The organism is Streptomyces sp. NPDC127098 (assembly GCF_042722465.1).
Taxonomy (GTDB): Bacteria; Actinomycetota; Actinomycetes; order Streptomycetales; family Streptomycetaceae; genus Streptomyces; species Streptomyces millisiae.
The window spans coordinates 54,776-110,765 of sequence record NZ_JBHXFJ010000016.1; the positions used below are offsets into that span (position 1 = coordinate 54,776).

The following is a 55,990-nucleotide window of genomic DNA, read 5'->3' on the forward strand; positions in this document are numbered from 1 at the left end:
CGTCGCCGACCAGACCCCGATCCGCGGTTCACGACGCAGCAACCCGGCGACCTACACAGGGCTGTTGGGCCCCATCCGCAACGCCTTCGCGAAGGCCAACGGCGTCAAGCCGGCGCTGTTCAGCGCCAACTCCGAGGGCGCCTGCCCCAACTGCAACGGCATCGGCCTCGTCTACACCGACCTGGCGATGATGGCCGGCGTGGCGACCGTCTGCGAGCGGTGCGAGGGCCGGCGCTTCACCTCGGAGGTGCTGGCCTACACGCTGCGCGGCCGGAACATCCACGAGGTGCTCGAGATGTCGGTCACCGAGGCCCACGCCTTCTTCACCGAGCGCCAACCACGGGCCGTCCTCGGCCGGATGACCGACGTGGGACTCGGCTACCTGCGCCTCGGCCAGCCGCTCAACACCCTCTCGGGCGGCGAGCGGCAGCGCCTCAAGCTCGCCATCCAGATGGCCGAGCCGTCCACGGTCTACGTGCTCGACGAGCCGACCACGGGACTGCACATGGCCGACGTCGACACACTGCTCGCGCTGCTCGACCGGCTGGTGGACGACGGCAACACGGTCGTCGTCATCGAGCACCACCAGGCCGTGATGGCCCACGCCGACTGGATCATCGACCTCGGCCCCGGCGGCGGCCACGACGGCGGCCGCGTCGTCTTCACCGGCCCCCCCACCGACCTCGTCTCGCACGGCGAGACACTGACGGGCCGCCACCTGCGCGAGTATGTGACGGCCGACGGCACCGGTACCAGCCTGCCGGCCTACCGGTCCGAAGGACGCTAGCCCGTCGGACACTCGGCGCGCCGTCCGCCGCCGGGCGGCACGGCCGCCGAGCCCGGCCCGCGGGTTCGGCCTGCCGGCCTGCCGGCCTGCCGGCCTGCCGGTCCGAAGGGACGCCAGGTTGGTGTGCCCTTCGGGCTCGCCGGAGCCTGACGGCTGGTCGCGGCCTGTGGTCTCGTGGGCCGGGCCTTGGCGTGGCCGGATGCCTGTCGGCTTGCCGCGCACGCGGCTGCCACTGCGCCGCTGTCGGTTCGGCCTGGCGGCCTGCCGGTTCAAAGGGGCGTCAGGTTGGTGGGCCTCGGGCCGGCCGCCGGCACCGCGCCGCTGCGGGTTTGGCCTGCCGGCCTGCCGATCCGAAGGGGCGGCCCCTCGGGCCGGCCGTGGCCTGACGGCCGGTTCCGGCCTGTGGTCTCGTGGGCCGGGCCTTGGCGTGGCCGGGTGCCTGTCGGCTTGCCGCGTGGGTAGCCGGCACCCCGCTGCTGCGGGTTTGGCCTGCCGGCCTGCCGGTTCGAAGGGCCGCCAGGTTGCCGCAGCCTGTGGTCTCGCGGGCGGTGCGTGTCGGCTTGCCGCGTGGGCGGCCGGCGCTTCGCGGCCGTGGTCCGCGTCCGTGCCTGGGCCATGTGTCGTGGCGAGCCCGCCACGCGGGGCCGGGCCGCCCGGCCGGAGCGCCGGGCATGGCCCGGGCGCCTGCCGGCTCTTCGCGCCGGCGGCGCGACCGCGGGACCGGCCCCCCGGCGTGAGCGCCGGGCATGGCCCGGCGCCCGCCGGCCGGGCGGCGCAGCCGACGCGCAGCCGCCGTCGGCGGCGCGCGGTCGCGGCGCGACTACGCCGCTTTGGCCAGCGCAGCGCTCCGGCGTTGGATGAGGAACGCGCCGACGCCGAGGACCAGCACCGCGTAGAGCGTGGCCGCGATCGGGCTGGAGACCAGGACCGTCGGGTCGCCCTCGCTGACCGCCATCGCCCGCCGGAACTCCGTCTCGGCGAGCGGCCCGAGGATGACGCCGATCAGCACCGGAGCGACCGGCAGCCCGTAGCGGCGCATCGCGAAGCCCAGCAGGCCGATGGCCAGCACCAGCACCAGGTCGAGCAGCTTGCTGCTGGTCGCGTACACGCCCAGCATCGCGAAGACCGTGATGCCGGCGTACAGGTAGTGCCGCGGCAGCTTCAGCAGCTTCGCCCACAGCGGCGCGAACGGCAGGTTGAGGATCAGCAGGACGACCATGCCGATGAAGAAGCTGGCGAGCAGCGCCCACACCAGCTCGCTGGCCCGTTCGAAGAGCAGCGGACCCGGCTGGAGGCCGTACTGCCGGAACGCGGCGAGCATCACGGCCGCCGTGGCCGACGTCGGCAGGCCGAGCGCCAGCAGCGCGCCCATGGCGGTGCCCGCCGTGGCGTTGCCCGCCGCCTCGGGCCCCGCGACGCCCTGGATGGCGCCCTTGCCGAACATCGAGCCCGGCTTGCGGGAGGCCAGCCGCCGCTCGGTGCCGTAGGCGAGGAACGTCGGCACCTCCGAGCCGCCGACCGGGATGATGCCGAACGGCACGCCGATGGCGCTGCCCCGCAGCCACGCCGGCAGCGCGAGCCGGAACTCCTCGCGGGAGAGCCAGAGTCGGCCGCCGGACGGGATGAGCTCCGTGTCCTGCCGGGTGCCGCGCCGCGCGGCGACCGCGATCACCTCGCCGAGGGCGAGCAGCCCGACGGTGATCACCACGATGTTGATGCCGTCGAACAGTTCGGGCTGGCCGCCGGTGAAGCGGGCGGCGCCGGACATGCCGTCGACGCCGACCAGCGCGATCGCCAGGCCGATCACCAGCGCCGTCAGGCCGCGCACCAGCGACTCGGCGACCACGGCCGAGATCGCGACGAACGCGAACACCGCGAGCGCCAGGTACTCCTCGGGGCCGAACAGGGTGGCCAGGTCGGCCAGTGACGGGGCGAAGAAGACCACGAGTACGGAGGAGAGGATGCCGCCGATGAACGCGGCGATCGCGGAGGTCGCCAGCGCCTGCGCCGCGCGCCCGGTCCGCGCCATCTTGTGGCCCTCGATCGTCCCGGCGATGGCGGTGCTGTTGCCGGGCGTGTTCATCAGGATGCCGGAGATCGAGTCGCCGAAGAGGCCGCCGAACAACACGCCGGCGAACATGATGAACGCGCCGATCGGGTCGAGCGAGAACGTGACGGGCAGCAGCAGCGCCACCGCCATCGCCGAGCCCAGCCCTGGCAGGACGCCCACCGCGGTGCCGAGCAGCGCGCCGACCAGCACCCAGAGCATGTTCATCGGCGTGAGGACGGTGAGGAAGCCGTCGCCGAGGTTGGCCAGTGAGTCCATCAGAAAACTCCTGCGAGTACGCCCGGGGGAAGGTTGAGACCGAGGCCCGCGGAGAAGGCGAGCTGCACGATCGAGGAGACGGCGATCGACAGGAACACGTCGAACAGCGGGCGGCGGCTGCCGAGGGCTCGGGCGACGCCCCAGAAGAGCAGGCTGCCGGAGAGCAGCCAGCCGAGCGGGTCGAGCACCACGATGAAGGCCACGAGCGTGCCGACGAGCGCGAGCACCGCGGGCCGGTTGCTCCTGACCCGGGTCTCCTCGGCGTCGGTCTCGTCGGCCCCGTCCGCCTCGTCGGTGTGCGCGGCCACCCGCTCGGGCTCTGGGTGGCGCAGCACGTCCACGGCCATCAGCACGGCGAAGACGAAGCAGGCGATCGAGATGACCGTGGGGAACAGCCGGGGGCCCGGCCAGGCGACGTTGTCCGGCACGTCCATGGTGACCGTGCCGACCGCCAGCACGACGCCGACCAGCAGCATCAGCAGCGGGAGGACGAGCCCCGTGCGGCGGCGCAGGAACTCCCCTGGCCCGCCGCGGGAGGCGAGTTCCTCTGTGGTGCTCACGGTGCTCACAGGCCCAACTCCTCGATGATCGCGTCGACCCTGGCCTGGTCCTCGCGGATGAACGTGGTGAACTCGTCGCCGGTCAGCAGGCTGTCGACCCAGCGGTGGCGGGAGAGCGCGTCCGCCCACTCCGGTGTCTCCGTCATCTCGGTGACGATGGAGATCAGCTCCGCCCGCTCCGCGTCGCTGATGCCGGGCGGGGCGACCACGCCGCGCCAGTTGGGCAGGGCCACGTCGATGCCCTGCTCGACGAGGGTCGGGGTGTCGATGCCCGGCACCGGTTCCTCGGCCGAGACGGCGAGCGCCCGCAGGTTGCCCGCCTCGATCTGGTCGCGGAAGTCGTTGTAGCCGCTGACGCCGACCGCGACGGTGTGCGAGAGCAGCGCGGTCATCACCTCGCCGCCGCCCGCGAACGACACGTAGTTGAGCTGTGCCGGGTCGATGCCCGCCGCGCGGGCGGTGAGGCCGACGAGCAGGTGGTCGGTGCCGCCGAGCCCGCCGCCGCCGATCGCGAGGCCGTGCGGGTCGTCCCGCCAGGCGTCGAGCAGGTCGTCGAGGGTCTCGAAGGGGGAGTCCGCGGGGACGACGAGCACCTCGTAGTCCTCGGCGAGCCGGGCGATGGGCGTGGTGTCGAGCAGGTCGACGGACGAGCCGTTGACGGTGATGGCGCCCTCCATGACCGTGCCGGTCATCATCAGCTGCGTCGGGTCGGGGCCTATCTCGGCGAACTGGGCGAGGCCGATGGTGCCGCCGGCCCCCGGCACGTTGACGACCTGGGCGTTGTTCACGATCGAGCCGGCGCGCAGCGCCTGCTGGAGCTCCCGCGACGCGAGGTCCCAACCGCCGCCCGGCGCCGCCGGCGCCATCACGGTCAGTTTCGACCTCGGGGTGGCTCCTGAGGTGGAGCCGCTGGCGTCCACGGCGGCGAACGCCGCGAGCACCAGCGTGGCCACGACCCCCAGGACCTCGAGGACGGGACGTTTCTTCCGCACGGTCACTCCCTTGTGGCGTGGATTCTCATGGTTTGCGACACCGGGGGTGTCCGCCTAGTAGATATAGATGACCGCCAGGTGGTATACAACCCTTCGGGTCGAATCGATCGTGGAAAGGGGCGGGTTGTGACCACGGACGTCACGGAGAGTGCCGACGGCGCGGGCGGCGGCATCCGCGCGGTGAGCCGGTCCTGGGCGGTGCTGCGCGCCTTCACCCCCGAACGCATGTCGCTCTCGCTCGCCGACCTCGTGCGCGAGACGGGCCTGCCGAGGACCACCGTGCTGCGGCTCGTCGACACCCTGGCCGCCGAGGGCCTGCTGGAGTCCGGCGCGGACGGGCAGATCCGGGTCGGCGCCCGGCTGATCGCGTTCGCCGCCTTCGCGGACGCCGCGTGGACCGTGCCGCCCGCCTCCCTGGCCCGGATGCAGGCGCTGGCCGCCGAGACCGGCGAGACGGTGAGCCTCTACGTGCGGGAGGGCACGCGCCGGGTCGTGGTCGGCCAGGTGCCGAGCCCCAACACCCTGCGGCACGCCGTGCAGCAGGGCGACGAGCTGCCGATGTCGGTCGGGTCAGCCGCCTACGTGCTGCTGAGCCTCGAACCACCGGCGGACCGCGACGGGCTGATCGACCGGATCGTCGCCGAGGCCGGCGGCGACGCCGCGGCCCTCCGCAAGGGGGTGGCGAGCGCCGCAGAGCAGGGCTGGAGCCTCTCCCACGGACACCGCGAGGCCGGCAACAGCGGCCTCGCGGTCCCGGTCCCGGCCACCGGAGGACGCCCGCCCGCGCGGACGTCGGTGCTCGCCCTCGGCGGCCCCACGGTGCGGTTCACCGACGACCGGATCCCCGGCTTCGTGCACGCCGTGCGGCGCTGCGCCGAGGACATCGCGCGCACCGGGCTGCCGCCGGCCCTCTACTGACCGACGGAACCACCCCCAGCCCAACCACCAGGGAGAACCGTGCACGACTATCCGACGCCCGGCGCGCTGCCCGTCGCCACCGTCTCCGACGCCATGGACCGCTTCGGGGTCGCCGACGGCATACGCCCGCTGTGGCCCGGCGCGACGCTGTCAGGCCCCGCGTTCACCGTGTGGACGCGGCCCGGGGACAACAAGGGCCTGCACACGGCGTTCGAGACCATCAGGCGCGGCGAGGTGCTCGTCGTCAACGGCGGCGGGGACACCACCCGGGCCCTGATCGGCGAGCTCGTGGTGCAGAAGGCCAGGGCGCTCCGGGTCGGCGGCATCGTGCTCGACGGCGCGGCCCGCGACGTCGCGGAGCTCGCCGGACTCGGCGTCCCGGTCTTCGCCCGGGCGGTCACCCCGGCGGGCCCCTGGAAGACCGGCCCCTTCCGGATCGGCGAGCCGATCGCCGTCGGGGGCGTCCCGGTCGCGCCGGGGGACTGGGTGCTCGGCGACGACGACGGCGTGGCGATCGTCCCCCGCGCCCGGATCGACGAGGTCGTCGACGGCGCGCGTGGGCTCATCGCCGGCGAGGCCGAGCGCCGCGCCGCCAACCAGCGGCTGGTGCCCCGTGGCTGACCGGCCCCTGGTCTGGATCCCGCGACCGGTCCACGAGGACGCCGTCCGCCGGCTCGCCGCCGTCGCCGAGGTGCGCCTCGGCTACGGCGCGGCGCCGGCCTCGTTCGACGAGGTCAGCGACCGGGTCGCGGCGATCCTGCTCCGCACCGAGCGGGTCGACGGCGAGATGATGGCCCGCGCCCCGGCGCTGCGCGTCGTGGCCCGGCACGGCGTCGGCCTCGACACCGTCGACGTGGACCGCGCCCGGGAGTTGGGGATCGCCGTCACCACCACGCCGACGGCCAACGCGCAGTCGGTCGCCGAGCACGCCGTGGCACTGCTGCTTGCCGTCCGGCGCGGCATCGGCGTCGCGGTGCGCAACGAGGGCGACACCAGGGCCGCGATCACCGGCCGGGAGCTCTCCGGCGCCACGCTCGGGCTGCTCGGCTTCGGCCGGATCGCCCGCCGGGTCGCCGCCATCGGCGCCCACGGCTTCGGCATGCGGGTGCTGGCCCACGACCCGATGGTGCCGGCGGCCGAGATCGCCGCCGCCGGCGCCGAACCCGTCGACCTGCCCCACCTGTTGGCCCACGCCGAGAACCTCAGCCTGCACGTGCCGCTGGTCCCCGGGACCCGCGGCCTGGTCGGGCTGCCCGAGCTCCTCGCGCTGCCCGCCGGCGCGGTCGTCGTCAACACCTCACGCGGCGGGATCCTGGACGAGGACGCCCTGCTCACAGCGGTCCGCCGGGGCCACCTGGCGGGCGCCGGGCTCGACGTGACGGTCGTCGAGCCGCTGCCCGACGACCACCCGCTGCGGGCGGAGCCCACCGTCGTCATCACCCCGCACACCGGGGCCCAGACGGCGGAGGCCCTGCGCCGCATGGCGACCGAGGCCGCCGACCACATCCTCGCCCACCTCGGCTGAGCGCGGCCTCAGCGGTCGTCAGGCAGCTCCCGCGCGGGGGCGCCGTGGTAGCCCGCCAGCAGCGGCCGGGGGAGCGGCCCCTTGATGCGGGCGCCGCCCTCCTTCTCCTCCCAGGCGTGGGCGAGGATGCCGACGCTGCGGGAGAGGACGAACAGGCCGCGCCCCAGCTCGGGCGGGAAGCCGAGCTCCGCGTAGATGATGGCGGTGGCCCCGTCGATGTTCATCGGCACGGGGCGGCTCCTGCCCTCGGCCAGCGCCGCCTCGATCGCCAGCCCGGCCGCCAGCGCGCGGCCCGCCACCGCCCCCTCGTCGACAGCCTCCCGGACGAGCGCGAGCAGCGGGTCGCGCCGCGGGTCGCGGGGGTGGAAGCGGTGACCGAAGCCCGGCACGTAGGCGCGGCGCTCCCGGAACTCCGCGACCACGGCCCCGGCGTCCGCGCCGTCGACGACGCGCGCCAGCACCTCCATGCACTGCTGCCCCGCGCCGCCGTGCACGTCCCCGAGCAGCCCGACGCCGGTCGCGACGGCGCTGTTCAGGCCGACGCCGCAGGTCGCCGCCATCCGGGCCGCGGCGATCGACGGCGCCTGCGGGCCGTGGTCGACCGCGGCCACCAACGCCGCCTCCAGCAGCCGGCCCTGGGCCGGCGTCGGCAGCTCGCCGCGCAGCATCAGCCAGATCTGCTCCGCGAAGGTGACCCGGCCGATGAGCCGCTCGACCGGATAGCCGCGCAGCGCGATCCGCCCCGGCTGGATCTCGGTCACCGCCGTCGACCACCAGTCGGTGACGCGGCGCTCCTCGATCATCGGCTCGCTCACGGCTTCCTCCCGGTCCTCCCGCTCGCTCATATCGCGCCTCGCTCCCGCAGCCCGGCGATCCGCCGCCGGTCGTAGCCGAGTTCGGTCAGGACCGCGTCGGTGTGCTCGCCGAGCAACGGCGGGGGAGCGGGGGCCCGTACCGGCTCCCCGTCGACCCGCACCGGGCTGCCGAGGACGCTCAGCGGGCGCTCGCGGCCGTCGGGGAACGGCAGGTCAAGCACGAAGTCGCGGGCGGCCAGCTGGTCGAGGCCGAGGGCCTCCGGCACGGAGAGCACCCGGGCCGCCGGGACGCCGGCGTCGGAGAGTATCTCCTCCCACTCGACGGCCGGCCGGGCGGCCAGCGCGGACTCCACCTCGACGCGCAGCGCCTCGCGGTGCGCCTTCCGGTCCGCGGGGTGGGCGAACCGCGGATCGGACGTCAGGTCCTCGCGGCCGATCAGGCGGCACAGGGTGGCGTACTGCTGCTGCCGGTTGGCGGCGATGTTCAGGTGCCCGTCGGCGGTCGCGAAGGTGCCGGAGGGCGCCGCGGTGAAGTTCTCGTTGCCCATCGGACGCGGCTCGCGGCCGGTGATCAGGTAGTTGGACGTCACCCAGCCCATCGCCGTCAGCGCCGCCTCCAGCATGGAGACGTCGACGAACGCGCCCTCCCCGGTGCGGCCGCGCCGCACGAGGGCGGCCGCCACCGCGTAGGCGGCGGCCATCCCGCCGAGGGTGTCGGCGACCGGGAAGCCCGCGCGCAGCGGGGCCGTCTCCTCGGTGCCGGTCACGCTCATCATGCCGCTCAGGCCCTGGACGATCTGGTCGTACGCCGGGCGGTCCCGCATCGGCCCCGTCTGCCCGAAGCCGGAGATGGCGCAGTAGACGAGCCCCGGGTTCTCGGCGCGCAACGTCTTCCAACCGAGGCCGAGCCGCTCCATCACGCCGGGGCGGAAGTTCTCCAGCAGCACGTCCGCCTCCCGCACGGCGCGCAGCAGCGCCTCACGGCCCTCCGGGTCCTTGAGGTCGAGCGTGACCGAGCGCTTGCCGGCGTTCTGCGCCAGGAACGAGGCGCCCAACAGCTCGTCCGCGAGGGCGCGGTCGGCGCCCAGCTGGCGGGCGAGGTCCCCGGACCCCGGCATCTCCACCTTGACGACGTCGGCGCCCTGCAGGGCGAGCTGGTAACCGGCGAACGGCCCGGCGAGCACGTTGGTGAGGTCGAGGACCCGGACGCCTTCCAGTAGGGCGGTCGACATCAGGCGGTGCCTCCGATGCAGTCGAGGGTGGTCAGGACCTGCGCGGCGTCCGTCAGCGAGGGCAGCAGCGCGGCGACGGCCTCGTCCGTGAAGCGGACGGTGGGGCCGCCGAGGCCGACCGCCGCGGTCAGCCGCCCCGAGCGGTCGAACACCGGGGCCGCGAGACCCGACACGCCCGGCTCGCGCTCCCCGTGGCTGACCGACCAGCCGTTCGCGGCCGCGGCGCGGGCACGCTCCCACAGGAGCTCGTCCCAGCCCTCGTGCGGGGCGCGGGCCGCGACCGCCGCGACGTCGGCGCGGTCGGCCCGGGAGAGCAGGACATGGCTGGCGGCGCCGGACCACAGCGGCATCTCGGCCCCGACGTGCACGACGTGCCGCAGGCTGCGCGTCCCCTCGTGGCGGGCGACGCACACCCGGGTGTTCCGCTGCCGCACGTAGAGGCTCACGGTCTCGCCCCGGCTCGCCGCGCTGAGCTCCGCGAGGCGCCGCAGCGCCTCCTCCGGCAGCCGCCACGTCCTGCCGGCCAGCTCGGCCCAGCGCAGCAGACCTGAACCGGGGACGAGCTGGCCGTCGCCCCGGCTCCACAGCAGACCGGCCTGCTCCAGCGTGTGCACCAGGCGCACCACGGTGCTCTTCGGCAGGCCGGTCTCGTCGGTCAACTCACGCACGGAGCGGCTCGGATGCTCGCCGTCGAAGAGCGCGAGCAACTCCACGGCGCGTTGCACACTGCGGACACCACCCGAGTCGGCCTCGGCCACGGTCGTCCCTCCCTGATCGGCGAGCTGGCCGGGCCATCACATCATCGAACCGCGCTGTGGCACAAGTGGTCCACCAGGCGGTACGAAATCGGCCTGCCGGCCTACTGGTCCGAAGGGCCTGGGCCCTCGCGCGTCCGGGGCCTGCCGGGTCTGGTGCGCTGTCCGGGCTGGTGCCCGGGGTGGTGCGGGTTCGGCCTGCCGGCCTACTGGTCCGAAGGGCCTGGGCCCCCGGGCGTCCCGGGCCTGCCGGGTCTGGTGCGCTGTCCGGGCTGGCGCCCGGGGTGGTGCGGCCGGCCCGGCCGTGGGGGATCGCGGTTCCTGGTGCCGTCCGAGCCCGTGCGGAGCGGGGCCGGCCTGCCGGCCTACTGGTCCGAAGGACCTCGGCCACCACGCGTCCGGGTCCTGCCGGGTTCGATGTCGTCCGGGCTGGCGCCCGGGCCCCTGGGAGACCACTGATCGAGGCGGCGCGGCCACCCGGCCTTGGTGCCGGTCTGCGGGTCGAAGCGCCGTGGCCACCACGTGGTCCAGGGCCTGCCGGGGCCGGCGTCGTCCGGGCTTCGCTGCGTGAGGCGGTGCGGCCCGTGCGGCCGTGGGCCAAGGCCCGGTTGGTCCGGCTGTCCTTCGGGCCGGACCGGCCCCGACACGGGGCCGGCTGGCCGTTCCTTCGGGGCCGAAGGCCCCGGCCCCTCAGGCTCGTCCGGGCTGGCGGTCCTTCGGGGCGGTAGGCCGCCAGGCCGGCGCCGCCGCGTGGGCGTAGTCCGTGAAGTCACGCGCGGGGCGGCCGAGTGCCCGGGTGACGTCGTCCGTGACGGCGGCGTTGCGGCCGTCGAGCACGTCGCGGAAGAGGGCGGCGAGCATGCCCGCCTCCTCGGGGGACAGGCCGACCTCGGTGGTCAGGTGGGCGGCGTAGGCGTTCGGCGTGATCTCGCGGTAGCGGATCTCGCGGCCGGTGGCCTTGCTCAGCTCCGCCGCCGACTCGGCCATGGACAGCGCGCGGGCGCTGGTCAGTTCCAGGGTCCGGCCGTCCAGCCCGTCCCCGGTGAGGGCCGCCGCCGCGACGTCCGCGATGTCGTCGGCGTCGACGAAGGCCTCGACGGTGTCGGGCGCGGCCGGCAGCAGCAGTTCGTCCCGCTCGCGGACGCCGACGACGGGGAACTCCTCGCTGAAGTTCTGGCAGAACCAGCTGGCCCGCAGGATCGTCCAGCCGGTGCCGGCCTCGCGAACCGCCTGCTCGGCGGGGTGGGCCGCCGGCAGGCCGCGCGCCGAGAGCAGCACCAGGCGCTCGACGCCGGCGCTGGCCGCCCGCTCGGCGAAGGCGCCGAGCACCTCGGCGGCCCACGGCACGGTGATGTCGGGGTAGTAGGCGAGGTAGGCGGCCCTGGTGCCGGCCAGCGCGGCGTCCCAGGTGGCCCGGTCGGTCCAGTCGAAGGGCGGGGTGCCGGCGCGGGAGCCGACCCGGGCCCCCGGCAGCAGGCGGGCGACGCGGCGGCCGGTCTTGCCGGTGCCGCCGAGGACGAGGATGTGGTGGTTCTCGGTCATGGGGCCATCCCACCGGGCCCCGCGGCCGAGGGACATCGCCGCGCGGCTCGCCCGCATAAGCGATCGTCTCACCCGTCTAGGCTGGTCACATGGACGTGCTGGGGAGCCTGCTGGCGGGGCCGCGCGCCCGCGGGGCCTTCCTGATGCGGGTGCTGCTCGACCCGCCGTGGGGCGTGCTGGCGCGCGACCGGGCGCCCTTGACCGTGCTGTGCGTGACGCGCGGCCTCACCTGGCTGGTGCCGGAGGGCGGCGCTCCGGTGCGTCTCGAACAGGGCGACCTCGCGGTGCTCTCCGGTGGCGCGAGCTGCCTGGTGGCGGACGACCCGGCCACCGCGCCCGAGGCGTTCATCGAACCGGGCGGGTGCGGGGTCGGCCCGACCGGCGAGGACCTGTGCGACGCGCTCGACCGGGGCGTGCGCACCTGGGGCTCGGGCGGCGCGGGCGCGACCGAGCTGCTGGTCGGCACCTACCAGCTGGCGGGGGAGGTCACCGGTTCGCTGCTGCGGGCGTTGCCGCCCGTGGCGGTGGTGCGGGAGGGCGAGTGGGACTGTCCGCTGATGCCGGTGCTCGCCGCCGAGATCGTGCGCGACGAGCCGGGGCAGGACGTGGTCCTCGACCGGGTGCTCGACCTGCTGGTGATCTCCGCGCTGCGCGCCTGGTTCGCCCGGCCGGAGGCCGAGGCGCCAGCGTGGTACCGGGCGTACGGCGATCCCGTGGTGGGTGGGGCGCTGCGGCTGATGCGGGACCACCCGGCGCACCCGTGGACGGTGGCCTCGCTGGCCGCCAGGGTCGGCGCGTCCCGGGCCGCCCTCGGTCGCCGCTTCACCGCGCTGGTCGGTGAGCCGCCGATGACCCATCTCACCGGCCTGCGGCTCGACATGGCGGCCGAGCTGCTGCGCGCGCCGGACGCCACCGTGGAGTCGGTGGCGCGCCGGGTCGGGTACGGCAGCGCGTTCGCGCTCAGCACCGCCTTCAAGCGTGAGCGCGGAATCAGCCCGAGCCAGTTCCGCGACGGGGCGTGACGTTCGCGGCAGCCGGCCGATCGTCGGGCGATTTCCGCGTCGCGGTGGCCGAACTCGGGAATCCTTTTACCGGGCGGCGCGAGCACTCCAGATATAGTCGGCTGGATCTCGGACGCTGTCTCTGACAGGAAATTGAACATAATGGCGACCATCGCACTTTCCCCTGCGGCCCCGGGGGCGCGGATCGTTTCCCTCGGGCATTTTCTCCCGGCCACCGTCCTCACCTCCGAGGAAGTCGCGTCCAGGCTCACCGTGGACGCCGAATGGATCGTGTCAAGAACCGGCATCAGGGAACGCCGCATCGCGGACAAGGGCGAGACCGTCGCCGACCTGGCGACCGCGGCCGCCCGGCGGGCGCTGGAGAAGGTGCCGGACGGCACCGTCGACACGGTGCTCGTGGCCACCTCCACGCCGGAGTCCACGATGCCGAGCGTCGCGACCCGGGTCGCCGGCCGGCTCGGCCTCCCCGAGCCCTCCGCGTTCGACGTCAACGCCGCCTGCGCGGGCTTCTGTTACGCGCTGGCCACCGCCGACTCGCTGATCCGTACCGGGGCCAGCCGGGGCGTCCTGGTCGTCGGCGCGGACAAGGCCAGCGCCTTCCTCGACTGGGCCGACCGCGACACCGCCGTGCTGTTCGCGGACGGCGCCGGCGCCGCCGTCCTCCAGCCGGCCGAACAGCCGGGCATCGGCCCGGTGTTGTGGGGTTCCGCGGGTGAGCGCGGCGAGTTGATCACCATCGACGCGACCGACGGCGTGCTCCGGCAGAACGGTCCCGCGGTCTACCGCTGGGCCAGCGGTCTCGGCCCGATGGCGCGCCGGATCTGCGACCGGGCCGGCATCGCGCCCGACCAGCTGGCGGCCTTCATTCCCCACCAGGCGAACCTGCGCATCATCAACGCGCTCGCGACCCATCTGAAGCTCAGGGAGGAGAACTACGTGGCCACCGATGTCGTCGACACCGGAAACACGATGGCGGCCACCATTCCGCTGGCGTTGTCCCGCATGAGTGAAAAGCGCTCGGTCGCCGATGACGAAGGCGTACTGCTTTTCGGATTCGGGGCCGGACTCTCCTATGCCGGTCAGATCATCACACTGAATGGATTGGCGCGCGGCTGACGCTTTCCCGTGCCACCGCTACGCGGGGTGGCTCTCCCGTCGGGTGTCGTATACGACCACCGGCTCCGGGCTGGCCGTCACCGAGGTCAGCAGCACCACCGAGTCGTCCATCGCCCGGAGCCCGTGCCGCGTCTGCGGGATCTTCATCAGCTGCCCCGAGCGCAGCTCCACGTCGCCCTCGGCGGCGACGAGCCGCACCCGGCCGCGCACCACCTGGAGGCTGGCGGCCGGCGGGGCGGCGTGCTCCTCGAGCTCCGCGCCGGCGGTCAGCGCGATCACGCTCTGCCGCAGCGGCCCGTCCCGCAGGAACAGGTGGGCGCTGCGGCCGTGCTCGGCGGCGTGTGCCAGGGCCAGGTGCCGCTCGGCCAACTCGGTGAGGTCGTCCATGCCTCCATGCTGCCGGGCGCCGCGCTCCCCGCAACTCCAGAGGGGTGCTCAGCCCGCGCCCCGGGGGACCGTGAGCACAGCTGTGGCCATTGGTGACGTCCAGGCAATGTCCCCGCAACGGAACGGGCTCACGCTGGCGGCATGAGCAGCAGCCGCCCCCAGCCGACCCTGGTCGCCGTCGCCCATGGCTCCCCCGACCCCCGCGCCGAGCAGGCCGTGCGCGCGCTGGTCCGGCGCGTCCGCGCGCTACGAGCCGGGCTGCGCGTCGAACTCGGCCACCTGGAGAACGACGAGCCGCTGCTGACCGACACCCTCGCCGCGCTGCGCGGCCGGGCCGTGCTCGTGCCGCTGCTGTTCAGCCGGGGCTACCACGTCAAGCACGACCTCCCCTCCGTGCTGGCCGGCGCCCCCCACCTGCGCACCCGCACCGCCGCCACGATCGGCCCACACCCGCTGCTCGCCGAGGCCCTGCACAGCCGGCTCGTCGAGGCCGGCTACCGGCGCGGCACCCCCGTGGTGCTGGCCGCGGCCGGCTCCAACGACCCCGAGTCGAGCGCCGGCACCGAGTACACCGCGCAGATGCTCGCCACCCGCCTCGGCGGCGTGCCCGTGCTGCCCGGCTACGCCTCGGCCGCCCGGCCCACCGTCCCCGAGGCGGTGGAGCGGCTGCGCGAGGCCGGACACCGGGAGATCGCCGTCGCCTCGTGCTTCGTCGCGCCCGGGCTGTTCGCCACCCGCTGCGCCGAGGCCGCGCCCGGCGTGGTCGCCGCGCCGCTCGGCAACCACCCCGCGCTGGCCAGGCTGCTGCTGCACCGCTACGACCGCGCCGTCGGCGTCCCCAGGCCGGCGGCCGGCCGCCCGGGCGGCGCGCGCCACGCCAGCCTCGCCTTCGCGCCCTGACCCGCCCCCTGTCACCCCCGGGGGTTACGGTCGGGGCATGCACCAGGCGAGTGGATACGCGGCGGCCGACGCCGAGCGCTACGACCCGGAGCCCGACAAGCGCCCCGGGCGCACCGCCTTCCAGCGCGACCGGGCCCGCGTCCAGCACTCGGCCGCGCTGCGCCGGCTCGCCGGCAAGACCCAGGTCGTCACCCCGGACGCCGCCGACCGTCACCACCTGTGGGACACGGCGCCCCGCACCCGGCTCACCCACTCCCTGGAGTGCGCCCAGATCGGCCGCGACCTCGGCGCCGCCTTCGGCTGCGACCCCGACATCGTCGAGGCCGCCTGCCTGGCGCATGACCTGGGCCACCCGCCGTTCGGCCACAACGGCGAGCGGGCCCTCGACACCATCGCCGCCGCCGCGGGCGGCTTCGAGGCAAACGCCCAGTCGCTGCGGCTGCTGACCAGGCTCGAACCCAAGCGGCTGCGGGAGAAGGACGGCCACCCGCTGGGCCTCAACCTGACCCGCGCCACCCTGGACGCCGCCACCAAGTACCCCTGGCCGCGCGGCGCCCACCCCACCAGGCCCGACTCGCCCAAGTACGGCGTCTACCCGGACGACCTGCCCGTCTTCCACTGGCTGCGGCACGGCGCCGCCCCGGCCGGCGCCCGCTGCTTCGAGGCCCAGGTGATGGACTGGTCGGACGACGTCGCCTACTCCGTGCACGACGTCGAGGACGGGCTGCACGCCGGCCACCTCGACCCCACGCTGCTGGTGGCCGGGCCCGAGCGCCGCGAGGTGTTCGCGGTCGCCGCCGCCCGCTACGCGCCGGACGGCACGGCCGAGGCCGAGCTCGCCGCCGCCCTCGACCGGCTGCTCGCCCAGGAGTGGTGGCCGCACGGCTACGACGGCAGCGCCCTGTCCCTGGCCCGGCTCAAGGACGCCACCAGCCAGCTGATCGGCCGCTTCTGCCTGGCCGCCGAGCGCGCCACCCGTGAGCGGTACGGCCCGGGGCCGCTGCGCCGCTACGCCGCCGAGCTCGTCGTCCCGCCGGCCACCCGCCTGGAGTGCGCGGTGCTCAAGGCCGTCGCCGACGTCCACGTGATGCAGCGCCCCGACCAGGAGCGGCTGCGGGGGCGGCAGCGCGAGCTGCTCGCCGAGCTCGGCGCGGCCCTGCTGGCCCGTGCCCCCGTCGGCCTCGACCCCCAGTACCGGGCGCTGTTCGCCGCCGCCGGCGATGACCGGGAGCGGCTGCGGGTGGTGGTGGACCAGATCGCCGCGCTGACCGACGCCGCCGCGCGCTCCCTCCACGCGCGGCTCACGCCCGGGGGCCGCTCCCCCGAGTGATACGGGGCGCCCGGGGCGGACGTGGCCTTCTTTTCGTCGCCGCCCTTTTGCGAGGCCCCCTGCTCGGGGCAGTCTCCTGGGAGATCCGCCCCCGGAGCACGCGGGGAGCGGCAGGCAGACGCTCAGGAGGCGTTGCGTGGACGGAGCACACCGGACGTTTCTGATCATCGGCGGCGGTCTCGCCGGGGCCAAGGCGGCCCAGACGCTGCGGGAGGAGGGGTTCTCCGGGCGGGTGATACTGATCGGCGACGAGCACGAGCACCCCTACGAGCGGCCCCCGCTGTCCAAGGACTACCTCGTCGGCCGCGCCGAGCGGAACAGCGTCTACGTGCACGAGCCGTCCTGGTACGCGCACCACCGCGTCGAGCTCCACCTGGGGCAGCCGGCCGTGGCCATCGACCGGCAGGCCCGCGAGGTGCGGCTCGGCGACGGCACCCGGCTGTCCTACGACGCGCTGCTGCTGGCCACCGGCGCCGAGCCGCGGCGGCTCGACGTGCCGGGCACCGAGCTGGCCGGCGTGCACCACCTGCGCCGGCTGGCGCACGCCGACCACCTGCGCGGCGTGCTGACCGGCGGCCCCTCGGGGGACGACCCGGGCCTGGTGATCGCCGGCGCCGGCTGGATCGGCCTGGAGGTCGCCGCCGCGGCCAGCGCCCTGGGCGTGCCGGTCACCGTCGTCGAGCCGGAGCCCACCCCGCTCCACGGGGTGCTCGGCCCCGAGCTCGGCCGGTTCTTCGCCGACCTGCACGGCGACCACGGGGTCCGGTTCGTCTTCGGCGCCCGGCTGACCGAGATCACCGGCAAGGACGGCATGGTCGCCTCGGTGCGCACCGACGACGGCCGTGAGCTGCCGGCCCGCGCCGTGCTCGCCGCCATCGGCGCCGCGCCCCGCACCGCGCTGGCCTCGGCGGCCGGCCTCGCGCTGGCGGCCGAGGCCGGCGGCGGCATCGCCGTGGACACCTCGCTGCGCACCAGCGACCCGCTGATCTACGCCGCCGGCGACGTGGCCTCCGTCGCGCTGCCCGAGCCGGGGACCGGCCGCCGCCGGGTCGAGCACTGGGCCAACGCGCTCAACTCGGGACCCGCCGCCGCCCGCGCCATGCTGGGCCGGGACGTCACCTACGACCGGGTGCCGTTCTTCTTCTCCGACCAGTACGACGTCGGCCTTGAGTACTCGGGCTGGGCCCCGCCCGGCGCCTACGACCAGGTGGTGTTCAGGGGGGACGTGGGGAAACGCGCCTTCATCGCCTTCTGGCTGCGCGAGGGCCGGGTGCTCGCCGGCATGAACGTGAACGTCTGGGACGTCACGGACCCCATCCAGCGCCTGGTCAGATCGCCGGAACCGGTGGACCCGGCGGCCCTGGGGGACCCGGAGACGCCGCTCACCTCGTTGCTCGCCGAGTGAGGCCGAATGAGCTAGCCTTAAAAAAGACGCTTATAGGGCAAATCGGGTGATAGGTGATGGGTGGCGGCGCTCCTGACGGAAGGAGCCGAGTGCGGGCGAGAACCCCGGGGAAGCAGACCGTGACCTCCCTGATCAGGGCGGCCACGGCCGCGCCCTCCCTGCACAACGCCCAACCCTGGCGCTTCCGCTACCTCAGCGAGAGCGGCGTGGTGCAGGTCCGCGCCGCCCTCGACCACGCCCTGCCACACTCCGACCCGCACGGGCGCGCGCTGCACATGGGCTGCGGCGCCGCCCTGCTCAACCTCCGGGTCGCCGCAGCCCACGCCGGGTTCGACGCCGACACCACCCTGCTGCCCGACCGCTACGACCCGCGACTGCTCGCCACCGTCACGCTGGTGAGCGGGGCCGACGGTGAGGACGGGCCCGGGTCCGGGCTCGGCGAGCTCTACGACGAGATACGCCGCCGCCGCACCAGCCGGCTCCCGTTCTGCGACGAGCGCGTCCCCGACCCCGTCCGCGCCCACCTGCGGGACGCCGCCGAGCGCGAGGGCGCCCAGCTGCACTTCCCCTCCGCCTGGCACACCGAGACCGTGCTCGACCTGATCCACGACGCCGAGGGTCGCGACCTCGCCGACCCGGGCCGCTCCGCCGAGCTCTCCGAGTGGACCGAGACCCCGCCGGGGCACGACTTCACCGGCCGCCCCGTCCCCGCCGAGCTCCACGACACCTCCGCCGTCGAGTACGAGGAGGCCCCGCAGCTCGCCCTCCTCGGCACCGCCGAGGACCGGCCGACCGACTGGATCAGGGCCGGCCAGGCCCTGGAGCGGGTGCTGCTGCTCGCCACCCGCGAAGGGCTCTCCACCGCGCTCAGCTCCGAGGCCGTCGAGTGGTCCGACCTGCGCTGGACCGTGCGCGACCCGCTCTCCTCGATGGGCCAGGTGCACGTCGTGCTGCGCCTCGGATACGGCCCGCCGGTGCCGGCCACCCCGCGCCGCCCGGTCTCCCAGGTGCTCCACATCGACTGACACATCAGGCGATTCCGGTGCATCGGGGGTAAGTTCGCCCTATGGCGAAACAGACCGTGGCCGAGCAGTACGTCGACATCCTCGTCCGCTCCGGTGTGCGCCGGCTCTACGGCGTCGTCGGCGACAGCCTCAACCCCGTGGTGGACGCCGTCCGCCGCAACTCCGCCATCGACTGGATCCAGGTCAGGCACGAGGAGGCCGCCGCCTTCGCGGCCGGCGCCGAGGCCCAGGTCACCGGCCGACTCGCCGCCTGCGCCGGCTCCTGTGGCCCGGGCAACCTCCACCTCATCAACGGCCTCTACGACGCCCACCGTTCGATGGCCCCGGTGCTCGCGCTCGCCTCCCACATCCCCAGCTCCGAGATCGGCACCGGCTACTTCCAGGAGACCCACCCCGACCAGCTGTTCCGCGAGTGCAGCCACTACTGCGAGCTGATCTCCAACCGCCGCCAGATGCCGCGCGTCCTGCAGACCGCCGTCCAGCACGCCATCGGCCGTGGCGGCGTCAGCGTCGTCGCGCTGCCCGGCGACATCGCCGCCGAGCAGGTGCCGGAGCGCGCCGAGGAGCACGCCCTGGTCACCAGCCGCCCGGCCGTCCGCCCCTCGGACGACCAGATCGACGCGCTGGCCAGGATGGTCGACCAGGCGCGCCGCGTCACCCTGTTCTGCGGCAGCGGCACGGCCGGCGCGCACGCCGAGGTGATGCGCTTCGCCGAACGCGTCAAGTCGCCCATCGGCCACGCGCTGCGCGGCAAGGAGTTCATCCAGTACGACAACCCGTTCGACGTCGGCATGAGCGGGCTGCTCGGCTACGGCGCCGCCTACGACGCCACCCACGAGTGCGACCTGCTGATCCTGCTCGGCACCGACTTCCCGTACAACGCCTTCCTCCCCGACGACGTGCGGATCGCCCAGGTCGACGTCCGCCCCGAACACCTCGGCCGCCGCTCCACCCTCGACCTCGCCGTCTGGGGCGACGTCAAGGAGACCCTGGACTGCCTCACCCCGCGCGTGAAGGAGAAGAAGGACCGCCGCTTCCTCGACCGGATGCTGCGCAAGCACGCGGAGGCGCTGGAGGGCGTCGTGCACGCCTACACCCGCAAGGTCGAGAAGCACGTGCCGATCCACCCCGAGTACGTGGCCGCCGTCCTCGACGAGGAGGCCGCCGACGACGCCGTGTTCACCGTCGACACCGGCATGTGCAACGTCTGGGCCGCCCGCTACCTCACTCCCAACGGCCGCCGCCGGGTGATCGGCTCCTTCAGCCACGGCTCGATGGCCAACGCCCTGCCCCAGGCGATCGGCGCCCAGTTCACCGACCGCCGCCGGCAGGTCGTCTCCATGTCGGGCGACGGCGGATTCGCCATGCTGATGGGCGACTTCCTCACCCTGGTCCAGTACGACCTGCCGGTGAAGGTGGTCCTCTTCAACAACTCCTCGCTCGGCATGGTCGAGCTGGAGATGATGGTGTCCGGGCTGCCGGCGTACGGCACCACCAACCGCAACCCCGACTTCGCCGCCATCGCCAACGCGGCCGGCGCCCACGGCATCCGCGTCGAGAAGCCCAAGGAACTGCGCGGCGCGCTGCGCGACGCGTTCCGCCACCGCGGCCCTGCCCTGGTGGACGTCGTCACCGACCCCAACGCGCTGTCCATCCCGCCCAAGATCAAGGCCGAGATGGTCACCGGCTTCGCCCTCTCCGCCAGCCGCATGGTGCTGGCCGGCGGCGTCGGCCGGATGACGCAGCTGGCCCGCTCCAACCTCCGCAACATCCCCCGGCCCTAGGGCCTGTCCTCCGGATCTTCGCGGGCTCGCGACGGGCCCCCAGCCATGGGGGTCCCCCCGGACGGAGTCTGGGGGAGGCTGGGAGGTGCCCCCAGGCATCCCGGCTGGCCGCGTTGCCCCACGCCGCGGAGCGGCATATCGACGCCGCGCGCGAGTACGGCCAAGTACGAGCTGCGCCGCGGCCGACGTGCGGCTCCGCCGCGTGGGGCGCCTTGCCAGCGAATGGGGGCACCTCCCTGGGGGCACCTCCCAGCGTTAGCTGGGGGCCGTTAGCTGGGGGAGCCATCCGCCGCTCGCTGATCCACGAAGATCCAAAGGACAGGCCCTGGGCGACGGTCCCGGCTGTCGGCGGCCGGTCGTAGACTTCTGACGTGGCGGGCAGGATCAACGACGAGGACGTGAAGGCGGTCAGGGACGCGGTCCCGATCGACGCCGTGGTCTCCGAGTACCTTCAGCTGCGACCCGCCGGCGGCGGGAACCTGAAGGGCCTGTGCCCCTTCCACGACGAGAAGTCCCCCTCGTTCCAGGTCAGTCCGAGCAAGGGCCTCTTCCACTGCTTCGGCTGCCAGGAGGGCGGCGACACGCTGACCTTCGTCATGAAGGTCGAACACCTGTCGTTCGCCGAGTCCGTCGAGCGGCTGGCCGCCCAGGCCGGCATCACCCTCCGCTACGAGCAGGGCGGCTACGGCGTCGGCCGCCAGCAGGGCGAGCGCACCCGCCTGATCGAGGCGCACAAGGTCGCCGCCCAGTACTACGCGGAGCAGCTCGCCTCGCCCGAGGCCGAGATCGGCCGCCGCTTCCTCACCGAGCGCGGCTTCGACCAGGCCGCCGCCCAGCACTTCGGCGTCGGCTACGCCCCGGCCGGCTGGGACCACGCGGTCCGCTTCCTGCGCGGCCGCGGCTTCACCGACAAGGAGCTCATCCTCTCCGGCATCGCGCAGGACGGCAGGCGCGGCCCCATCGACCGCTTCCGCGGCCGGCTGATCTGGCCCATCAGGGACATCACGGGCGAGGTGATCGGCTTCGGCGCCCGCCGGCTCCGCGACGACGACAACGGGCCCAAGTACCTGAACACGCCGGAGACCCCGATCTACCGCAAGTCCCAGGTGCTCTACGGCATCGACCTGGCCAAGCGGGACATCGCCAAGAGCAACCGGGCGGTCGTCGTCGAGGGCTACACGGACGTGATGGCCTGCCACCTGGCCGGTGTCCCCACCGCGATCGCCACCTGCGGCACCGCCTTCGGCGGCGAACACGTCAAGATCCTCCGCCGGGTCCTGCTCGACAACTCGGACGCGCACAGCGCGGGCGAGGTCGTCTTCACCTTCGACGGGGACGCGGCCGGCCAGAAGGCCGCGCTGCGCGCCTTCGAGGACGACCAGAAGTTCGCCGCCCGCACCTCCATCGCCGTCTCCCCGGACAACATGGACCCGTGCGAGCTGCGGCTCGCCAAGGGCGACGAGGCCGTGCGGGAGCTGGTCGACTCCGGCACGCCGCTCTTCGAGTTCGCCATGCGCTCCATCGCCGCCCGGCACAACCTGGACACGGTGGAGGGCCGCGCGGCGGCCCTGGAGCACGCGGCACCGCTGATCGCGCAGATCAAGGACCCGTCCATCCGGCACGACTACGGCGTCCGGCTCGCCCACATCGTCGGCAACCCGGACACCCAGTTCGTGATCCGCCGCATCGGCCAGCTGGCCCGCTGGGGCCGCGAGCGGCAGCGGGCCGCCGGCGGCGAGGCCAGGCGCCAGCCGCAGCCCGAGACCCCGGCACCCGCCGCCACCGCCCGGCGCGGCGGCCCCCCGCTGAACCTGCGCAGCCCGGTCTACGTCCAGGAGCGCGAGCTGCTGAAGTTCGCGATCCAGTTCCCCCAGCTCGTCGCCCCCGCCTTCGACGCCTACGGCGTGGACGAGTTCACCGCCCCGCCCTATGCGCTGATCCGGGGCCTGATCGCGGAGGCCGGCGGGGTCGGCGCCGCGGACGACGGCTACCTGGAGCGGCTGCGCGACGCCGCCCCCGACGACACCGTCCGCGTCATGATCAACGAGCTGGCCGTGGAGTCCGTGGTCGCCTCCCGCCGGCAGCGGGAGCTCGACCACCTGGCCGGCCACTACCTCGTCGAGGTGCGGCTCGCCGCCGTCAACCGCCGCATCGAGGACCTGGAGTCGGCCGCCAGACGCGCCGAGGCCCAGTCGGGCAACGCCCAGGCGGCCGCCGACATCCGCCAGGAGCTGTGGACCCTCGTCCAGTACCGGACCGCTCTGAAAGAGCGGGGCGTGGCCGCGCTCTAACCCCGCCGCGGTGGCGCCGCGGTGGCGCCGCACTGCGGCGCGGAGAGCCGCGCGGGTCCGGCGGGCACCGCGGCGCCGGGCCGTACCGCGCCTCACGGCGCCGTGAGGCGCCGTGCCACGGCGCTCCGCGCCGAGCCGGGGCGCCTGCGCCAGCCGGCGCCGGACCGCCAAGGCAGCCCGCGCTGCGGCGCGGACCGGCACCGGGCTCGTCGACCGGGCGCCGCTGTGCCGCCGAGGCACTCCGGCGCGCGGGCCCCCACCGGGGGCCTTGGCGCGGCCAGCGAGCCATGCCCCGATAAACCGGCGGGAAGAACCCACCCCACAGAACCCCCGGAGGGACCCCGCGAAACCGCCGGAGGCAACCCGCCGGAGGCGTCCCGTAACCAGCGAGACATAAAAAGGGCACGCACGACCCTCGTGGACGGAGTGTGCCGTACCGCACACTGGGGGCGGTGCCGCTCCGTCGTTCCGTCTGATCGTGTTCTCCCCGTGCTCTTCCCGTGCTTCCCCCGCGTGTTCTCCTCGTGCCGCGATCACTGGAGGTCGCCCCGTGCAGACCGAGACGCTCATCAGCGCGGCCCCGGCCGCCGTCCGTGACCCCGGGGCCCCGCCGCTGACGCGCCCGCGGCTCGACGCCGGGGGCGGTGGTACGACCGCCGGCACGGGCGACCTGTTCCGCCAGTACCTGCGCGAAATCGGCCGAATACCGTTGCTCACCGCGGCCGACGAGGTGGAGCTCGCCCGCCGGATCGAGGCCGGACTGTTCGCCGAGGAGAAGCTGGAGTCCGGCGTCGGCCTCGACGATCAGCTGGCGCTCGACCTCGACCGGCTCATCGTGCGCGGCCGGTTGGCCAAGCGGCAGCTCATCGAGGCCAACCTGCGGCTGGTGGTCTCCGTCGCCAAGCGCTACATCGGGCGCGGCCTCACCATGCTCGACCTGGTGCAGGAGGGCAACCTCGGCCTGATCAGGGCCGTCGAGAAGTTCGACTACGCGCGGGGATTCAAGTTCTCCACCTACGCGACCTGGTGGATCAGACAGGCCATGTCCCGCGCCATCGCCGACCAGGCCCGCACCATCCGGGTGCCGGTGCACGTCGTGGAGCTGATCAACCGCGTCATCAGGGCGCAGCGCCGGATCCTCCAGGAGCGCGGCCACGAGCCGAGCCCCGCGGAGGTCGGGGTGCTGCTCGGCCTCACCCCGGCCCGGGTCATCGAGATCCTGCGGCTCGCCCAGGACCCGGTCTCGCTCCAGGCGCCGGTCGGCGACGAGGACGACGTCAACCTGGGCGACCTGATCGAGGACGCCGACGTGCCGTCGCCCGCCGAGTCCGCCGCCTTCCTGCTGCTGCGTGAGCAGTTGGAGGCCGTGCTCTCCACCCTCGGGGACCGGGAGCGGCGGGTCGTGGAGCTGCGCTACGGACTGCTCGACGGCCGGCCGCGCACCCTGGAGGAGATCGGCCGGCTGTTCGGCGTCACCAGGGAGCGCATCCGGCAGATCGAGCACAAGACGCTGAGCAAGCTCCGCGACCACGCCTACGCCGAGCAGCTGCGCGGCTACCTGGACTGAGCGGCCGTGCTGCTCGCCGGCTCGGCCGCGGGGGCGGGGACCGCGGCCCCGGTGGCCGGGCGGCGCGGTCTCGCCCAGCGCTCCATCGCCGGCCGCTCCACGAAGCGGTACAGCGCCCAGGTGGCGGCCAGCGTCAGGGCCGCCATCAGCAGCACGTAGCCCAGCGCGACCGGCGTGGCGTAGGCCGCGCCGGGACCCGCGACCAGCTGCGTGACGTACATGATCACCACGTAGTGGCTGAGGTAGCAGGCGTAGGTGCGCTCGCCGGCCGCCACCATCCAGTCGCTGCTCAGCCAGCGCCCGCGGCCGAGCAGGTCACGGTGGGCGAGTGCGGCCACCACCAGCGCCACAGGTCCGGCGGACAGCGGCCCGAACGTGAAGACCGCCGGCATCTGGAGGGTCAGCAGGACCGTCACGAACGGCAGCGCGGCGACGTGGCGCAGCCGCGGTGGCCGCCAGCCCTCGGCGATCAGCCGGGCCAGCAGCATCCCGATCAGGAACTCCGGCAGCCGGGAGACCGGGAAGACGTACGCCAACCAGTACTGCTCCAGGGAGATCTGCGGCATGCCCGGCACCGGCGCGGGCGCCGGCAGCAGCCACTGCGCCACGCAGGGCACGCTCGCCGCCGCGGCGACCATCGCCAGCGTCCAGGCGCCGAGCCTGGCCCTCGGGATGGCCCGCACCCACCTGATCAGCACCGGGAACAGCAGGTAGAACAGCACCTCGCAGGCCATCGACCAGGTCACCGGGTTGGCGGCCACGATGAAGTCGCCGCTGGGCACCCAGACGTGCACCAGGAACAGGTTGGCCAGCACCGCCCCGGGATGCCACGGCCCGTCCCCGACGGACAGCTGCGTGCCCACCCCGCAGGCCGCCACCAGGACGGCCGCCGCCGCCAGGCACAGCACATGGTTGGGCACCACCCGCACCAGGCGCCGCCGCCAGAAGCGGCGGGCCGGCTCGCCCGGCCTCGCCGTCCAGGTCATCACGAAGCCGCTGAGCAGGAAGAACAGCGTCACGGCGACGGTGCCGGTGGACGCCATCTCGCCGAAGAAACGTTGCAGCTTGGGGTCGGCGAACAGTCTGGGGGCGTCGAGGGCGTGGGCCGCGAAGACGACGAGGCAGGCGAGGAAGCGCACCCCGGTCAGCGACGGCAGATGCCGGGGCAGGCCCGGCGGACGGGTGGAACGGGCGACGGCCATCGAGACGACCCCTCTTGCGAACGTGCCCCGCGACCGCGCGGAGCCGGACGGTGCGACCTTTTCCAAGGAGAACCGCCCAGCAGGGCGCCGGGCACCCTAAACCACCCCAACGAGCGGACCGGAGGGTCGACGCGGAGACGGCCGGGAGCCGAGGGTCAGTCGAACGCGCCCGGATACGTCTCGTCACGCACCGCCGCGTACTGCTGACGCACCGTCGCGCCCACCGCCGCCTCGTCGCCCGGCTCCAGCGTCTCGCCGGCGGCCGATGGCCAGGCCGGCGGCTCGTCGGCGGTCAGCGTGCCCCGGTCGACGCCCTGCGCCCAGGCGGCCTGGCGGGCGGCGCCGAGCGCGGTGTAGTCGGCCGGCTCGGGGACCACGACCGTGGCGTCGAGCAGCGACGGGGCCAGTGCCCTGACCGCGGGCAGCTCCGCCGCCTGGCCGAGCAGGAAGACCCGCTCGATCACCACCCCGCGCCGGCGTAGCACGCCGGCCGCGTCGGCGAGGCCGCACAGCATGCCCTCGAACGCCGCCCGCGCCAAGTGCTCCGGCTTCATGCTCTCTCGCCGCAGCCCGGTCAACGTGCCGGAGGCGTGCGGGAGTTCGGGGGTGCGCTCGCCGGCCAGGTAGGGCAGGAGCACGAGACCGTGCGCGCCGGGCGTGGAGCGGAGCGCGAGCTCGGAGAGCCCGGGCAGGTCGACGCCGAGCAGCTCGGCGGTGCCGCGCAGCGTGCGGGTGGCGTTGAGGGTGCGCACCACCGGCAGGTGGTGGCCCGTGGCGTCGGCGAAGGAGGTGATGGTGCCGGTGGGGTCGGTGAGCGCCTCGTCGTGCACCGCGCAGACGGAGCCCGTGGCGCCGAGCGAGACGACCGCGTCGCCAGGGCCGACGCCGAGCCCGAACGCGGCGGCCATGGTCTCCCCGGTGCCGGCCGAGATCAGCAGGCCCTCCGGGGTGTGCCCGGCCGGCTCGGCCGGGCCGAGCACGTCGGGCAGCTCCACCGGGTGCCCGATGGCCAGCTCGGCCAACTCGTGGCGCCAGGACTCGGATACCGCCGACCAGTAGCCGGTGCCCGAGGCGGCGCCCCGGTCGGTGGTCCAGCGCTCCGGCCGGCCGAGCAGCTGCCAGACCAGCCAGTCCTGGGCCTGGAGCACGGCGAAGGACCGCCGCGCCGCCTCCGGCTCGGCGCGCCCGAGCCAGCGCAACTGCGTGACGGGGTGCGTCGGTTGGGGCACGGCGCCGACGGCCTCCGCCCACGCGGCACGCCCGCCGAGCGCGTCCACCAGACCGAGCGCCGCGGCACGCGCGCCCTCGTTCCCGCCGGTGAGCGCCGGCCGCACCGGCTGCCCCTCGGCGTCCAACGCGACGACGCCGAGCGGCTGCGCGGTCACCCCGATCGCCGTGACGTCCTCGAGCACCCCGCCGTCGGCGGCCTCACCCAGCGACAACAACCAGGTACCGGGGGTCGGTTCGTCCGCCGGATGGGGAGCCTGGCCCTGCCGGAGTATCCGTCCGGTCTCCGGGTCACAGACGACGATGCGGGTGTGGGTGGACGAACTGTCGAGGCCGGCGACTATTCCCATGAAGCCAGATGATGCCCTATCCGTCCCGTTGAGCGGCTCATATCGTCATTCCGGTGTCCATCTCCGGTCAACGGCGCGCAGCGAGCCGCGAGCCGCGCGCAGCGCGGAAGAGGGCGGCTGGCCCCCGACCGTTGGTGGCCCGCCCGGCGGCGGAGCCGCCTTGGCGCAGGCCGCCAGGCCGGTGTCCCGCGCGCAGGGCGGGGCCACTTCGGGCCGGCCCGCAGGGGCCGCCCCCGGCGCGGAGCGCCGCCAAGGGGGCCGCCAGGGCCGAGTTATCCCCACCCGCCAGGCCGGTTGTCCCGCGCGCAGCGCGGAGCCGCTCCAGGCTCGGCCCGCAGGGCCGTCCCCGGCGCGAAGCGCCGTCAGAGGGGCGGGTGGGCGGGGAAGAACCTCGCCCGCAGGCGGGCCGCCAGGCCCGGCCCGCAGGGCCGAAAGAGGGCGGGCGGTGGGGAGAAGCCCGGCGCGCAGCGCCAAGGCGCCCGGTGGCGCAGCCGCCGCCCAGCCCAGGTGGGCGGGGGGAACCACGTCGCCGAGGCCGCCCCGCCCAGGGGCTACGCTCCGGATTCCGCCGCCACCACCGTCGCCGTCGCGCGTCGCTCGGCGCGCCGCTCCCGCAGCCGACTGGCGACCGGCTCGGTCCACCGCGTCGCGAACGGCCCGACGATGACCAGTATCAGTACGTACGCCGTCGCCACCGGCGCGATCCGCGGTTCGGTCGCCGCGGCCAGGCCCGCTATGACGATGGAGAACTCGCCGCGCGCCACCAGCGCGCCGCCCGCCCGGAAGCGGCCGCGCGGGCCGATGCCGGCGCGCCGTGCCGCCCACCAGCCGGTGGCGATCTTGGTGCCGGTCGTGACGATGGCCAGCAGCAGCGCCGGCACCAGCACCGGCGGGATCGCCGTCGGGTCGGTCGACAGGCCGAAGAAGACGAAGAAGACGGCCGCGAACAGGTCCCGCAGCGGGGTGAGCAGCCGGCGCGTGTTGTGCGCGACCTCGCCGGAGAGCGCGATGCCGACGAGGAAGGCGCCGACCGCCGCCGAGACCTGGAGCTGCTGCGCCACGCCCGCGACGAGCAGCGTCAGGCCGAGCACCACGAGCAGCAGCATCTCCGGGTTGTCGGAGGAGACGGCCTTGCTGATGAACCGCCCGTGCCGCAGCGCGACGTAGAACGCGATGCCGGCGGTGCCGAGCGCGATGACCAGGGTGAGGCTGCCGCTGGCGAGGCCGACGCCCGCCAGGACGGTGGAGAGGACCGGCAGGTAGACCGCCATGGCCAGGTCCTCCATCACCAGGATGCCGAGGACCACCGGTGTCTCGCGGTTACCGAGACGGTTGAGGTCGGTGAGGATCTTGGCGATGACGCCCGATGAGGAGATGTAGGTGACGCCCGCCAGCGCGAGCGCGCCGACCGGGCCCCAGCCGAGCAGCAGCCCGGCCACCGCACCCGGGGTCGCGTTCAGCACCAGGTCCACCAGTCCCGAGGGGTACTGGGTCTTGAGGCTGTCCGCCAACTCGGTCGCGGTGTATTCCAGGCCCAGCATGAGCAGCAGCAGGATGACGCCGATCTCTGCGCCGATCTCGATGAAGTCCTCGGTCGTGGAGAGTGGGATCAGGCCGCCATGACCGAAGGCCAGCCCTATCAGGAGATAGAGCGGGATGGGGGAGAGGCCGAGCCTGCCGGCCAGTCGTCCCACGAGCCCGAGGCCCAGGACGACGGCCCCCAGCTCGATCAACATGGTCGTGGTGTCGTGCACGCTCACCGCACCTTTCGGTTGTCAAGGTCATTCGCACGAGCGTCGGCGCACCGACGTCGTGTATCCGTGGCCCAGGCGACCGACAGCGCGGAGATCAGGCTCCTGCGATGATGTCGGCCAGGTCGGCGACGCCCTCACGGGTGCCGACGACAAGCAACGTGTCGCCCGCCTCGAGGCGGAAGTCCGGCCCCGGCGACGGGTGCGCGCCGGTCCTGCGCAGCACCGCCACGATCGAGGCGCCCGTCCTGGTGCGGGCCCGGGTGTCACCCATCGGGCGCCCGCGGTAGGGCGAGTCGGGCTCGATCGGGATGCGCTCGGTGACCAGGTCGAGGCCGAGTTCGCCGTCGTGCAGCGTGACGGTCGGCTTCTGCGGGGCGAGGATCGACGCCAGCCGGGCGGCCTCCTCCTCGTCCAGGGCGACGGTGCCCTGACAGGAGTCCGGGTCCTCCGGGTCGAAGAAGCCGATGAAACGCCGGCCGTCCTCGTGTGCCACGACGGAGATGTGTCGTCCGTCCCGTGACGCGATGTCGTACTGGGTGCCGACGCCCGGCAGGGGGGTGCGTCGCGTGCCCATGCTGATCTGCCTCCTCAACCGCGGTCGCAGTGAGCATAACGCGGGAGGCAGCACGTTTGTTCTGGAGATTGGCCGGAACTGGCCCGTTTACCAAAGATCCCTTCGCAAAGGAACCTTTGCAAAGAGATCTTGGCGATCTACCGTGGCCACATGAAGGAACCCGAGGAAACGCGCGCCGCGGAGCGGGTCGTGCTCGACGGCAGGGGGCTGCGTGCCCTGTCCCACCCGGTGCGGGTGCGGCTGGTCGGCCTGCTCCGGCAGCACGGCCCCGCCACCGCCACCCAGCTCGCCCGCCGGCTGTCCCTGAACTCGGGGGCCACCAGCTACCACCTGCGGCAGCTCGCCGGGGCCGGCTTCGTCGAGGAGGACACGGAGCGGGGCAACGCCAGGGACCGCTGGTGGCGGGCGGTGCACCAGCTCACCGCCGTGGAGCCCGAGCTGGTGGCGGCCGAGCCCGAGGCGGCCCAGGCCTTCCTCCAGTCCGTGGCGGCGGCCCATATCCTGCGCCTCCAGCAGGGCCTCAACGAACTGGCCACCATGCCGCGCGACTGGGGACCGGCGTTCCACCTCAGCGACGTGACGCTGCGCCTCACCCCTGAGCAGGCGTGGGAGGTCGGCCGGGAGCTGTGGGCGGTCCTCGACCGCTACCGGGAGGAGAACCGGCGGCACGCGGACGAGCCCGGCCGGGGGAGCGTCGCCGTCCAGTTCCACGTGCTGCCCGACTTCGCCGGTGACGAGGAGCGCGAGGCGTGAGGGCCAGGGCCCTCGTCGGCCTGCTGGCCGCCGTCTCCGTCTCGCAGCTCGGCACCAAGATCTCCGCCGTCGCGCTGCCCTGGTTCGTGCTGGTCACCACCGGCAGCCCGGCGCAGACCGGGCTCGTGGCGTTCTGCGAGATGACGCCGTACGTGCTGGCCAAGGCGCTGTCAGGACCGCTGATCGACCGGGCGGGGCCCCGGGTCACCTCCTGGACCACCGACGTGGTCAGCGCCGCCGCCGTGGCCGCGATCCCGCCGCTGCACGCCGCCGGGCTGCTGCCGCTGTGGCTGCTGCTCGTCCTCGTCGCCCTGGTCGGCGTCACCCGGGGGCCAGGCGACCTCGCCAAGCAGGTCATGGTCCCGGAGGCCGCCGACCGCGACGGGGTGCCGCTGGAGCGGGCCACGGGCCTGGCCGGCGTCGCCGAGCGGCTGGCCGGCACGGTGGGCCCGGCAGGGGCCGGCGTGCTGGTGGCGGTCCTGGACGCGATGGCCGCGCTGGTCGTCAACGCGGTCTGCTTCGCCGCCGGTTCGCTGCTGATCGCGCTGACCCTGCCGCGTGGCATGGGCCGCGGCCGGCCCGCCGCACCGGAGACGGCCGAGGCCGCGGGGGACGAACCGGCCGGGTACTGGCGGCGGTTCGGGCAGGGGTTCGCTTTCCTGCGCCGCGAGCCGATGCTGTTGGCGATCAGCCTCACCGTCGCCGTCACCAACCTCCTCGACGCCGCCTACAGCAGCGTGCTGCTGCCCGTGTGGGCCGAGGCGTCGGGGCACGGCCCCTCGGCGATCGGTCTGATCGGCGCCGTCTTCGGCGGCACGGCCGTGTGCGGCAGCCTGCTGGCCGCCGTGATCGCCCACCGACTGCCCCGACTCCCGCTGTTCTTCGGCGGCTTCCTGCTCGCCGGCGCGCCCCGCTTCGTGATCCTGGCGCTCAGCGTCTCGGCCGGCGCGCCGCTGTGGTCGGTGCTCGCGGTGTGCGCCGTGGGCGGGTTCGGCTCGGGATTCCTCAACCCCATCATCGGCGCGGTGGTGTTGGAGCGCATCCCGCGCCACATGTTGGGCCGTGTCCAGGCGTTGTTCACGTCGCTCGCCTGGTCGGGCATCCCGCTCGGCGGGTTGGTCGGCGGCGCAGCGGTGGGCGCCGCGGGCCTGGTGCCGGTGCTGCTGGTCACCGGCCTGCTGTACTTCCTCACCACCAACCTGGCGGCGCTGCGCCCGGAGTGGCGGCGGATGGACCGGGAGCGCGCGGCGGCCAGGGCCGGCCAGGCCGATCGCGGCGATCGCGGCGATTCGGCCACGGCTTGTCACGGCGCGGCCACCGGATCGGGTTAGTGTCTGGGCGTGTTGTTGACGTATGCCGGGCGGGCGGTGGGTGACAGGTTCGGGCCGGCGCGCCTGCTTCCGCTGTTCGTCGGCGTCGGCTATCTGCTGCTCGTCCAGCGGGCCGAGCCGGAGGCCGCCGACTGGTTCGTCACCCTGGCCGCCGGCGCCCTCTTCCTCGGCGGCGGCGCCTGGCCGCTCGCGGTCTCCATCGCCCAGAGCCTGTTACTGGTGCTGGCCCACCCCCTGGTGTCCACCACCCCGGTCGCGGCCAAGGTGATCGCCAGCGTGGCGCTGCTCGAACTCGCGGTGCGCCGCCCGCCCCGCGAGGCGGTGCTCGGCACCGCCGTGCTGATCACCGCCTACGTCCTGCTGATCAAGGACCACGAGACGGTCACCGGGATGCTGGCCGCCGGCTACCGGGTCGTGGTGGTGGCCGTCGCCCCGCTGCTGCTCGGCGCCTATCTGCGCGCCACCGGCCGGGCGTTGGCCCAGGCGAAGGCCAGGGCGCGGGAGGCCGAGGAGCGCCGCGAACTCGCCGCGCACAGTGCCCGTCTCGCCGAACGCACGGAGCTGGCCCGGGAGTTGCACGACCTGGTGGCGCACCACGTGTCGTCCATGGCGCTGCGGGTCAACGTGGCCCGTGCGGTGCTGCCCGACCTGGACCCCCGGGTCCGCGGGGTGTTGGACGACGTCTACGGCTCGGCCACCACCACACTCGCCGACCTGCGCCGGCTGGTCGCCGTGCTCCGCGACCCGGCGGCCGTCGCGCCCGAGGGCGGCCCGCCGCTGGTCGTCGAGCCGGCGGAGCTGCCGGCCGCCGTGGCCGCGGTCGTGGAACGCGGCACCCAGGCCGGGCTCCGGGTGCGCGCCCACGTCGATCCGGCCATCACCGGACTCGACGCGGTCCGTGGTCTCGCCGTGCTGCGCGTGGTCCAGGAGGGCCTGACCAACGCCACCAAACACGCCGGCTCCGGCAGCAGCATCACCGTCGAGGTGACGGTCACGGATGGTGACGTCCGGGTCGAGGTGAGCGACGACGGCGGCCCGGCCGAGGTGTCCAGCGACCTGCCGCAGGGGCCGGGATTCGGCCTCGTCGGGCTGCGCGAGCGCGTCGGTCTGGTCGGCGGCACGCTCACCGCCGGGCCGCACGCGGGCGGCTGGCGGCTGTGCGCCGAGCTGCCGGAGCGCGTCCCGGGTGGTGCCCCCTCGGCGACCGTCCCATAGTGGGACATATGTCCAGAGCTGTGAGATTCGACGAGTACGGTGACGTCGACGTGCTGCGCGTGGACGAGGTGCCGCGCCCCGAGCCGGGCCCCGGGGAGGTCGTGGTCCGGATCAAGGCCGCCGGCATCAACCCGGGTGAGGCCGCCATCCGCCGCGGCCTGCTGCGCAAGCGCTGGCCCGCCACGTTCCCCTCGGGGCAGGGCAGCGACCTGGCCGGCGTCGTCACCGAGACGGCACCCGACGTGCGGCAGTTCGACCGCGGCGACGAGGTGCTCGGCTTCACCAACCACCGGGCCAGCCACGCCGAGTACGCGGCGGTCGAGGCCGACCAGCTGATCCGGCGGCCGACCGACGTCTCCTGGGCCGAGGCCGGCTCGCTGGCGATCGTCGGCACCACCGCCTACGCGGCGGTGCGCGCGGTCGGCGTGCGCCGGGGCGACACGGTGGTGGTCTCGGGCGCGGCCGGCGGAGTCGGCACCCTCGCCTGCCAGTTGGCGCGCAACCTGGGGGCCACGGTGATCGGCCTGGCCAGCGAGGACCACCACGGCTGGCTCTCCGACCACGGGATCCTGCCGGTCAACTACGGCGAGGGCGTGGCCGAGCGGATCAGGGCGGCGGCGGGCGGCACGTCACCCGACGCGTTCATCGACACCTACGGCGCCGACTACGTGCGGCTCGCGATCGAGCTCGGCATCCCTCCCGAGCGGATCGACACCATCATCAACATGGCCGACGCCGAGGAGTACGGCACCAAGATGGAGGGCAGCGCCGCGGCCGCCGACGCCGGGGTGCTGGCCGAGCTCACCGCGGCCGTCGAGGACGGCAGGCTGCACGTCCCGATCGCCAGGACCTACCCGCTGGACGACGTCCGCGAGGCCTTCCGCGACCTGGAACGGCGCCACACGCTGGGCAAGATCGTGCTGATCCCCTGACGCGTGGCGCCGGGGAGCCTCACAGGCCGGGGATCTCCCCGTCGGCCACCCGCTCGTAGGTCTGGCCGAGGCCGCTCTCCCACTCGACGGTCAGCGTCTCGCCCTCCCGCGTGACGGTGGCGACGGTCCACTCCTCGTCCGCCGTGTCGCAGCTGAAGCTCACGCTGTCGTCCCGCAGCGTGCCGCTGCAGAAGGCCGTGTCCATGTCGAAGGCGATGGCCTCGGTGAACGAGACCAGGTCGCCGTAGAAGGTGAGCACGCTGTCGGAGTCGTCGAGCCCGGTCGCCCAGGTGCCGTCGAGCACCCCGCCCCCGGCCTCGCCCTCCGACGGGGCCGTCGCGGTCTCCTCGTCGGTCGGCTCCTCGTACTCCGTCACGCCGGTGAACGGATTCTCGTCGGAGCAGCCGCCGAGCAGCAGCGCCCCCGCCGCCGCGAGCGCGGGCAGCGCCAGCCTCGAAACCACGCGTCTTCTCATCATGTCCCCCCGGACGTCATCCCGTTGGAGCGGGTCGTGTCCCCGGCAGGGTAGTGGCCCGCCGGCCGGTTCGACCCCGCCCGTCACGCGGTCTTCTCGGCCGGACGGCGCGCGGCGAGCGAGTCCAGGTGCCGGGCCAACACGTCCTTCGCCCAGCCCTGGTCGGCGTCCGCCGGCTCGCGCAGCAGGTGCGCGGCGAGGCCGTCGAGCAGCGCGTGCAGCCGCGCCGCCTCCAGGTCGAGGTCCGCGCCGGGCGCCAGGTCGACGCCGTTGTCCAACTCGCCGACCAGCCGGCGGCACGTCCGCCGCGTCGCTCCGTGCGCGGCGTCCCGCGGCCCGCGCAGCGCGGCGTCGGTGCGCGCGGCGTCGCACAGTGCCAGGTACGCCTCCGACTCGGCGCGCCGCTCCTCGTCGAGTGGCAACATCCCGCGCGCGGCGGCCTCCACGGACTCCCGCGCGGCGCCGGGCGGCCGCGGCGCGGTGGACCGCTCCGTGAAGCGCTCGGCGACCATCTCCAACGCGAAGAGCAGCAACTCCCGTTGGCTGGCGAAGACATGGCGCAACGAGCCGGCCGAGACACCGGCCTCGGCCGCCACCCCGCGCACCGAGGCACGGCCGATCCCGTCCCGCACGATGACCCGCCAGGCGGCGTGCGCGATCTCCCGGCGCCGCTCGCCGCGGTCGATGAGTCTGGGCATGGGGGTAGAGGTTAAGCCACCATGATCACCGATCGACTCGGCATTCGATATCGCCCGGGAAACGGTTCCCCTGCCGGGGGCCTGGCGAGCGGTCGGCGGCCCGCGCCCACGACCCGCACGGGACCGCCGGCCTCCGCCGGCCGGACCCGGCGCGGAGTGTCGACGGCGCGCCGGGCGAATCACGCCCGACTCCGCCGGGAACCGCGATTCATCCCCCACGCCGTTCGCCTTCTCCCGAAGGCATTTCCGGGCGCCGGCCGAAAGGTGATTCGGCTTGCCCCCTCCCGAATACCGGAACTCGCCGCACAATTCGGCGCGACGGCGTCGATCACGCTTTTCTCGGACGCGCCCGCAGGCTAGAGCCGAATGGCCGGCTCGCCGGCGGCGAAATCGTCGAGCGCCACGGAGAACGCGGCCGTCAGCCGCGCCGCGGGCGGCGCCGCGTGGCTGACCACGGTCAGGCTCAGCGCGGCGGCCCGCTCCGGCGTCCTGGTGTGCCCCGCGAGGAAGAAGCTGACGACCCCCGGCGGCGGCACGTCGGGCAGCACGAACCCGCCGGTCAGCGGCCGGCCGAGGAGCGACCAGGGACCCCGGCACAGCACCAGCGAGGTGCAGCACACCGGCGCGTACGACGCCGAGATGACGTGCGCGCCGGCCGCCCGTGGCGCCCAGGCGCCGAGCAGCGCCGCGCCCCCGACCAGGCGGGCCGCGTTGACCGCCCGCGCCCTGAACCCGGGCGCGGCGAGCGCCGCGTGGCAGGCGGCCAGCCGGTCGCGCGGGTGGTCCTGCCCGACCGGCAGCGGCACCCGGGCCGCCGACAACACGTTGCCGAGCTCCCCGCCCGCCCCGGAAGGCCGCAGGTCGACCGGCACCAGCGCGTAGAGCGGCCGCTCCCGGCCCGGCCAGCCGGACGGCGCGCCGTGCACCTCGCGCAGTGCCCCGGCGACGGCGGCGAGCAGCACGTCGTTGAGGCTGATGCCGGCGCGCGGCAGGGACCGGCGTGCCGCGCGCACGGCCGCCGGGTCGACCTCGGTCCAGGCGATGGTCGGCGCGGCCGGTGTCCCCGGCAGGCGGCGGCTCGGCCGCGCGTGGTGCAGCAGGTCGCCGACGAGCCGCCCGAGCCCCGCAGGGAAGTGCTGGGGCTCCGCCGGCTTGGGGGCGGCGGCCGGCGGGCCGTCGAGCAGCACGTTCAGCAGCGCCTCGAGGGACCGCCCGTCGAGCGCCGCGTGATGGGCGGTCAGCAGCAGCGCGAAGCCGTCGGAGCCCTGGCCAGGCACCAGGCGCAGCCGCCACGGCGGCGGACCGGCCGGCAGCGGGCGGCGCGCCACCGCGTCGACGAGCTCCGTCAGCCGGGTGCCGGGCGGCTCGGCCCGCACCTGGAGCACCGGGTCGAACTCGTCGAGCACCAGCCACCGGTGCCGCCGCAGCGCGCTCGGCCCGGGCGGCGGCAGCAGCACCGAGCGCAGCCTGGGCAGCCCGCCGAGCCGACCGGCGACCAGCCCCCGCAGCTCGTCGAGGTCCGGCGCGGGCCCCGAGAAGAACACCGCGGAGCCGATCGTCTTGGGGGTGCCGCCCGCCGCGAAACACTCGTCAGAAGCCGAGAGTGCGATACTGTTTTCCATCCTCCCAGCCCTTTCCCCTCCGCCGGACAACCGCCGAGGAAAACCGCGGAATCACATCGCGCGTGGGGGAGCAATCTAATCGCTGTGATCGGACAGGCTGCACTCTGACACGACAGGGAAGAGGCCCAGGTAACGGCATGGCAGACATCTTCGACAAGAAGCCGATCGCGGCGTTCGGCGAAATGGCGGAGACGGGCGCGAGACCCTACTACCGCACCGCGGCCCCGGACGCGATCATGGCCGGCTGCAACGACTACCTGGGCCTGGCGACCGATCCCAGGGTCGTCGAGGCGGCCGCCGCCGCGTTGGCCAGGCACGGCACCAGCTGCTCCGGATCCCGCATCCTCAACGGCACGCTGCCGCTGCACGAGGAGCTGGAGGCCGCCCTCGCCGACTTCCTCGGCTGCGAGGCCGCCCTGGTCACCACCACCGGGTTCCAGGCCAACCTGGCCGTCGGCGCCCTGCTCGGACCCGGCGACGCCTCGTTCAGCGACATGGCCAACCACGCCTCGCTGGTGGACGCGGTGCTGCTCGGCCAGGGCACCAGGCACCGCTACCGGCACGGCGACCTCGACCACCTGGGGCGCCTGCTCGCCGCCGCCGACCCCGACGCCGGCAAGCTCGTCATCACGGACGGCCTGTTCTCCATGGAGGGCGACCTCTGCCCGCTGCCCGGGCTGCGCGAGCTCGCCGACCGGTACGGCGCCCGGCTCGTGGTGGACGGTGCCCACGACATCGGGCTGCTGGGCGTGTGTGGTCGCGGCGTCGCCGAGCACTTCGGCGCCATGGACGCCGTCGACCTGTTCACCGGCACGTTCTCCAAGTGTTTCGGCTCGCTCGGCGGCCTGCTCGCGGGACCGGCCGGGATCGTCGAGTACCTGCGCTACACGGCGCGCCCGGTGCTGTTCTCCGCGGCGATGTCCCCGGCCTCCGCGGCGGCCGCGCTGGCCTCGTTGGAGATCATCAGGACCGAACCGGCCCGCCGCGAGCGGGTCTTCGACCACGCCGAGCGGCTGCACAACGGGCTGCGCGCGCTCGGCTTCTCCACCAGCCCCTCCGTCACCCCCGTCGTCCCCGTGCACGTCGGGCACGGCGTGCCCTGCCTGCGGATGTGGCAGGCGCTGCACGACGCCGGCGTCTACACCAACGCGGTGGTGGCGCCCGCCGTCCCGCGCGGTCGCGCCCTGATCCGGGTGACCCCGCAGGCCACCCACACGGAGGAGCAGATCACCCGGATCCTGGACACCTTCGCCGCCTGCGGCCGCCGCCTCGGGCTGGTGCCCGAGCGGGCCGAGCACGACTGGACGCCGGTCGCGCTGGCCCGTCCCAAGCTCACCCCGTGACGAAGACCAGCGCCACGTTGTGCCCGCCGAAGCCGAACGAGTCGCTGACCGCCACCGGCACCGGCCGCTCCCGCGGCTTCTTGACCACCAGGTCGATCGCCAGGTCGGGCGCCGGCGCCCCCACGTTGGCGGTCGGCGGCACCACCCCGCGCTCCACGCTCAGCACCGTCAGCACCGCCTCGACGGCGCCCGCCGCGCCCAGGCCGTGCCCCAGCGCGCCCTTGGCCGAGGTGACGCTCGGGCCGTGCGGGAACACCCGCTCGATCATCCGCCCCTCCGCCGTGTCCCCCTGCCGGGTCGAGGTGGCGTGCGCGTTCACGTGTTCCACGTCCCGCGCCTCGGCCCCCGCCTGGGCGAGCGCCGCCCGCACCGCCGCCTCGGCCCCCCGCCCCTCGGGATGCGGCGCCGTGGGATGGTGCGCGTCCGTGGAGACCCCGCACCCCGCGAGCACCGCCCTGGCCCGGCCGCCCCTGGCCCGCAGGTCCCGCATCCGCTCCAGCACCAGCACCGCGGCGCCCTCGGCCATCACGAACCCGTCGCTGTCCGCCGCGAAGGGCCGGGAGGCGCCGGCCGGGTCCTCACCCCGCCGCGACAGCGTCCCGGCCCGCTGAAAGCCCGTCACCATCAGCGGCGTCGTCGCCGACTCGGCGCCGCCCGCGACCACCACGTCGCACCGCCCGGCCACCAGCCACTCCCGCGCGGTCGCCACCGCGCTCGCCCCCGAGGCGCAGGCCGTCACCGCCGCCAGGCTCGGCCCCCGCGCGCCGAGCGCCAGGGCGATCTCGCCGGCCGCCATGTTCGGCAGCATCATCGGGATCAGCGCCGGCGACACCCAGTCGGGCCCCTGCTCGGTCAGCCGCCGCTCCTGCTCCCGCATCGCGTGCATGCCGCCCATGCCGCATCCCACGACCACCCCGACCCGCGCCCCGTCCCACGTCGCCGGGTCGAGTCCCGCGTCCCCCACGGCCTCCACGGCCGCCACCAGCGCCAGCCGCGTGAACCGCTCCATCCGCCACAGGTTCCGCACCCCGAGCCCCGCGCCGATGTCCTCGCCCGGCACCCGGCAGCTGAAGTCCACCGGCAGCCCGGCCAACGCGGGATCCCGCGTCGCCGTCCCCAGCCCCCGGCACACCCCCTCCCAGGTGGCCGCCACGCCCACCCCCGCCGGGGTGATCGCCCCCACCCCCGACACGACCACCTCGTCCCGGCTCACGAGTCCTCCCGGTTCGCTTCTCCGCCCGCGCGGCTACGCACCGGCATCTCGAACCCCCGCGGCTCGGCGGCCGCGCTGGGGGCACCTCCCGCTTGCGGGGGAGCGTCGCTCACGACGCCACGGCCCGCGCCGCGTCCAACGCCCGTGCCACGTCCGCCAGCGTCGACTCCCCGGTCAGCCCGTCCTCGTCGAGCGCCACCCCCGTCTCCTGCCGCAGGCACAGGGCGAACTCGGCCCGCCCCAGCGAGTCGAGCCCCACCTCCTCCACGGTCACCTCGGGCGAGAGATCGTCACGCACGAACTGGAACTTGCCGACCAACACGGACACCACGGTGTCGTAGCTCTCGCTGTGCTCGCTCATGGAGCGCAGTCTCCCGGCCCGTCGGCACTATATGTTCTATTTAGGGCGGGAATGCACCCGTCCGCAGCAGGACGGGTGCCGGCCCCGGGGCGCTACTGCAGCGCGCCGTCCGCGAGGTCCCAGTCGCCCCAGTAGGACGCGCCGCTGGTGCTGATGCCCGAGGTGGTGCCCGGGAGTCGGACGGCGGCCTGGTCGCCGCTGCCGCTGTCGACCAGCAGGTCGGCGCGGCCGTCGCGGTTGGTGTCGCGCAGCCGGACGGTCGTGCCGAAGCGGTCGTACTGCTGCCTGGCGCCCGGCACGCCGGACGTGCCGCGGTCGAAGGCCTGCGAGTTGGCGCCGGTCACGCCGCTCGGGCCGCCGCGGAGCACGTGGACCGCGCCGGCGTCGGTCAGGTCGCCGATCTGCTCGCCGGGCGCGCCGATCGCCAGGTCGGGGTAGCCGTCGCCGTTGACGTCGCCGGCCGAGACGCTCCAGCCGAACTGGTCGTTCACCTCGGGCGAGCCGGACACGCCGGCCGTCGACTGGCTGATCCGCACCGCCGACACCGGGCCGTTCGCGCCGCCGCGCCAGACGGTGGCCCGGCCCCGGTTCTCGTTGTACGCGTCGTCGCCGAAGGCCACGTCGCCGTAGCCGTCCTGGTCGAAGTCGGCGATGACCCCGTCGGCCCACCAACTGTCCTGGGTGGGGGAGAGGCGGCCCGAGGTGCCGGGGGCCAGCGTCGAGCCGCCGCGCACGAACCAGGCCTCGGTGCCCTCCTCGCCCTCGTAGCCGTTGACGCCGATGACCACCAGGTCGGTGGCCGTGTCGCGGGTGACGTGTCCCGCGACGAGGCGGGTGGCGAAGAAGCCGGGGTCGCGGTTGAGCCGGGTGACGGAGCCGGCGACGCCCGAGGGCGTGATGTTCCCGCGGAAGACGTAGGCGTCGTTGCCGTCGATCACGGCCAGGTCGGGGCGGCCGTCCGCGTTGAAGTCGCCGGTGGCCAGGTCGTCGCCGAAGCGGTCGTAGGCCGCGGGGCTCTGGCTCGGCACATTGGTCCCGCCGGTCAGGCCGTTGGCGCTGCCCCACAGGATCGTCACGCTGCCCTGGTCGACCCGGCCCGAGACGTCCTCGCCCGGCGCGGAGACCGCCAGGTCGGCGTAGCCGTCCCGGTTGAAGTCCGCGCTGGTCCTGGCGGCGCCGAACATGTCGTCCGCCTCGTTGGCGCCGGGCACCCCGGGGCTGCCCTGGTGGATCACCTGCCGCCGGGTGCCGATCCCGGACGCCGTGCCGTAGGTGACCTCGACGGCGTCCGCGCCGTTCGTCTCCTCCGCCCAGACCCAGGCCGCGTAGTCGCGGTACCCGTCCCCGTTGAAGTCGTCCGCGTACCGGGCGGGCGCCGCCTGCGCCGTCCCGACCGGGACGGCCGGCAACAGGCCACCCCCCACGACAGCAGCCGCCCCCAGCGTCGTCGCGATCCGCAACGTGCTCCGTCTCATCCAGCTCTCCCTGGCCAGAAGAATCAACACAACAGAGGGAAGACCCCTGGGATGTCCCGGAAGTTGTACGGGAGTTGTTCGAAAGTTCGATGCAGGGTCCTGTGGTGTTCACGGTGCGGTGGCACGGCGAAGCCCGGGTCCGGCGGGGCTTGGACCCACGGGTGACGGATCATGTGAGGGAGGCGCCGTCGGGTGAGTCACGCCGCCGTGTCGGATTCCGGGAGGGGCGTTCGTCGTCTTCATGAAGCGCTCGAAAGGAGAACGGTCATGAAGTACGTGTTGTTCATCGCCACCGACCCCGCCGGGGAGCCGACCGACGAGAACCCGGACGCGTGGGTCGAGGAGTGGAACGGCCGCGGCGTCCGCGTCGAGGGGATGCCGCTCAGGCCGGTCGACGAGACCAGGACGGTCCGCGTCCGCGGCGACCGTGTGCTCGTCACCGACGGCCCGTTCGCCGAGACGACCGAGTGGATCGCCGGGTACGACCTCATCGAGGCCGCCGACCTCGACGAGGCGATCGAGGTCGCCGCGTCGCACCCGATGGCGACCGGCGGACGCGTCGAGGTCCGGCCGGTCGCCCACCTCGACCTCGGGCCGGGTACCGGGAACGTCCCGCACCGGGGCGACGTGCCGGCCTCCCGCTTCCTCGGTGTCTTCCGGACGGACCCCGGCGCGCCGCCCTTCACCCCCGAGCCCGCCGCGGTGGCCGGGTGGGTCCGCGACGGCCTCGCCTCGGGCCGCTACCTCGGCGGCGAGCACCTGTGCCCCGCCGAGGACGCGACGCTCGTGCGCCGCCGGGGAGGGGAACTGCTGGTCACCGACGGCACATACACGGACGTGCCGGAGTGGGTCACGGGGATCGTGTTCCTCGACGGCGAGTGGGACGAGGCGATCGACTACCTCTCCCGCTCGCCCATGGCGCGGTCCGGGATCGCCGAGCTGCGCGAGTTCTGGACGGACTTCGGGTGACGACCGGGGCAGCCGAGGTGCGGGCGGCGCTTGCCGAGGCGTACCGGGCCGAGTGGGGTGTCGTGTTCGGCACGATCGTGCGGCTGACCGGCGACTGGGAACTGGCCGAGGACTGCGCGCAGGAGGCGTTCGCCCGCGCCCTGCCGGCCTGGCGGCGGGAGGGGGTGCCGCGCAGGCCGGGCGCGTGGCTGGTGACCGCCGCGCGGCACCGCGCCCTCGATGTGCTGCGCCGCCGGACGACCGAGCGCGGCAAGCTGGCCGAGGTCGCCGCCCGCGAGGCGGTCCGCGAACCGGCGCCGCCCGGGGACGAGCGCCTGCGGCTGGTGTTCACGTGCTGCCACCCGGCTCTCCCGCTCGAATCCCGGGTCGCGCTCACTCTCCGGACGGTCAGCGGCCTCACGACGCGGGAGATCGCCCGTGCCTTCCTGGTCGGCGAGGACACGGTGTCGCAGCGGATCCTGCGGGCGAAACGGAAGATCGCGGCGGCCGGCATCCCGTACCGGGTGCCGCCGCCGGGCTCGCGCGCCGAACGGCTGGACGGGGTTCTCGCTGTCATCTACCTCGTGTTCACCGAGGGGTACGCGCCCAGCGACGGCAGTACTGTCCGCGACGTCCTCGCCGAGGAGGCTGTCCGGCTCGCCCGGCTCGTCGCGGCCGAGGTCCCCGACGAGCCGGAGGCGCGGGGGCTGCTCGCGCTGCTGCTGCTCCAGCACTCCAGGCGCGCCGCTCGGCTCGACGCGGACGGAGGGCTGGTCACGTTGGAACACCAGGACCGGAAACGGTGGGACCGCGCACTCGTCGGCGAGGGCGTGGCCCTCGCCCGTGAGGCGGTCGCGGCGGGCGGCCCGTACGCGCTACAGGCGGCGATCGCCGAGCGGCACGCCGTCGCCCCGGACGCGGCCGCCACCGACTGGGTGACGATCGTGGCACTGTACGACCGGCTGCTGGCCCTGCGCGCCAACCCGGTCGTGGCGCTCAACCGCGCCGTCGCCGTCGGGATGCGGGACGGCCCGCAGGCCCAGTTGGACGCCGTCGACGCCCTCGGCACGCTCAGGCAACTGGCCGGGAACCACGCCTTGCCCGCCGTCCGAGCGGACGCGCTGCGCCGCCTCGGCCGCTCCCGTGAGGCCGTGGCGGCGTACCGGGAGGCGGAGGAGCTCGCGCCGAACGAGGCGATCGCCCGGCAGTACGCGCGGTGGATCGCCGCGCTGGGACCGGACGACTGACGGGGCGACGGGAAGAAAGGGCCTCCGCGAACCGCCGGGCTCACGGGGGGCCTTATCGTCGCCGAACCAGCGGGCCACGGGCGGGCCGTGTCGCGCTGCCAGGTGGGGCGGGTGGGACTCGAACCCACGGCCGACGGATTATGAGTCCGTTGCTCTAACCGGCTGAGCTACCGCCCCAGGAACGGCGTGCCGCGCACATCTGTGCGCGCCGTCTGCCGCAGCATAGCTGTTCATACGATCTCCCGCGCGGGTCGGGGTGCTCGTACGTGGGCTGTGACTGCGGGCATGGAGTGATCGGTTCCCGATGGCGGTCAAGAGATGCACGCGGGACGCGAGAGAAAGCCGGAGAAAGTCGCCGAACGAAGGAAGGGCCCCTGGAGGGGGCCCTTCGTGTGGCGCTCCCCCGACTGGACTCGAACCAGTAACCTGCCGGTTAACAGCCGGCTGCTCTGCCAATTGAGCTACAGGGGACTGCTCCGCTCGGGTCGGCCGCCCGGATCCCGGGGGCGCGTCCTCCGCGCGCCGCTTACATTAGCGCATGTGAGGGGGTGCGTTGAAATCGGTATCCGGGCCACCCGGTTGCCAGGGCCGTTACGGGTCAGGAGAAGATCGGGAAGTCCGACGAAGGGAAGCGTCTGATGCGCAAGCTCATCTTCATCGCGGGTCTGGCCGTCGGGTACGTGCTGGGGGCCAGAGCGGGGCGGGAGCGGTACGAGCAGCTGCGGGAGGCGGCGGACCGGGCCCGGCGTAACCCGACGGTGCGGAACACGGTGGACAGCGCCTCGCAGGCCGGCCTGCAGGTCGCCGGCCGGGCGGCGGGGGTCATGGCCGACCGGACCGCGGGCAGGGTGCCAAGCTCGGTGACCGACACGCTACGCTCGGTGCGGGATCGGGCCACGGGCAAGGACGTCGACGCCTGGCACGAGTCGTAGCCGGAGCCTCCCGGCCATTGCCCACGGTCACCGTGGCTGGTTAGCTATGTTCGAGATTCCGGAATTCGCCCGGGATCTCGAACGGACGAGTGCCGGGAGGGCGAGGGGCATGGGGCGTCGCGTGCCGGCGGTCAGCCGGGCGTTGGACATACTGGAGCTCTTTCTCGACGGGGACGGCACGCTCTCCGCACCGGAGATCACCCGCAGGCTCCAGCTGCCGCGCACCACCGTGCACGAGCTGGTCACCACGCTGGCGGCCCGCTCCTACCTGGTGCCGGTGCCCGAGCAACCGGGCCGCTACCGGCTCGGGGTGCGCACCTACCAGCTCGGCAGCCGGTACGCCGAGCAGCTCGACCTCGCCGCCGAGGGGCAGCAGGTGGCCCGCGCGGTGGCCGAGACCTGCGGCGAGACCGTGCACGTGGCCGTCCTGGAGGACGCCGACGTCATCTACATCGCCAAGGTGGACAGCACCCACGCGGTCCGCATGGTCTCGGCGGCCGGCCGCCGGCTGCCGGCCCACTGCACGGCGGTCGGCAAGATGCTGCTGGCCTCGCTGCCGCCGGACGAGCTCGCGGAGCGCCTGGCGTCCGCCGGCGAGCTGCGGGCCATGACGCCCCACTCCATCACCGAGCCCGACGCGCTGCGGGCGGCGCTCGACGAGATCAGGGAGCGCGGGCTCGCCTCCGAGCAGCGCGAGTCCAACCCGGACGTGAGCTGCGTCGCCGCGCCGGTGCGCGACCGGGCGGGCCGCGTGGTGGCCGCGCTCAGCGTCTCGGTGCCGATGATCCGGTGGAGCGAGGAGCGCCAGGCGGAGCTGGCCGACCTGGCGGTCAAGGGCGCCGGGCAGTTGTCCGAGCGGCTGGGCCACCACGGCTGACGGGCCGGGGGCCAACCCAAGGAGAGAGGACGGGCATGGTGGCGGACGGTCTGGAGATCGCGATACGGGCGCGGGCCGACCTGGGAGAGGGGCCGACCTGGGACCCGGCGGCCGAGCGGCTGGTCTGGGTGGACATCCTGGCCTCGCGGATCAACCTCTTCGACCCGGCCACCGGCCGGCGCACCGTGCTCCCCACCGAGCAGCACGTCGGCGCCGCCAAGCCGCGTGCCGGCGGCGGCTTCGTGGTCAACCTCAGGGACGGCATCGGGCTCTACGACGAGGCGGGCGGGTTCTCCTGGCTGCGTCACGAGGCGGTGCCCGGCCGTCGGGGTAACGACGCGGCGGTCGCGCCGGACGGCGCGCTGTGGGCCGGGAGCATGCGCTACGACGAGCGTCCAGGCGGCGGCTCGCTGGTCCGGGTCGCGCCGGACGGCGCGGCGACCGTGCTGCTGCCCGAGGTCACGGTCAGCAACGGCACCGGCTGGAGCCCGGACGGCTCGCTGGTGTACTACGTCGACACCCCGACGCGGCGGGTCGACGTACTCACCGTGACCGAGGACGGCGGTGGGCGCGACCGTCGGCCGCTGGTGGACACCTCGGAGTTCGCCGGCTACCCGGACGGCCTGACGGTGGACGCCGAAGGCTGCGTCTGGGTCGCGTTCTGGGACGGCCGTGCGGTGCTCCGCTTCACGCCCGAGGGCAAGCTCGACCGCGTCGTCGAGGTGCCGGCCTCCAGGCCGACGGCCTGCGCCTTCGGCGGCCGGGACCTCACCGACCTCTACATCACCACGGCCAGCGTCGGCACCGACCCGGGCGCCGAGCCGCTGGCCGGCTCCGTCCTGGTCCTGCCGGGCGCCGGCCGTGGCCTGCCGCAGCCCGCGTTCGCCGGCTGACGCGCCGTGAGCCCGCCGGCCCGGTGCCGGCGGGCCCGCCAGGGCGCTCCGTAAATCCCCTACTGCACGACCGTTGACCTCGTCCGGTGGCCACCCCTACGTTCACGTTCGTATCTCCGATCTACGTTCGGGATTACGAATGAGGGATGGGTAAGCCGCATGACACCACCATCCGTACCGCCACCCGTGCCGCCACTTCCCGGACCCAGCAGACGACGGATGCTGGGCTCGTTCGCCGGGCTCGGCGCCCTGACCGCCCTCGCCGCCGCCGGCTGCGCGGCCCCGAGCGGGGCCGGCTCGGGACAGACCAGGCTCCGCTACTGGCACCTGTTCGGCGGCGGCGACGGCGCCAACATGGCCGCCATGCTCGACGCCTTCCAGGCGGAGCACCCCGACCTCGACCTCCAGGCCGCCACCCTCTCCTGGGGCTCCCCCTACTACACCAAGCTCGGCATGGCCGGCGCCGGCGGCCGGGCCCCCGAGGTCGCCGCCCTGCACCTGGCGCGGCTCGCCGGCTTCGCCCCCGGCCGGCTCCTCGACCCCTTCGACCTCGACCTGCTCGCCGAACACGGCATCACCGAGGCCGACTTCCCCGCGGACCTGTGGCAGCGCGGCATGGTCGACGGCGAGCTGTACGCCGTCCCGCTCGACACCCACCCGCTGGTCCTCTACTACAACACCGACGTCTGCGAGCGCGCCGGGCTGCTCGACGGCGACGGGCGGCTCCGCGCCATCGAGGGCGCCGACGCCTTCGCCGAGGCGGTGCGCGCCGCCGGCGAGGTCACCGGCCGCCCCGGCCTCGTCGCCGAGACCCTGGGCGCCGACACCATCGGCCCCTGGCGGATGTTCAACGCCTTCTACGCCCAGACCGGCGGCCAACTGCTCACCGAGGACGGCACCCGGATCGCCATCGACGACGCCAAGGCCCTCACCGTGCTCGACTACATGCGGCGGCTCACCCAGGAGGGCCTGTGCGTGGAGCGCGCCGACTACCCGGGCGCGGTCGGCATCTTCGCCGCCGGCGAGACCGGCTTCTTCCTCAACGGCGAGTGGGAGGTCACCACCTACACCAACAACGGGCTGCCGTTCTCCATGGCCCGGATACCCAACCTCTTCGGCACCGCCGCCACCCAGGCCGACTGCCACGCGTTCGTGCTGCCGCACCAGAGAGGGCGTGGCGGCGCCTCCAACGAGGCGGCCCACGCCTTCGTCGCCTGGATGCTCAAGCACTCCGTCGACTGGGCCGCCGGCGGCCACGTCCCCGCCTACCTCCCCACCCTTGAGGAGCCCGACTACCTGGCGATGCGCCCGCAGTCCGAGTACCGCGAGGTGATCGACGAGGTGGTGCTCGACCCGCGCGTCTGGTTCGCCGGCTCCGCCTCCCCGCTCTGGCTCGAACTCGGCGCCGTTCTCTCCGGGGTGCTGCTCGGCACCCGCACCCCCGAGGGCGCGCTGGCCGAGGCCAGGTCCCGGCTCCAGCAACTCCTGGACACCCCAAGCCCGTTCGGGGAGACCGCATGACGACCACCGCGCCGCCCGAGCCGACCACCGAGCCGGCCACCGTCGGGAATCGACCGGCGTCCGCCACCGTGCGCCGCCACTGGACCGAGCACGGCCTCGTCTTCACCCTGCCCTTCCTCGTCGTCTACGCCCTCTTCCTGATCTGGCCGCTGCTCTCCGGCATCAGGATGAGCCTGACCAACGCCGACGTCGCCGGCACCCGGGCCGACTTCATCGGTTTCGACAACTACGCCGAGGCCCTCACCGACCCCGACGTGTGGTCCTCGCTCTGGAACACCCTGTGGTTCACCGTGCTGTCCACGGTGCCGCTGGTGGTCGTCGGCCTGGTGCTCGCGCTGCTCGCGCACCACCTGCGGGTCGTCGCCTGGCTGTGGCGGCTCAGCTGGTTCGCGCCGTTCCTGCTGCCGTCCGGCGTGGTCTGCCTGCTGTGGCTGTGGGTGATCTACCCGTCCGACTTCGGCTTCGCGGACCAACTCCTCGCCGAGTTCGGCCTGCACCCCGGCATCGGCTGGCTCACCGACACCCGCTACGCGATGATCTCCATCGTCATCACCACCATCTGGTGGACCGTCGGCTTCAACTTCCTGCTCTACCTGGCCGCCCTGCAGTCCATTCCGCAACACCTCTACGAGGCGGCCGAGTTGGACGGCGCCGGTGCCTGGCACCGGCTGCGCCACATCACGCTGCCGCAGCTGCGCTCCACCACCGGCGTGGTGCTCGTGCTGCAACTCCTGGCCTCGCTCAAGATCTTCGACCAGGTGTACATCATGACCGGCGGCGGCCCGGACGAGTCGACCCGACCCATCCTCCAGTACGTCTACCAGGCCGGCTTCACCGGCTATCGGGTCGGCTACGCGTCGGCGATCTCGTACATCTTCTTCGCGCTGATCGTGGTCGTCTCGCTGATCCACCTGCGCGTCACCCGGCGGCGGCGGGAGGGGAACTCGTGAGCGTCCCGCACGCGGCAGTCGGGCCGCGCACATCCGAGATGCCGGCGCGTGGCCACGCGGGCGGAGAAGCGAACAAGGAGGACACGGCATGAGCGCTTTGGTGGAAGGGACGGCGGCCGGCCGCCGGGTGCGGTGGACCCCCGGGCGGCTCGCCATGCTCGGCTGCGCGCTGCTGCTCGCCCTGCTGTGGTTGCTGCCGCTCGCCTGGGCGCTGGCCACCTCGTTCAAGCCGGAGAGCGAGACCACCGAGACCGGTCTGCAGTGGATCGGCTCGTACCTCACCCTGGACGCCTACCGGGCGGTCTGGGAGTCGGGCGACCTCACCCGCTGGATGTTCAACACCGCCTACATCGCCTCCATGACGACGCTGCTCACCGTGGCGCTCACCGCCATGGCGGCCTACGGCTTCAGCCGCACCGAGTTCCGTGGCCGGCGGGTGCTCTACGGCCTGGTGCTGGCCGGGATCATGGTGCCGCCGCAGGTGCTGATCGCCCCGCTGTTCGCCGAGATGGTCTCGCTGGGCCTCGTCGACACCTACTGGGGCGTCATCCTGCCGCAGGTCGCCGCGCCCGCCATGGTGTTCATCCTGGTGAAGTTCTTCGAGGGCGTGCCCCGCGAACTGGAGGAGGCCGCCTACGTGGACGGCGCCGGCCGCTGGCGGGTGTTCTGGACCATCGTGCTGCCGCTCTCCCGCCCCGTGCTCGCCGCCGTGGCGATCTTCACCTTCATCCAGACCTGGAACAACTTCCTGTGGCCGTTCCTGGTGACCACCGACCCCAACGCGATGACGCTGCCGGTCGGCCTGGTCAACGTCCAGTCCACCTACGGGGTCCGCTACGCCCAGGTGATGGCCTCGGTGATCATCGGCGGGCTGCCGCTGCTGGTCGTCTTCGCCTTCTTCCAGCGGCAGATCGTGCGGGGTGTCGCCCACACGGGGTTGGCGGGGCAGTGAAGGAGGGGCGAGCGAACAACCCGTTGACCGGCGGGTCGTTCGAGCCTTAGGTTCACTGTTCGAAGTAACGATCGACGTTCGATATCACGAACAAATCTGCCTGACGGAGCAAGGACCCGCATGAGCGAGACATCGCACACCGCCCGCTTCACGCTCGACCCCGACTTCACCGTCTCGGCCGTTGACCCGCGGCTGTTCGGCTCGTTCGTGGAACACCTCGGCCGGTGCGTCTACACCGGCATCTACGAGCCAGGACACCCCACCGCCGACGAGGCGGGGCTGCGCGGGGACGTGCTGGAGCTGATCAGGGAGCTGGGCGTGAGCGTCGTCCGCTACCCCGGCGGCAACTTCGTCTCCGGCTACAAGTGGGAGGACGGCGTCGGCCCCAAGGACCAGCGGCCGCGCCGGCTCGACCTCGCCTGGCGGTCCACCGAGACCAACCAGTTCGGGCTCGGCGAGTTCGTCGACTTCGTCCGCAAGATCCAGGGCGAGCCCATGATGGCCATCAACCTCGGCACCCGCGGCGTCGCCGAGGCCATCGAGCTCCAGGAGTACGCCAACCACCCCGGCGGCACCGCGCTCTCCGACCTCCGCGCGGCCCACGGCGACAAGGACCCCTACGACATCCGCCTGTGGTGCCTCGGCAACGAGATGGACGGACCCTGGCAGACCGGCCACAAGACCGCCGACGAGTACGGCAGGATCGCCGCCGAGACCGCCCGCGCCATGCGGCAGATCGACCCCGACGTCGAACTCGTCGCCTGCGGCAGCTCGTCGCAGGCCATGGACACCTTCGCCGCCTGGGAGTCCACCGTCCTCCAGCACTCCTACGAGCTGGTCGACCACATCTCGCTGCACGCCTACTACTACGAGCGCGACGGCGACCGGGACTCCTTCCTCGCCTCCGCCGTGGACACCGAGTCGTTCATCGAGAACGTCGTCGCCACCTGCGACCACGTCGGGGCCCGGCTGAAGTCGAAGAAGACCATCAACCTCTCCTTCGACGAGTGGAACGTCTGGTACCAGGACGGCAGCGCCCCCACCCTCTCCGGCGAGGGCCGCGGCGATGACTGGGCCGAGGCGCCCCGCCTGCTGGAGGACAACTACAGCGTCACCGACGCCGTCGTCTTCGGCTCGCTGCTCATCGCCCTGCTCCGGCACGCCGACCGCGTCAAGGTCGCCTGCCTCGCCCAACTCGTCAACGTCATCGCCCCCATCGCCACCGAGCCCGGCGGCGCCGCCTGGCGGCAGACCACCTTCCACCCCTTCGCGCAGGCCTCCGCGCACGGCCGCGGCACCGTCCTCGACGTCCGCGCCGAGAGCCCCCGACACACCACGGCCAAGTACGGCGAGGTCGACCTGCTGCACGCCACCGCCGTCCGCGACGAGACCACCGGCGCCGTCACCGTCTTCGCCGTCAACCGGCACCAGACCGAGACGCTGCCGCTCGAGGTCACCCTGCGCGGCCTCGGCCTCGGCGAGGTCGTGGAGCACAGCGTGCTCGCCGACGCCGACCCCGACGCCCGCAACACCGCCGCCCGGCCGGACCGGGTCACCCCGCACCCGGCCACCGGCACCACCCTGGACGGCGAGGTGCTGCGCACCACCCTCGAACCGCTGTCCTGGAACGTGATCCGGCTGGCCTGACATCCGCACGCATGAGACGCCGACCCACCGGAAAGGGACCCGGTGGGTCGATGTCCCTCAAGGCTCACCTTCCGTTCATCTCCTGCCTGAAGAGTGCCCGCCGAGAAGACGAGAAACCGGCGAAACACCCCAAGGGGAGCGACGATGGGCCACGGCCACCATCACCACCGCGGTCACGACCACCACCACGGCCACGACCACGAGGCCGAGTCCAGACCACTGCCGGCGGCCATGGACGTCAACGTGCCGGACAGCGAGCTGAGCCCGGACCAGCTGTCCCGCCGCTCCATGCTGCGCCGCGCCGGCCTGCTCGGCGCCGGGGTGGCCGGCGCCAGCGTGCTCGCCGGCACCGGCGCGGCCGCCGCCGGCGACCTGCTCGGCAACGCCACCGCGGGCAGCGCCGGCAACAGCGGGAACGGCGGCGGCCGGCTGCTGTGGCTGGCCGGCGACCACCACATCCACACCCAGTACAGCTCCGACGGCAAGTACCGGGTCGTCGACCAGGTCCGCCAGGGCGCCCGGCACGGCCTCGACTGGATGGTCATCACCGACCACGGCTCCGTCAACCACTCCCGGATCGGCGTCGAGAAGGTCAACCCCGACATCAGGGCCGCCCGCGACGAGTTCGACGAGACGCTGGTCTTCCAGGGCCTGGAGTGGAACATACCGGCCGCCGAACACGCCACCGTCTTCGTGCACCCCGGCGACAACGAGGTCTCCGTCCTCAAGCAGTTCGAGACCGACTACGACGGCGCCGTCAGGAACGCCACGGGCTCCACGCCGCAGAACGAGGCCCTCGCCATCTCCGGGCTCAACTTCCTCGCCGAGCAGGTCCAGCGCCGCAAGGTGCGGGACGCGATGATGTTCGCCCACCACCCCTCGCGCAAGGGCATCGACTCCCCGCACGAGATCCGCGGCTGGCGCGACGCCCAGCCCCGCATCGCGCTCGGCATGGAGGGCGCCCCCGGCCACCAGGCCGCCGGCATCGCCGCCCCGCACGGCCCCGGCGGCGGCCGCGGCTACTACGACTCCAGCCCCGGCAGCGGCTCCTTCCCCGGCTACCCGGCCGAGAGCTACCGCACCTGGGGCGGCTTCGACTGGATGACCGCCACCGTCGGCGGCCTCTGGGACAGCCTGCTCGCCGAGGGCAAGCCGTGGTGGATCACCGCCAACTCCGACTCCCACAGCGTCTACGGCGACGTCGCCGTGCGCCCCGAGGGCACCGACTTCAACGGCAACGGCTACCACGACGCACCGGTCTACGGCGGCGCGTTCGACCTGGAGGCCGGCGACTACTGGCCGGGCCAGTACAGCCGCACCCACGTCGGCTCGGCCGGCTTCTCCTACGCCGCCGTCATGGACGGGCTGCGCGCCGGCCGGGTCTGGGTGGACCACGGCGGCCTGATCTCCGGCCTCAACGCCCAGCTGCGCGGCGGCGGCCAGTCGGTCACCCTCGGCGGCTCGCTCTCCGTGCGGCGCGGCACCGACGTCACCCTCACGCTGGAGATCGCGCTGGCCAACGGCCCCAACTGGGCGCAGTTCGTGCCGAAGCTGGCCCGCGTCGACGTCATCCGCGGCGAGGTCACAGGCCCGGTCTCCGACAAGGACGTGTTCCACACGCCGGACACCCGGGTGGCCAAGTCCTTCGAGGTCAACAAGTCCACCGGCAGCGTCACCCTCGAGTACCGACTCGGCCGCGTCGACCGCCCGTTCTTCCTGCGGGTGCGGGGCACCGACGGCAACCGCACGCAGGTGGGCCTGAACGGCGCGGCCGTCGACCCCAACGGGCCGGCCCTCGACGTCCTCGGCGACGCCGACCCGTGGCGCGACCTGTGGTTCTACTCCAACCCGGTCTGGGTGCTGCCGCGGTGACCCTGCTCGGCCTCTCGGACGGCAGCCGCGGCCTGCGCGGCGTCGACCACCTCGCGCACCGGCTGGCCGAACTACTCCCGCTGCCGGCCGGTGCGCACGCCCGCACCCATGTGGTGCGCACCCCCGAGCCGGGTCTGGCGCTCTCCGTCGAGCTGCCGGACCCGGCCGGGGCCGTGGCCGCTCTGCCGGGCGAGGTGGCCGTCGCCCGCGAGGACGGCCGGGTCACCGGCCCGGCCGAGCACCGGGCCGCGGCGGTGGCGGCGCTCGCCGCGCACGGCCGGGACGGCGCGCGGGCCGTGTACTTCCCCGGCTCGGCCGGTCTGACCGGCACGCTCACGCTGGCGGAGCTCTTCGCGCGCACCGCGATCGACGCGGCCGTCGCGCTCGGCGGCGCGGTCCCGGACGCGTCCGCGCGGCTGGACACCCGCGGCCACGTGCGTCCTGAGCTCCGCGGGGGCCGGCTGCTCCTCCGCGTGGCCCCTGCGCGGGGCGGCGTCTACGTCCCCTTCGAACTCCCCGACCCGCACCCGTGCTGCGGCGGCGACCACGACGACTGACCGGCGGAGCCGCTCCGCGCTCCGTGCGGGTTTTTCCCCACCCGCCCACCCTTTCCGGCTGCGCCGAGGCCCGCCGCCGCGTAGCGGCCGGCGCGGACCGGCTCCGCCGGGGGCGCCTTTTCCGGCTTCGCCGGGGCCGGGCGCCGCGCGGCGGGTGGCACGCGCTTCGCGCGGAGCCTGCTCCACCCGCCCGCGCTTTCCGGCTGCGCTGGGGTGGGGCCCGTTGCGCTTGGCGCGCCGGCCCTTGCGCGCTTCGCGCCGAGGGGGCGCCTTTTCCGGCTTCGCCGGTGCCGGCCGCCGCGCGGCGGGTGGCACGCGCCTTGCGCGGAGTCTGCCCCACCCGCCCGCCCTCTTCGGCTCCGCCAGGGCGGCGGCCGGTGCGGCGCGCTCCGCGTGGGTTTCCCCGCCCGGCTCCGCCGGCCTGTGGCCCGCTGTGCTGGGCGCGTCTTTTCCGGCTTCGCCGGTGCCGGCCGCCGCGTGGCGGCGGACCTGTCCGTGCGCTCGGGCACCGATGCCCGCTTCGCTCCGGCCGCAAGCGGGCCCGTGGTCGGGCCCGGCCGGCTAGGCGCCCGCTGGGGGCCAGCCTTCCGACTCGGCCGCGGCAGCGGCCTCCGCGTCCTGTTCGCGGGCCACGGCGCAGGTGACGTGGCCGTCGCGGGTGTCGGCGATGATCGTGTCGCCCGGGTGGGCCTCCTCGCTGAGCAGCAGGGAGGCCAGCTGGTTGTCGAGCTCGCTCTGGATGGTGCGGCGCAGTGGTCTGGCGCCGAACTCCGGCTGGTGGCCGTGTTCGGCGAGCAGGTGGCGGGCGTCCTCCGTCACCTCCAGACGCATGCCCTGGGCGCGCACCCGGCGGCGGCTGCGTTCCAGCAACAGGTCGACCACCTGGTCGAGTTCGCCGGGCGAGAGCCGGTGGAAGACGATGGTCTCGTCGATCCGGTTGAGGAACTCCGGCGGGAAGTGGCGTCCGAGGTCGGCGAGGAGTTCGTCCCGAACCTCCTCGGCGCGGCCGTGGTGCGCCAGGATCCGTTGGGCGCCCAGATTGCTGGTCATGATGACCACCGTGTTGCGGAAGTCGACCGTCCGGCCCTGGCCGTCCGTCAGCCGGCCGTCGTCCAGCACCTGGAGCAGGGTGTGGAAGACGTCCGGGTGGGCCTTCTCGACCTCGTCGAAGAGCAGCACGCTGTACGGCTGCCGCCGCACCCGCTCCGTCAGCTGTCCCGCCTCCTCGTGGCCGACGTAGCCGGGTGGGGCGCCGATCAGCCGGGAGACGGTGTGCCGTTCCTGGAACTCGCTCATGTCGAACCGCACGAGCCGGTCCTCGTCGCCGAAGAGCAGCGCCGCCAGCGCCTTCGCCAGCTCCGTCTTGCCCACGCCCGTGGGGCCGAGGAAGAGGAAGGAGCCGACCGGCCGTTCCGGGTCGCCCATCCCGGCGCGGTTGCGCCGCACCGCCTCCGCGACCGCCGTGACGGCCTCGTCCTGGCCGACGACCCGGTCGTGCAGGGCACGTTCCAGCTTCAGCAGCCGCTCGCGTTCGCTCTCCGTGAGCCGGCTGACGGGGATGCCCGTGCGCCGGGACAGCACCTCGGCGATGTCGTCGGCGGTGACCTCCCGCACCCCCTCGCGGCGCTCCTCGATGCCGGCCAACTCGCCCTCGACGCGGGCGATCTCCCGCTTCAGCTCGGCTGCGTGCTCGTAGTCCTCGGCCGCGATCGCCTGGTCCTTCTCGCGGTGCAGCCGGGCGATCCGGTCGCGGCGCCCGGTGACCTCGGTGGAGCGGCCGAGTGAGGTGAGCCTGACCCGGGCGCCGGCCTGGTCGAGCAGGTCGATGGCCTTGTCGGGCAGGAAGCGGTCGGAGACGTACCGGTCGGAGAGCTCGGCGGCGGCCACCAACGCCTCGTCGGTGAACCTGACCTGGTGGTGTGCCTCGTAGGAGTCCCGCAGCCCCTCCAGGATCTGGATGGTCTCGGCGACGCTCGGCTCGGGGACGGTCACCGGCTGGAAGCGCCGCTCCAGGGCCGCGTCCTTCTCCACGTAACGCCGGTACTCGTCCATCGTGGTGGCGCCGACCACGTGCAACTCGCCGCGGGCCAGGGCCGGTTTGAGGATGTCGGCGGCGTCCAGCGCGCCGCCCTCGCCGCCGGCGCCCGCGCCGACCACCGCGTGCAGCTCGTCCACGAAGAGGACGGTGGAGTGCTCGGCGGCCCGGACCTCGTCGATGACGTTCTTCAGCCGCTCCTCGAACTCGCCCCGGTACTTGGAACCGGCGACGAGGCCCGTCAGGTCGAGGGCGACCACCCGCTTGTCCCGCAGCGTGTCCGGCACGTCCCCGGCGACGACGCGCTGCGCCAGGCCCTCGACGATCGCGGTCTTGCCGACGCCGGGCTCGCCGATCAGCACCGGGTTGTTCTTGGTGCGGCGGGAGAGGACCTCCACGGTCTGCTCGATCTCCTCGGCCCGTCCCACCACCGGGTCGAGCCGCCCAGCGCGCGCCTCGCCGGTCAGGTCGCGGCCGTAACGGTCGAGCGTCGGGGTGGTGCTCTCCGACCGGTCGGCCGGCTGCCGGCCCGGATCCGGCCGGCCGAGGCCGGCGCCGGTCGGCACCCCCGACTCGTCGAGCAGCCGGGCCGCGCCCGAGCCCGGCTCCTCGAGCAGCGCGGCCAGGATGTGCTCCGGCCCGATGTAGGAGATGCCCGCCGCCTGGGAACGGGCGTGCGCGGCGATCAGGGCACGCTTGGCGGCCGGCGTCAGACCTGGCTCGGCCGACGGCTCGGCGCCGGCGCCCGGCAGCGC

At 74.1% G+C, this 55,990-nt stretch carries 48 protein-coding genes and 2 tRNA genes (2 of these 50 cut by a window edge); 29 read left to right on the forward strand and 21 right to left on the reverse strand.

Going from position 1 to position 55,990, the window contains the following annotated elements; all coding sequences use genetic code 11:
- On the forward strand, positions 1–787 hold the final stretch of the coding sequence (locus ACFWI8_RS13145; RefSeq protein WP_387089666.1) for an ATP-binding cassette domain-containing protein. Its footprint begins 1,595 nt before the window's first position; only the last 787 of its 2,382 coding nucleotides appear in the window; its start codon lies off the left edge, out of view; the stop codon is at positions 785–787.
- Between the two features lie 820 nt (positions 788–1,607).
- Here the strand turns inward: ACFWI8_RS13145 and ACFWI8_RS13150 are convergent.
- From ACFWI8_RS13150 to ACFWI8_RS13160, 3 genes are read right to left on the reverse strand one after another with little or no spacing between them, the layout of a single operon-like run.
- Positions 1,608–3,113 carry a tripartite tricarboxylate transporter permease gene (locus tag ACFWI8_RS13150; protein WP_387089668.1) on the reverse strand — a complete coding sequence of 502 codons (1,506 nt, stop codon included), beginning with the start codon at positions 3,111–3,113 and terminating at the stop codon, positions 1,608–1,610.
- Positions 3,113–3,682: a tripartite tricarboxylate transporter TctB family protein gene (locus tag ACFWI8_RS13155; protein ID WP_387089671.1), complete on the reverse strand. Its 570-nt coding sequence runs from the start codon at positions 3,680–3,682 to the stop codon at positions 3,113–3,115. The genes ACFWI8_RS13150 and ACFWI8_RS13155 overlap by 1 nt, the downstream gene beginning before the upstream one ends.
- Positions 3,679–4,665: a Bug family tripartite tricarboxylate transporter substrate binding protein gene (locus tag ACFWI8_RS13160; protein ID WP_387089674.1), complete on the reverse strand. Its 987-nt coding sequence runs from the start codon at positions 4,663–4,665 to the stop codon at positions 3,679–3,681. The genes ACFWI8_RS13155 and ACFWI8_RS13160 overlap by 4 nt, the downstream gene beginning before the upstream one ends.
- A 126-nt stretch (positions 4,666–4,791) precedes the next feature.
- Here ACFWI8_RS13160 and ACFWI8_RS13165 point away from each other — a divergent pair, with 126 nt between their 5' ends.
- The 3 genes from ACFWI8_RS13165 to ACFWI8_RS13175 are packed head-to-tail and all read left to right on the forward strand — an operon-like array spanning position 4,792 to position 7,108.
- Positions 4,792–5,583: an IclR family transcriptional regulator gene (locus ACFWI8_RS13165; protein WP_387089677.1), complete on the forward strand. Its 792-nt coding sequence runs from the start codon at positions 4,792–4,794 to the stop codon at positions 5,581–5,583.
- A gap of 39 nt (positions 5,584–5,622) precedes the next feature.
- On the forward strand, positions 5,623–6,204 hold the full coding sequence (locus tag ACFWI8_RS13170) for an RraA family protein (RefSeq protein WP_387089679.1): 582 nt from the start codon (positions 5,623–5,625) through the stop codon (positions 6,202–6,204).
- Positions 6,197–7,108: an NAD(P)-dependent oxidoreductase gene (locus ACFWI8_RS13175; protein ID WP_387089682.1), complete on the forward strand. Its 912-nt coding sequence runs from the start codon at positions 6,197–6,199 to the stop codon at positions 7,106–7,108. The genes ACFWI8_RS13170 and ACFWI8_RS13175 overlap by 8 nt, the downstream gene beginning before the upstream one ends.
- Before the next feature lie 8 nt (positions 7,109–7,116).
- On the opposite strand, the gene ACFWI8_RS13180 is transcribed toward ACFWI8_RS13175, so the two are convergent.
- The 4 genes from ACFWI8_RS13180 to ACFWI8_RS13195 all read right to left on the reverse strand — a co-directional run bounded on the left by ACFWI8_RS13180 (position 7,117) and on the right by ACFWI8_RS13195 (position 11,452).
- The gene (locus tag ACFWI8_RS13180; protein WP_387089684.1) at positions 7,117–7,953 is read right to left on the reverse strand and encodes a citryl-CoA lyase; all 837 of its coding nucleotides are present in this window, start codon (positions 7,951–7,953) and stop codon (positions 7,117–7,119) included.
- Positions 7,950–9,155, reverse strand: coding sequence for a CaiB/BaiF CoA transferase family protein (locus ACFWI8_RS13185; RefSeq protein WP_387089686.1), 1,206 nt, complete (start codon positions 9,153–9,155; stop codon positions 7,950–7,952). The genes ACFWI8_RS13180 and ACFWI8_RS13185 overlap by 4 nt, the downstream gene beginning before the upstream one ends.
- A complete protein-coding gene (locus ACFWI8_RS13190) occupies positions 9,155–9,913 on the reverse strand; it encodes an IclR family transcriptional regulator (protein WP_387089688.1) in 759 nt (252 codons plus the stop codon). The genes ACFWI8_RS13185 and ACFWI8_RS13190 overlap by 1 nt, the downstream gene beginning before the upstream one ends.
- Positions 9,914–10,600: 687 nt before the next feature.
- Positions 10,601–11,452, reverse strand: a complete 852-nt coding sequence (locus tag ACFWI8_RS13195; protein WP_387089690.1) for an NmrA family NAD(P)-binding protein — start codon at positions 11,450–11,452, stop codon at positions 10,601–10,603.
- A gap of 89 nt (positions 11,453–11,541) precedes the next feature.
- On the opposite strand from ACFWI8_RS13195, the gene ACFWI8_RS13200 reads away from it, so the two are divergent.
- Positions 11,542–12,474 carry a cupin domain-containing protein gene (locus ACFWI8_RS13200; RefSeq protein WP_387089692.1) on the forward strand — a complete coding sequence of 311 codons (933 nt, stop codon included), beginning with the start codon at positions 11,542–11,544 and terminating at the stop codon, positions 12,472–12,474.
- Positions 12,475–12,615: 141 nt separating this feature from the next.
- Positions 12,616–13,590, forward strand: a complete 975-nt coding sequence (locus ACFWI8_RS13205) for a beta-ketoacyl-ACP synthase 3 (RefSeq protein WP_387089694.1) — start codon at positions 12,616–12,618, stop codon at positions 13,588–13,590.
- Between the two features lie 18 nt (positions 13,591–13,608).
- Here ACFWI8_RS13205 and ACFWI8_RS13210 read toward each other — a convergent pair whose 3' ends face one another.
- A complete protein-coding gene (locus ACFWI8_RS13210) occupies positions 13,609–13,977 on the reverse strand; it encodes a cupin (protein ID WP_387089697.1) in 369 nt (122 codons plus the stop codon).
- 141 nt (positions 13,978–14,118) lie between these two features.
- Between ACFWI8_RS13210 and ACFWI8_RS13215 the strand changes: the two genes are divergently transcribed.
- The 7 genes from ACFWI8_RS13215 (at position 14,119) to ACFWI8_RS13245 (ending at position 24,279) form a co-directional block, all read left to right on the forward strand.
- Positions 14,119–14,877: a sirohydrochlorin chelatase gene (locus tag ACFWI8_RS13215; RefSeq protein WP_387089699.1), complete on the forward strand. Its 759-nt coding sequence runs from the start codon at positions 14,119–14,121 to the stop codon at positions 14,875–14,877.
- Positions 14,878–14,914: 37 nt separating this feature from the next.
- Entirely contained in the window at positions 14,915–16,207 is a 1,293-nt protein-coding gene (locus ACFWI8_RS13220; RefSeq protein ID WP_387089701.1) for a deoxyguanosinetriphosphate triphosphohydrolase, read from the forward strand.
- Between the two features lie 136 nt (positions 16,208–16,343).
- The gene (locus tag ACFWI8_RS13225) at positions 16,344–17,612 is read left to right on the forward strand and encodes an NAD(P)/FAD-dependent oxidoreductase (protein WP_387089704.1); all 1,269 of its coding nucleotides are present in this window, start codon (positions 16,344–16,346) and stop codon (positions 17,610–17,612) included.
- 89 nt (positions 17,613–17,701) lie between these two features.
- Positions 17,702–18,637, forward strand: a complete 936-nt coding sequence (locus tag ACFWI8_RS13230) for a nitroreductase family protein (protein ID WP_387089707.1) — start codon at positions 17,702–17,704, stop codon at positions 18,635–18,637.
- A gap of 41 nt (positions 18,638–18,678) precedes the next feature.
- Positions 18,679–20,421, forward strand: a complete 1,743-nt coding sequence (locus ACFWI8_RS13235) for a pyruvate dehydrogenase (RefSeq protein WP_311599363.1) — start codon at positions 18,679–18,681, stop codon at positions 20,419–20,421.
- A gap of 371 nt (positions 20,422–20,792) precedes the next feature.
- On the forward strand, positions 20,793–22,712 hold the full coding sequence (dnaG, locus tag ACFWI8_RS13240; protein WP_387089710.1) for a DNA primase: 1,920 nt from the start codon (positions 20,793–20,795) through the stop codon (positions 22,710–22,712).
- A gap of 532 nt (positions 22,713–23,244) precedes the next feature.
- Complete coding sequence (locus ACFWI8_RS13245) at positions 23,245–24,279, forward strand: RNA polymerase sigma factor (RefSeq protein WP_387089828.1); 1,035 nt, start codon at positions 23,245–23,247, stop codon at positions 24,277–24,279.
- Here the strand turns inward: ACFWI8_RS13245 and ACFWI8_RS13250 are convergent.
- The 4 genes from ACFWI8_RS13250 to ACFWI8_RS13265 all read right to left on the reverse strand — a co-directional run bounded on the left by ACFWI8_RS13250 (position 24,267) and on the right by ACFWI8_RS13265 (position 29,386).
- A complete protein-coding gene (locus tag ACFWI8_RS13250; RefSeq protein WP_387089713.1) occupies positions 24,267–25,481 on the reverse strand; it encodes an acyltransferase family protein in 1,215 nt (404 codons plus the stop codon). The two genes, ACFWI8_RS13245 and ACFWI8_RS13250, sit on opposite strands and share 13 nt — an antisense overlap.
- 155 nt (positions 25,482–25,636) lie before the next feature.
- Positions 25,637–27,058: an FGGY family carbohydrate kinase gene (locus ACFWI8_RS13255; protein ID WP_387089716.1), complete on the reverse strand. Its 1,422-nt coding sequence runs from the start codon at positions 27,056–27,058 to the stop codon at positions 25,637–25,639.
- A 551-nt stretch (positions 27,059–27,609) separates the two neighbouring features.
- A complete protein-coding gene (locus ACFWI8_RS13260) occupies positions 27,610–28,812 on the reverse strand; it encodes a cation:proton antiporter (protein ID WP_387089719.1) in 1,203 nt (400 codons plus the stop codon).
- Positions 28,813–28,906: 94 nt separating this feature from the next.
- Positions 28,907–29,386: a cation:proton antiporter regulatory subunit gene (locus ACFWI8_RS13265; protein WP_387089722.1), complete on the reverse strand. Its 480-nt coding sequence runs from the start codon at positions 29,384–29,386 to the stop codon at positions 28,907–28,909.
- Between the two features lie 150 nt (positions 29,387–29,536).
- Here ACFWI8_RS13265 and ACFWI8_RS13270 point away from each other — a divergent pair, with 150 nt between their 5' ends.
- Genes ACFWI8_RS13270 through ACFWI8_RS13285 form a run of 4 tightly spaced genes read left to right on the forward strand, consistent with a single transcriptional unit; the run spans position 29,537 to position 33,617 of the window.
- Positions 29,537–30,139 carry a helix-turn-helix domain-containing protein gene (locus ACFWI8_RS13270; protein ID WP_387089725.1) on the forward strand — a complete coding sequence of 201 codons (603 nt, stop codon included), beginning with the start codon at positions 29,537–29,539 and terminating at the stop codon, positions 30,137–30,139.
- Complete coding sequence (locus ACFWI8_RS13275) at positions 30,136–31,470, forward strand: MFS transporter (protein ID WP_387089728.1); 1,335 nt, start codon at positions 30,136–30,138, stop codon at positions 31,468–31,470. The genes ACFWI8_RS13270 and ACFWI8_RS13275 overlap by 4 nt, the downstream gene beginning before the upstream one ends.
- 9 nt (positions 31,471–31,479) lie before the next feature.
- Positions 31,480–32,685, forward strand: coding sequence for a sensor histidine kinase (locus tag ACFWI8_RS13280; protein WP_387089731.1), 1,206 nt, complete (start codon positions 31,480–31,482; stop codon positions 32,683–32,685).
- 8 nt (positions 32,686–32,693) lie between these two features.
- Positions 32,694–33,617, forward strand: coding sequence for an NADP-dependent oxidoreductase (locus tag ACFWI8_RS13285; RefSeq protein WP_387089734.1), 924 nt, complete (start codon positions 32,694–32,696; stop codon positions 33,615–33,617).
- 19 nt (positions 33,618–33,636) lie between these two features.
- Here ACFWI8_RS13285 and ACFWI8_RS13290 read toward each other — a convergent pair whose 3' ends face one another.
- From ACFWI8_RS13290 to ACFWI8_RS13300, 3 genes are all read right to left on the reverse strand, one after another.
- On the reverse strand, positions 33,637–34,080 hold the full coding sequence (locus tag ACFWI8_RS13290) for a hypothetical protein (protein ID WP_387089737.1): 444 nt from the start codon (positions 34,078–34,080) through the stop codon (positions 33,637–33,639).
- 95 nt (positions 34,081–34,175) lie between these two features.
- Complete coding sequence (locus tag ACFWI8_RS13295; RefSeq protein ID WP_387089740.1) at positions 34,176–34,790, reverse strand: TetR/AcrR family transcriptional regulator; 615 nt, start codon at positions 34,788–34,790, stop codon at positions 34,176–34,178.
- 356 nt (positions 34,791–35,146) lie between these two features.
- The gene (locus ACFWI8_RS13300; RefSeq protein ID WP_387089742.1) at positions 35,147–36,412 is read right to left on the reverse strand and encodes a wax ester/triacylglycerol synthase domain-containing protein; all 1,266 of its coding nucleotides are present in this window, start codon (positions 36,410–36,412) and stop codon (positions 35,147–35,149) included.
- A gap of 137 nt (positions 36,413–36,549) precedes the next feature.
- Here ACFWI8_RS13300 and ACFWI8_RS13305 point away from each other — a divergent pair, with 137 nt between their 5' ends.
- On the forward strand, positions 36,550–37,755 hold the full coding sequence (locus tag ACFWI8_RS13305) for an aminotransferase class I/II-fold pyridoxal phosphate-dependent enzyme (RefSeq protein ID WP_387089745.1): 1,206 nt from the start codon (positions 36,550–36,552) through the stop codon (positions 37,753–37,755).
- Here the strand turns inward: ACFWI8_RS13305 and ACFWI8_RS13310 are convergent.
- From ACFWI8_RS13310 to ACFWI8_RS13320, 3 genes are all read right to left on the reverse strand, one after another.
- The gene (locus tag ACFWI8_RS13310; protein WP_387089748.1) at positions 37,745–38,968 is read right to left on the reverse strand and encodes a beta-ketoacyl-[acyl-carrier-protein] synthase family protein; all 1,224 of its coding nucleotides are present in this window, start codon (positions 38,966–38,968) and stop codon (positions 37,745–37,747) included. The genes ACFWI8_RS13305 and ACFWI8_RS13310 overlap by 11 nt on opposite strands.
- 109 nt (positions 38,969–39,077) lie before the next feature.
- The gene (locus ACFWI8_RS13315; protein ID WP_311599336.1) at positions 39,078–39,329 is read right to left on the reverse strand and encodes an acyl carrier protein; all 252 of its coding nucleotides are present in this window, start codon (positions 39,327–39,329) and stop codon (positions 39,078–39,080) included.
- 92 nt (positions 39,330–39,421) lie between these two features.
- Complete coding sequence (locus ACFWI8_RS13320; RefSeq protein ID WP_387089751.1) at positions 39,422–40,804, reverse strand: FG-GAP and VCBS repeat-containing protein; 1,383 nt, start codon at positions 40,802–40,804, stop codon at positions 39,422–39,424.
- Positions 40,805–41,071: 267 nt separating this feature from the next.
- Between ACFWI8_RS13320 and ACFWI8_RS13325 the strand changes: the two genes are divergently transcribed.
- Positions 41,072–41,773, forward strand: a complete 702-nt coding sequence (locus ACFWI8_RS13325; protein ID WP_387089754.1) for a YciI family protein — start codon at positions 41,072–41,074, stop codon at positions 41,771–41,773.
- Positions 41,770–42,999 carry an RNA polymerase sigma factor gene (locus ACFWI8_RS13330; protein WP_387089757.1) on the forward strand — a complete coding sequence of 410 codons (1,230 nt, stop codon included), beginning with the start codon at positions 41,770–41,772 and terminating at the stop codon, positions 42,997–42,999. The genes ACFWI8_RS13325 and ACFWI8_RS13330 overlap by 4 nt, the downstream gene beginning before the upstream one ends.
- 103 nt (positions 43,000–43,102) lie before the next feature.
- On the opposite strand, the gene ACFWI8_RS13335 is transcribed toward ACFWI8_RS13330, so the two are convergent.
- Both ACFWI8_RS13335 and ACFWI8_RS13340 read right to left on the reverse strand, forming a co-directional pair.
- A tRNA-Ile gene (locus tag ACFWI8_RS13335) sits at positions 43,103–43,176 on the reverse strand.
- A gap of 221 nt (positions 43,177–43,397) precedes the next feature.
- Positions 43,398–43,470 (reverse strand) — tRNA-Asn (locus ACFWI8_RS13340).
- 167 nt (positions 43,471–43,637) lie between these two features.
- On the opposite strand from ACFWI8_RS13340, the gene ACFWI8_RS13345 reads away from it, so the two are divergent.
- From ACFWI8_RS13345 to ACFWI8_RS13385, 9 genes are all read left to right on the forward strand, one after another.
- Positions 43,638–43,931 (forward strand): YtxH domain-containing protein, encoded by a 294-nt coding sequence (locus ACFWI8_RS13345; protein WP_387089760.1) that lies wholly within the window; start codon positions 43,638–43,640, stop codon positions 43,929–43,931.
- A gap of 109 nt (positions 43,932–44,040) precedes the next feature.
- Positions 44,041–44,808, forward strand: a complete 768-nt coding sequence (locus ACFWI8_RS13350) for an IclR family transcriptional regulator (protein WP_311599333.1) — start codon at positions 44,041–44,043, stop codon at positions 44,806–44,808.
- Positions 44,809–44,843: 35 nt separating this feature from the next.
- Positions 44,844–45,701 (forward strand): SMP-30/gluconolactonase/LRE family protein, encoded by an 858-nt coding sequence (locus ACFWI8_RS13355; protein WP_387089762.1) that lies wholly within the window; start codon positions 44,844–44,846, stop codon positions 45,699–45,701.
- 219 nt (positions 45,702–45,920) lie between these two features.
- On the forward strand, positions 45,921–47,222 hold the full coding sequence (locus ACFWI8_RS13360; RefSeq protein WP_387089765.1) for an extracellular solute-binding protein: 1,302 nt from the start codon (positions 45,921–45,923) through the stop codon (positions 47,220–47,222).
- Positions 47,219–48,172 (forward strand): carbohydrate ABC transporter permease, encoded by a 954-nt coding sequence (locus tag ACFWI8_RS13365; RefSeq protein ID WP_387089768.1) that lies wholly within the window; start codon positions 47,219–47,221, stop codon positions 48,170–48,172. The genes ACFWI8_RS13360 and ACFWI8_RS13365 overlap by 4 nt, the downstream gene beginning before the upstream one ends.
- Before the next feature lie 88 nt (positions 48,173–48,260).
- Entirely contained in the window at positions 48,261–49,124 is an 864-nt protein-coding gene (locus tag ACFWI8_RS13370; RefSeq protein WP_387089771.1) for a carbohydrate ABC transporter permease, read from the forward strand.
- 120 nt (positions 49,125–49,244) lie between these two features.
- Positions 49,245–50,771 (forward strand): alpha-N-arabinofuranosidase, encoded by a 1,527-nt coding sequence (locus ACFWI8_RS13375; protein ID WP_387089773.1) that lies wholly within the window; start codon positions 49,245–49,247, stop codon positions 50,769–50,771.
- A 144-nt stretch (positions 50,772–50,915) separates the two neighbouring features.
- Positions 50,916–52,643, forward strand: a complete 1,728-nt coding sequence (locus ACFWI8_RS13380) for a PHP domain-containing protein (RefSeq protein ID WP_387089775.1) — start codon at positions 50,916–50,918, stop codon at positions 52,641–52,643.
- A complete protein-coding gene (locus tag ACFWI8_RS13385; RefSeq protein WP_387089778.1) occupies positions 52,640–53,200 on the forward strand; it encodes a hypothetical protein in 561 nt (186 codons plus the stop codon). Before ACFWI8_RS13380 ends, ACFWI8_RS13385 begins: the two co-directional genes overlap by 4 nt.
- Positions 53,201–53,761: 561 nt before the next feature.
- Here the strand turns inward: ACFWI8_RS13385 and ACFWI8_RS13390 are convergent.
- Positions 53,762–55,990, reverse strand: partial view of an ATP-dependent Clp protease ATP-binding subunit gene (locus tag ACFWI8_RS13390; protein ID WP_387089781.1) — the 3' portion only. It continues 297 nt past the right edge of the window; only the last 2,229 of its 2,526 coding nucleotides appear in the window; the start codon falls outside the window, past its right edge — the gene reads right to left on this strand; it ends in the stop codon at positions 53,762–53,764.

What these genes read in the sequence shown, in the direction of transcription:
- ACFWI8_RS13185 (WP_387089686.1), bottom strand. Translation starts at nt 9,155, where the DNA reads ATGTCGACCGCCCTACTGGAAGGCGTCCGGGTCCTCGACCTCACCAAC.
- ACFWI8_RS13375 (WP_387089773.1), top strand. Translation starts at nt 49,245, where the DNA reads ATGAGCGAGACATCGCACACCGCCCGCTTCACGCTCGACCCCGACTTC.
- ACFWI8_RS13150 (WP_387089668.1), bottom strand. Translation starts at nt 3,113, where the DNA reads ATGGACTCACTGGCCAACCTCGGCGACGGCTTCCTCACCGTCCTCACG.
- ACFWI8_RS13215 (WP_387089699.1), top strand. Translation starts at nt 14,119, where the DNA reads ATGAGCAGCAGCCGCCCCCAGCCGACCCTGGTCGCCGTCGCCCATGGC.
- ACFWI8_RS13205 (WP_387089694.1), top strand. Translation starts at nt 12,616, where the DNA reads ATGGCGACCATCGCACTTTCCCCTGCGGCCCCGGGGGCGCGGATCGTT.
- ACFWI8_RS13365 (WP_387089768.1), top strand. Translation starts at nt 47,219, where the DNA reads ATGACGACCACCGCGCCGCCCGAGCCGACCACCGAGCCGGCCACCGTC.
- ACFWI8_RS13350 (WP_311599333.1), top strand. Translation starts at nt 44,041, where the DNA reads ATGGGGCGTCGCGTGCCGGCGGTCAGCCGGGCGTTGGACATACTGGAG.
- ACFWI8_RS13200 (WP_387089692.1), top strand. Translation starts at nt 11,542, where the DNA reads ATGGACGTGCTGGGGAGCCTGCTGGCGGGGCCGCGCGCCCGCGGGGCC.
- ACFWI8_RS13300 (WP_387089742.1), bottom strand. Translation starts at nt 36,412, where the DNA reads ATGGAAAACAGTATCGCACTCTCGGCTTCTGACGAGTGTTTCGCGGCG.
- ACFWI8_RS13315 (WP_311599336.1), bottom strand. Translation starts at nt 39,329, where the DNA reads ATGAGCGAGCACAGCGAGAGCTACGACACCGTGGTGTCCGTGTTGGTC.
- ACFWI8_RS13370 (WP_387089771.1), top strand. Translation starts at nt 48,261, where the DNA reads ATGAGCGCTTTGGTGGAAGGGACGGCGGCCGGCCGCCGGGTGCGGTGG.
- ACFWI8_RS13360 (WP_387089765.1), top strand. Translation starts at nt 45,921, where the DNA reads ATGCTGGGCTCGTTCGCCGGGCTCGGCGCCCTGACCGCCCTCGCCGCC.
- ACFWI8_RS13325 (WP_387089754.1), top strand. Translation starts at nt 41,072, where the DNA reads ATGAAGTACGTGTTGTTCATCGCCACCGACCCCGCCGGGGAGCCGACC.
- ACFWI8_RS13265 (WP_387089722.1), bottom strand. Translation starts at nt 29,386, where the DNA reads ATGGGCACGCGACGCACCCCCCTGCCGGGCGTCGGCACCCAGTACGAC.
- ACFWI8_RS13305 (WP_387089745.1), top strand. Translation starts at nt 36,550, where the DNA reads ATGGCAGACATCTTCGACAAGAAGCCGATCGCGGCGTTCGGCGAAATG.
- ACFWI8_RS13270 (WP_387089725.1), top strand. Translation starts at nt 29,537, where the DNA reads ATGAAGGAACCCGAGGAAACGCGCGCCGCGGAGCGGGTCGTGCTCGAC.
- ACFWI8_RS13355 (WP_387089762.1), top strand. Translation starts at nt 44,844, where the DNA reads ATGGTGGCGGACGGTCTGGAGATCGCGATACGGGCGCGGGCCGACCTG.
- ACFWI8_RS13210 (WP_387089697.1), bottom strand. Translation starts at nt 13,977, where the DNA reads ATGGACGACCTCACCGAGTTGGCCGAGCGGCACCTGGCCCTGGCACAC.
- ACFWI8_RS13195 (WP_387089690.1), bottom strand. Translation starts at nt 11,452, where the DNA reads ATGACCGAGAACCACCACATCCTCGTCCTCGGCGGCACCGGCAAGACC.
- ACFWI8_RS13235 (WP_311599363.1), top strand. Translation starts at nt 18,679, where the DNA reads ATGGCGAAACAGACCGTGGCCGAGCAGTACGTCGACATCCTCGTCCGC.
- ACFWI8_RS13295 (WP_387089740.1), bottom strand. Translation starts at nt 34,790, where the DNA reads ATGCCCAGACTCATCGACCGCGGCGAGCGGCGCCGGGAGATCGCGCAC.
- ACFWI8_RS13250 (WP_387089713.1), bottom strand. Translation starts at nt 25,481, where the DNA reads ATGGCCGTCGCCCGTTCCACCCGTCCGCCGGGCCTGCCCCGGCATCTG.
- ACFWI8_RS13285 (WP_387089734.1), top strand. Translation starts at nt 32,694, where the DNA reads ATGTCCAGAGCTGTGAGATTCGACGAGTACGGTGACGTCGACGTGCTG.
- ACFWI8_RS13255 (WP_387089716.1), bottom strand. Translation starts at nt 27,058, where the DNA reads ATGGGAATAGTCGCCGGCCTCGACAGTTCGTCCACCCACACCCGCATC.
- ACFWI8_RS13180 (WP_387089684.1), bottom strand. Translation starts at nt 7,953, where the DNA reads ATGAGCGAGCGGGAGGACCGGGAGGAAGCCGTGAGCGAGCCGATGATC.
- ACFWI8_RS13380 (WP_387089775.1), top strand. Translation starts at nt 50,916, where the DNA reads ATGGGCCACGGCCACCATCACCACCGCGGTCACGACCACCACCACGGC.
- ACFWI8_RS13320 (WP_387089751.1), bottom strand. Translation starts at nt 40,804, where the DNA reads ATGAGACGGAGCACGTTGCGGATCGCGACGACGCTGGGGGCGGCTGCT.
- ACFWI8_RS13345 (WP_387089760.1), top strand. Translation starts at nt 43,638, where the DNA reads ATGCGCAAGCTCATCTTCATCGCGGGTCTGGCCGTCGGGTACGTGCTG.
- ACFWI8_RS13220 (WP_387089701.1), top strand. Translation starts at nt 14,915, where the DNA reads ATGCACCAGGCGAGTGGATACGCGGCGGCCGACGCCGAGCGCTACGAC.